This window comes from Citrobacter sp. FDAARGOS_156, from assembly GCF_001559235.2.
Taxonomy (GTDB): Bacteria; Pseudomonadota; Gammaproteobacteria; order Enterobacterales; family Enterobacteriaceae; genus Citrobacter; species Citrobacter youngae.
Window position 1 is genome coordinate 2361048 of the sequence record NZ_CP014030.2, and the last position, 57671, is coordinate 2418718.

General features: G+C 51.8%; 53 protein-coding genes and 1 other RNA gene (2 of these 54 cut by a window edge). 25 read left to right on the top strand and 29 right to left on the bottom strand.

What is annotated here, in order from left to right; all coding sequences use genetic code 11:
• The 4 genes from AL515_RS11450 to ppsR all read right to left on the bottom strand — a co-directional run.
• Positions 1–1437: the 5' portion of a TonB-dependent hemoglobin/transferrin/lactoferrin family receptor gene (locus AL515_RS11450; RefSeq protein ID WP_061067793.1), read on the bottom strand. Its footprint begins 549 nt before the window's first position; only the first 1437 of its 1986 coding nucleotides appear in the window; it begins with the start codon at positions 1435–1437; the stop codon falls past the left edge of the window.
• Between the two features lie 73 nt (positions 1438–1510).
• Positions 1511–1699, bottom strand: a complete 189-nt coding sequence (hemP, locus tag AL515_RS11455; protein WP_048211862.1) for a hemin uptake protein HemP — start codon at positions 1697–1699, stop codon at positions 1511–1513.
• Positions 1700–1908: 209 nt separating this feature from the next.
• Positions 1909–2955 carry a 3-deoxy-7-phosphoheptulonate synthase AroH gene (aroH, locus tag AL515_RS11460; protein ID WP_048211861.1) on the bottom strand — a complete coding sequence of 349 codons (1047 nt, stop codon included), beginning with the start codon at positions 2953–2955 and terminating at the stop codon, positions 1909–1911.
• 126 nt (positions 2956–3081) lie between these two features.
• The gene (ppsR, locus tag AL515_RS11465) at positions 3082–3915 is read right to left on the bottom strand and encodes a posphoenolpyruvate synthetase regulatory kinase/phosphorylase PpsR (RefSeq protein WP_003030553.1); all 834 of its coding nucleotides are present in this window, start codon (positions 3913–3915) and stop codon (positions 3082–3084) included.
• Positions 3916–4244: 329 nt separating this feature from the next.
• Between ppsR and ppsA the strand changes: the two genes are divergently transcribed.
• A complete protein-coding gene (gene ppsA, locus AL515_RS11470) occupies positions 4245–6623 on the top strand; it encodes a phosphoenolpyruvate synthase (protein ID WP_061067794.1) in 2379 nt (792 codons plus the stop codon).
• Between the two features lie 93 nt (positions 6624–6716).
• Here the strand turns inward: ppsA and fadK are convergent, their stop codons facing one another.
• The 5 genes from fadK to AL515_RS11495 form a co-directional block, all read right to left on the bottom strand.
• Positions 6717–8354 carry a medium-chain fatty-acid--CoA ligase gene (gene fadK / locus AL515_RS11475; RefSeq protein ID WP_061067795.1) on the bottom strand — a complete coding sequence of 546 codons (1638 nt, stop codon included), beginning with the start codon at positions 8352–8354 and terminating at the stop codon, positions 6717–6719.
• An 81-nt stretch (positions 8355–8435) separates the two neighbouring features.
• Positions 8436–8729, bottom strand: coding sequence for a ferredoxin (locus tag AL515_RS11480; RefSeq protein WP_048211858.1), 294 nt, complete (start codon positions 8727–8729; stop codon positions 8436–8438).
• The gene (locus AL515_RS11485) at positions 8726–10015 is read right to left on the bottom strand and encodes an FAD-dependent oxidoreductase (RefSeq protein ID WP_048211857.1); all 1290 of its coding nucleotides are present in this window, start codon (positions 10013–10015) and stop codon (positions 8726–8728) included. The genes AL515_RS11480 and AL515_RS11485 overlap by 4 nt, the downstream gene beginning before the upstream one ends.
• 57 nt (positions 10016–10072) lie before the next feature.
• Positions 10073–11008, bottom strand: a complete 936-nt coding sequence (locus AL515_RS11490) for an electron transfer flavoprotein subunit alpha (RefSeq protein ID WP_048211856.1) — start codon at positions 11006–11008, stop codon at positions 10073–10075.
• 21 nt (positions 11009–11029) lie between these two features.
• Positions 11030–11794 (bottom strand): electron transfer flavoprotein, encoded by a 765-nt coding sequence (locus tag AL515_RS11495; protein WP_061067796.1) that lies wholly within the window; start codon positions 11792–11794, stop codon positions 11030–11032.
• 509 nt (positions 11795–12303) lie between these two features.
• Between AL515_RS11495 and AL515_RS11500 the strand changes: the two genes are divergently transcribed.
• The gene (locus AL515_RS11500) at positions 12304–13194 is read left to right on the top strand and encodes an AraC family transcriptional regulator (protein ID WP_048211854.1); all 891 of its coding nucleotides are present in this window, start codon (positions 12304–12306) and stop codon (positions 13192–13194) included.
• A 54-nt stretch (positions 13195–13248) separates the two neighbouring features.
• Here the strand turns inward: AL515_RS11500 and AL515_RS11505 are convergent, their stop codons facing one another.
• The 9 genes from AL515_RS11505 to ydiK form a co-directional block, all read right to left on the bottom strand.
• A complete protein-coding gene (locus AL515_RS11505) occupies positions 13249–14400 on the bottom strand; it encodes an acyl-CoA dehydrogenase (RefSeq protein ID WP_040233722.1) in 1152 nt (383 codons plus the stop codon).
• Between the two features lie 13 nt (positions 14401–14413).
• The gene (locus AL515_RS11510; RefSeq protein ID WP_061067797.1) at positions 14414–16009 is read right to left on the bottom strand and encodes an acyl CoA:acetate/3-ketoacid CoA transferase; all 1596 of its coding nucleotides are present in this window, start codon (positions 16007–16009) and stop codon (positions 14414–14416) included.
• A 156-nt stretch (positions 16010–16165) separates the two neighbouring features.
• Positions 16166–16924, bottom strand: a complete 759-nt coding sequence (gene aroD, locus AL515_RS11515) for a type I 3-dehydroquinate dehydratase (protein ID WP_061067798.1) — start codon at positions 16922–16924, stop codon at positions 16166–16168.
• Positions 16925–16958: 34 nt separating this feature from the next.
• On the bottom strand, positions 16959–17825 hold the full coding sequence (ydiB, locus tag AL515_RS11520; protein ID WP_048211850.1) for a quinate/shikimate dehydrogenase: 867 nt from the start codon (positions 17823–17825) through the stop codon (positions 16959–16961).
• A gap of 21 nt (positions 17826–17846) precedes the next feature.
• On the bottom strand, positions 17847–19082 hold the full coding sequence (locus AL515_RS11525; protein ID WP_061067799.1) for an MFS transporter: 1236 nt from the start codon (positions 19080–19082) through the stop codon (positions 17847–17849).
• A gap of 242 nt (positions 19083–19324) precedes the next feature.
• Positions 19325–20545 (bottom strand): MFS transporter, encoded by a 1221-nt coding sequence (locus tag AL515_RS11530; RefSeq protein WP_048211848.1) that lies wholly within the window; start codon positions 20543–20545, stop codon positions 19325–19327.
• Between the two features lie 146 nt (positions 20546–20691).
• Positions 20692–21048, bottom strand: a complete 357-nt coding sequence (locus tag AL515_RS11535) for a YdiL family protein (protein WP_061067800.1) — start codon at positions 21046–21048, stop codon at positions 20692–20694.
• Positions 21049–21243: 195 nt separating this feature from the next.
• Positions 21244–21351: antisense sRNA RprA (gene rprA, locus AL515_RS11540), an RNA gene on the bottom strand.
• A gap of 188 nt (positions 21352–21539) precedes the next feature.
• A complete protein-coding gene (ydiK, locus tag AL515_RS11545) occupies positions 21540–22649 on the bottom strand; it encodes an AI-2E family transporter YdiK (protein ID WP_048211846.1) in 1110 nt (369 codons plus the stop codon).
• Between the two features lie 213 nt (positions 22650–22862).
• On the opposite strand from ydiK, the gene ydiJ reads away from it, so the two are divergent.
• From ydiJ to AL515_RS11560, 3 genes are all read left to right on the top strand, one after another.
• Entirely contained in the window at positions 22863–25919 is a 3057-nt protein-coding gene (gene ydiJ, locus AL515_RS11550) for a D-2-hydroxyglutarate dehydrogenase YdiJ (protein ID WP_061067801.1), read from the top strand.
• On the top strand, positions 25916–26326 hold the full coding sequence (menI, locus tag AL515_RS11555; RefSeq protein ID WP_005120251.1) for a 1,4-dihydroxy-2-naphthoyl-CoA hydrolase: 411 nt from the start codon (positions 25916–25918) through the stop codon (positions 26324–26326). The genes ydiJ and menI overlap by 4 nt, the downstream gene beginning before the upstream one ends.
• A gap of 77 nt (positions 26327–26403) precedes the next feature.
• Entirely contained in the window at positions 26404–26592 is a 189-nt protein-coding gene (locus tag AL515_RS11560; protein ID WP_005120249.1) for a YdiH family protein, read from the top strand.
• Positions 26593–26662: 70 nt separating this feature from the next.
• On the opposite strand, the gene AL515_RS11565 is transcribed toward AL515_RS11560, so the two are convergent.
• Entirely contained in the window at positions 26663–27514 is an 852-nt protein-coding gene (locus AL515_RS11565; RefSeq protein WP_061067802.1) for a Vmh family MBL fold metallo-hydrolase, read from the bottom strand.
• 122 nt (positions 27515–27636) lie between these two features.
• Between AL515_RS11565 and AL515_RS11570 the strand changes: the two genes are divergently transcribed.
• The 8 genes from AL515_RS11570 to ldtE all read left to right on the top strand — a co-directional run bounded on the left by AL515_RS11570 (position 27637) and on the right by ldtE (position 35651).
• Positions 27637–28512, top strand: coding sequence for a LysR family transcriptional regulator (locus tag AL515_RS11570; protein WP_048211843.1), 876 nt, complete (start codon positions 27637–27639; stop codon positions 28510–28512).
• Between the two features lie 491 nt (positions 28513–29003).
• The gene (gene sufA, locus AL515_RS11575; RefSeq protein WP_005120243.1) at positions 29004–29372 is read left to right on the top strand and encodes a Fe-S cluster assembly scaffold SufA; all 369 of its coding nucleotides are present in this window, start codon (positions 29004–29006) and stop codon (positions 29370–29372) included.
• 8 nt (positions 29373–29380) lie between these two features.
• Complete coding sequence (gene sufB, locus AL515_RS11580) at positions 29381–30868, top strand: Fe-S cluster assembly protein SufB (RefSeq protein WP_061067803.1); 1488 nt, start codon at positions 29381–29383, stop codon at positions 30866–30868.
• Positions 30869–30884: 16 nt separating this feature from the next.
• A complete protein-coding gene (sufC, locus tag AL515_RS11585; RefSeq protein ID WP_061067804.1) occupies positions 30885–31631 on the top strand; it encodes a Fe-S cluster assembly ATPase SufC in 747 nt (248 codons plus the stop codon).
• Positions 31606–32877, top strand: a complete 1272-nt coding sequence (gene sufD / locus AL515_RS11590) for a Fe-S cluster assembly protein SufD (RefSeq protein WP_061067805.1) — start codon at positions 31606–31608, stop codon at positions 32875–32877. The genes sufC and sufD overlap by 26 nt, the downstream gene beginning before the upstream one ends.
• Entirely contained in the window at positions 32874–34094 is a 1221-nt protein-coding gene (sufS, locus tag AL515_RS11595; protein WP_048211839.1) for a cysteine desulfurase SufS, read from the top strand. The genes sufD and sufS overlap by 4 nt, the downstream gene beginning before the upstream one ends.
• 12 nt (positions 34095–34106) lie before the next feature.
• Positions 34107–34523: a cysteine desulfuration protein SufE gene (gene sufE, locus AL515_RS11600; RefSeq protein WP_048211838.1), complete on the top strand. Its 417-nt coding sequence runs from the start codon at positions 34107–34109 to the stop codon at positions 34521–34523.
• A 123-nt stretch (positions 34524–34646) separates the two neighbouring features.
• On the top strand, positions 34647–35651 hold the full coding sequence (ldtE, locus tag AL515_RS11605) for a L,D-transpeptidase LdtE (RefSeq protein WP_061067806.1): 1005 nt from the start codon (positions 34647–34649) through the stop codon (positions 35649–35651).
• Between the two features lie 68 nt (positions 35652–35719).
• On the opposite strand, the gene lpp is transcribed toward ldtE, so the two are convergent.
• The 3 genes from lpp to ynhH form a co-directional block, all read right to left on the bottom strand.
• Positions 35720–35956 (bottom strand): murein lipoprotein Lpp, encoded by a 237-nt coding sequence (lpp, locus tag AL515_RS11610; RefSeq protein ID WP_003029373.1) that lies wholly within the window; start codon positions 35954–35956, stop codon positions 35720–35722.
• Positions 35957–36263: 307 nt separating this feature from the next.
• Positions 36264–37676, bottom strand: coding sequence for a pyruvate kinase PykF (gene pykF, locus AL515_RS11615; RefSeq protein WP_003029366.1), 1413 nt, complete (start codon positions 37674–37676; stop codon positions 36264–36266).
• 7 nt (positions 37677–37683) lie between these two features.
• Complete coding sequence (ynhH, locus tag AL515_RS23950; RefSeq protein ID WP_245163452.1) at positions 37684–37878, bottom strand: protein YnhH; 195 nt, start codon at positions 37876–37878, stop codon at positions 37684–37686.
• Positions 37879–38253: 375 nt separating this feature from the next.
• Between ynhH and AL515_RS11625 the strand changes: the two genes are divergently transcribed.
• From AL515_RS11625 to AL515_RS11635, 3 genes are read left to right on the top strand one after another with little or no spacing between them, the layout of a single operon-like run.
• A complete protein-coding gene (locus tag AL515_RS11625) occupies positions 38254–39276 on the top strand; it encodes a methionine ABC transporter ATP-binding protein (RefSeq protein ID WP_061067807.1) in 1023 nt (340 codons plus the stop codon).
• Entirely contained in the window at positions 39269–39937 is a 669-nt protein-coding gene (locus AL515_RS11630; RefSeq protein WP_048211835.1) for a methionine ABC transporter permease, read from the top strand. The genes AL515_RS11625 and AL515_RS11630 overlap by 8 nt, the downstream gene beginning before the upstream one ends.
• A 21-nt stretch (positions 39938–39958) precedes the next feature.
• On the top strand, positions 39959–40771 hold the full coding sequence (locus AL515_RS11635) for a MetQ/NlpA family ABC transporter substrate-binding protein (protein ID WP_048211834.1): 813 nt from the start codon (positions 39959–39961) through the stop codon (positions 40769–40771).
• 80 nt (positions 40772–40851) lie between these two features.
• Here AL515_RS11635 and ttrA read toward each other — a convergent pair whose 3' ends face one another.
• Genes ttrA through ttrB form a run of 3 tightly spaced genes read right to left on the bottom strand, consistent with a single transcriptional unit; the run spans position 40852 to position 45670 of the window.
• Positions 40852–43917 carry a tetrathionate reductase subunit TtrA gene (gene ttrA, locus AL515_RS11640; protein ID WP_061067808.1) on the bottom strand — a complete coding sequence of 1022 codons (3066 nt, stop codon included), beginning with the start codon at positions 43915–43917 and terminating at the stop codon, positions 40852–40854.
• On the bottom strand, positions 43910–44935 hold the full coding sequence (ttrC, locus tag AL515_RS11645; protein ID WP_061067809.1) for a tetrathionate reductase subunit TtrC: 1026 nt from the start codon (positions 44933–44935) through the stop codon (positions 43910–43912). The genes ttrA and ttrC overlap by 8 nt, the downstream gene beginning before the upstream one ends.
• Positions 44936–45670, bottom strand: a complete 735-nt coding sequence (gene ttrB, locus AL515_RS11650) for a tetrathionate reductase subunit TtrB (RefSeq protein WP_005122827.1) — start codon at positions 45668–45670, stop codon at positions 44936–44938.
• A gap of 227 nt (positions 45671–45897) precedes the next feature.
• On the opposite strand from ttrB, the gene ttrS reads away from it, so the two are divergent.
• The 9 genes from ttrS to ydhT all read left to right on the top strand — a co-directional run bounded on the left by ttrS (position 45898) and on the right by ydhT (position 54849).
• Complete coding sequence (gene ttrS / locus AL515_RS11655) at positions 45898–47631, top strand: tetrathionate respiration histidine kinase TtrS (protein ID WP_101741753.1); 1734 nt, start codon at positions 45898–45900, stop codon at positions 47629–47631.
• Complete coding sequence (gene ttrR, locus AL515_RS11660) at positions 47606–48190, top strand: tetrathionate respiration response regulator TtrR (RefSeq protein WP_061067811.1); 585 nt, start codon at positions 47606–47608, stop codon at positions 48188–48190. Before ttrS ends, ttrR begins: the two co-directional genes overlap by 26 nt.
• Positions 48191–48282: 92 nt before the next feature.
• The gene (gene fumD / locus AL515_RS11665) at positions 48283–48492 is read left to right on the top strand and encodes a fumarate hydratase FumD (protein WP_040233753.1); all 210 of its coding nucleotides are present in this window, start codon (positions 48283–48285) and stop codon (positions 48490–48492) included.
• A gap of 498 nt (positions 48493–48990) precedes the next feature.
• Positions 48991–49617, top strand: coding sequence for a ferredoxin-like protein (locus AL515_RS11670; protein ID WP_048211828.1), 627 nt, complete (start codon positions 48991–48993; stop codon positions 49615–49617).
• A 120-nt stretch (positions 49618–49737) separates the two neighbouring features.
• Positions 49738–51840, top strand: a complete 2103-nt coding sequence (locus tag AL515_RS11675) for an aldehyde ferredoxin oxidoreductase (protein ID WP_048211827.1) — start codon at positions 49738–49740, stop codon at positions 51838–51840.
• 9 nt (positions 51841–51849) lie between these two features.
• Positions 51850–52518, top strand: coding sequence for a YdhW family putative oxidoreductase system protein (locus tag AL515_RS11680; protein WP_061067812.1), 669 nt, complete (start codon positions 51850–51852; stop codon positions 52516–52518).
• 64 nt (positions 52519–52582) lie between these two features.
• Positions 52583–53251, top strand: a complete 669-nt coding sequence (locus AL515_RS11685) for a 4Fe-4S dicluster domain-containing protein (RefSeq protein ID WP_048211825.1) — start codon at positions 52583–52585, stop codon at positions 53249–53251.
• Positions 53248–54033: a thiosulfate reductase cytochrome B subunit gene (phsC, locus tag AL515_RS11690; RefSeq protein WP_061067813.1), complete on the top strand. Its 786-nt coding sequence runs from the start codon at positions 53248–53250 to the stop codon at positions 54031–54033. Before AL515_RS11685 ends, phsC begins: the two co-directional genes overlap by 4 nt.
• Before the next feature lie 3 nt (positions 54034–54036).
• A complete protein-coding gene (ydhT, locus tag AL515_RS11695; protein ID WP_061067814.1) occupies positions 54037–54849 on the top strand; it encodes a protein YdhT in 813 nt (270 codons plus the stop codon).
• A 9-nt stretch (positions 54850–54858) separates the two neighbouring features.
• Here ydhT and AL515_RS11700 read toward each other — a convergent pair whose 3' ends face one another.
• The 4 genes in view from AL515_RS11700 to AL515_RS11715 are tightly spaced (at most 1 nt apart) and all read right to left on the bottom strand, a layout consistent with a single transcriptional unit that may run on beyond the window.
• Positions 54859–55536, bottom strand: coding sequence for an ABC transporter permease subunit (locus AL515_RS11700; RefSeq protein WP_101741682.1), 678 nt, complete (start codon positions 55534–55536; stop codon positions 54859–54861).
• Complete coding sequence (locus AL515_RS11705) at positions 55526–56311, bottom strand: amino acid ABC transporter permease (protein WP_040233756.1); 786 nt, start codon at positions 56309–56311, stop codon at positions 55526–55528. Before AL515_RS11705 ends, AL515_RS11700 begins: the two co-directional genes overlap by 11 nt.
• Positions 56311–57129: an amino acid ABC transporter ATP-binding protein gene (locus AL515_RS11710; RefSeq protein WP_061067815.1), complete on the bottom strand. Its 819-nt coding sequence runs from the start codon at positions 57127–57129 to the stop codon at positions 56311–56313. The genes AL515_RS11705 and AL515_RS11710 overlap by 1 nt, the downstream gene beginning before the upstream one ends.
• 1 nt (position 57130) lies before the next feature.
• Positions 57131–57671, bottom strand: partial view of an ABC transporter substrate-binding protein gene (locus AL515_RS11715; protein WP_061067816.1) — the 3' portion only. 293 nt of this gene lie beyond the right edge of the window; the window shows 541 of its 834 coding nt (coding positions 294–834); its start codon lies beyond the right edge, outside the window; the stop codon is at positions 57131–57133.

The window sequence follows — 57671 nt, forward strand, 5'->3', positions numbered from 1 at the left end:
ACCAAATCCGTACTCCTGCGTTTCGTTGGTTTCTGGACGCAGGTTAGGGTTTGGCACCCAGTAGTTAGTGTAGAAACGACCAATCGAGAAGTGTTTCGCATCGTTATACATCTCGCCCATGGTCGGCGCACGGAAGGCCTGAGCGTATGAACCGAACAGCATCAGCCAGTCGGCTGGCGTAACGGTCATTCCTGCGCGGGACGACCATTTGTCGGCATCGACATCCGCGTAACCATCGCTGCTACCGCGATATGAGTCATAGCGTGTACCACCCAGCAATGTTACGGGCAGATCTCGCAGGGTGATTTCATCCTGCAGCCAGCCGGAGCTAAAATCAATTTTTGCCTCAGGGAAACCGGTCGTCGCACCTCCGGGGCGTTGTTCCTGGCGATAGTACTCACCACCGTAAGTTAACAGGTGAGAAGCAAAGGAGTCGGTAAACAACCGGCTGCGGTTATCAATTTTTCCGCCTTTGGTCGTTTGTTTGCGAAACTCATTAGTCGCATCCGGATTCTGGGCATTAATGCGAGCCTCGGACCAGTAAAGGCGGGCATCAGCGTTCAGCCAGTCATTGTCCACAGGGGCGAGCGTGTAGGTCAGTTGCGCATCACGCTGGATGGTTGAACGGTCGGTCATCGGGTTGCTGGTGGCATCCGCCGCGCTGGTTTGTGGGTTCTTAGGTTCACGGGCGTCATTGTTGTAGTAGCGCAACGAGCCTGCCAGCGTCTGGGCGCTGTCAATTTTCCAACTGCCTTTCGCCAGCATATTGTTGATCGCTTCATCGTTTGGCGCTGTAGTGCCGTCGCTCTGGCGCAAATCACCGCGATCGCGACTCGACCATGCAAGCAGTCCGTCCAGCGTATCGGTACGCCCAAATGCGCTGGCGCCCATACCGAGGCTGTGATCGCCGGTTGCCGCAGTACCGAACACGCGGTAACCGCTGTTTTGTCCGGCTTCCAGCAGATCTTTGGCATCCGCAGTGTCATAGGCGATCACGCCGCCGAGCGCACCGCTGCCATACAGCAGAGCAGAAGGGCCGCGCACGACTTCGATGCGTTTGATAAGCGCCGGGTCGAGGAAGGTACTGTTCAGGTGTCCGGTGTCGGTGCCCTGACGAACGCCGTCAACCAGCACCAGAACGCCGCGGCGGTCATAGCCGCGCAGATTCACATCCTGGCCGTTGGTGCGGCCCGTGCCATCGAGGGTCAGACCCGGAACCGTCCGCAACAGATCGGCTGCCGAACTGGCGGTCTGGTTTTCCGGGGCGGTGGCATCAATCACGCTGACCATCATCGGTGCTTCAAAGGCACTACGGGCATTGCCGGTGGCGGTGACGGTCATATCTTCGACCGCCGCATACGCGAAAGTGGGCAGGCTACTGACAATCGCCAGCGCCAATAGCGAGGGACGCAGGGATGCAGTGTGCAGGTATGGCATAGCAACTCTCCATTAGGAAATCGAAAGCGCTGGCTGCCTGGGTATCACCTGGGTGGCTGGCGAAAGGTGTTGTTTATTTGGTCAGAATGAGTTTTCCGGCTTGGGTCTGGCGCAGCAAGTAATGCTGACCATCATGTTCTATGATCACGCGTCCTTCTTTACCCAGCAGGCTTTTACTGTCAATTCGACGCTCATTTGGCATGACAGAAGGCGGTGTTTTTTCTTTTGCAGGCGTTGCTGTAGTGTTATCCATACGTGACATAGTGTTTAAAAATAACAATCAATGTAACAATGATAATCATTATCAATAAACTGAGAATTTGCATCAAGTCTTTTTGTGAAATAATTGTGACGGGATCAAATTTGCGGGATTGTGCTGCATTAAAAAAGCCCGGTCGCATTACGCTGACCGGGCCTGGATGGGCACGAACCTTAGGTCGGGTCAGGCGAAACCACCGCCCGGGCATGATGTTAGAATCGACTGTCTACCGCCGCGGCGAGTTTTTCGACCAGCAGTTCCGTATCTTCCCAGTTCAGGCAGGGATCGGTGATTGACTGACCATAAACCAGTGGCTGGCCGCTGACGATTTTTTGCGTACCTTCGCGTAAGAAACTTTCCGCCATGATCCCGGCTATTGCCGTCGAACCATCGCGAATCTGCTGACAGACGTCATCGCACACTTCTAACTGACGGCGATGCTGCTTCTGGCAATTGCCATGGCTGAAATCCACCACCAGATGCTCCGGCAGAGAGAATTCATGCAGCGTATCGCAGGCAGCGGCAATATCTTCGGCAGAGTAGTTCGGCTTTTTACCACCGCGCATGATGATATGACCGTAGGGATTGCCGCTGGTCTGATAGATAGTCATCTGCCCGGTTTTATCCGGTGAGAGGAACATGTGGCTGGCGCGTGACGCGCGAATAGCATCGACGGCGATACGCGTGTTGCCATCTGTTCCGTTTTTGAACCCGACAGGGCAGGAGAGCGCGGAAGCCATTTCACGGTGAATTTGGCTCTCTGTGGTGCGTGCGCCAATTGCGCCCCAGCTGATCAGATCAGCAATAAACTGACCTGTCACCATATCGAGGAATTCAGTGGCCGTCGGTACACCCAGTTCGTTGACCTGTAACAGCAGTTTACGTGCCAGCTCAATACCATGATTTACACGATAGCTGCCATTCAAGTCCGGGTCGGAAATGAGGCCTTTCCAGCCCACGACGGTACGCGGTTTTTCAAAATAGGTACGCATCACGATTTCCAGACGCGCCTGGTGTTTAGTGCGCAGTGCCTGCAAACGCGTGGCGTATTCCATGGCGGCATCGAGATCGTGAATCGAGCATGGTCCAACGATGACCAGCAAGCGAGGATCTTCACCATTCAAGATTTTTTCTATCCGGCGTCGGGAATCCGTAACATGGCGGGCGACGGAGGACGAAACAGGATGCCGTTGCGCAAGCTCTGCTGGAGTGACCAGGTTGTCAATACGCGCAGTACGGAGTTCATCGGTTCTGTTCATTACTTATCTCAGAAATTTGTTGCTTCAACGGCAGGACTACCGGGAAGTGATGTACATCACAATATCACACTCATCCTGCCTGGTGGCGAGCATAATAACAAAAAATCGAACCAATGCACTAGCATTCTAGTACATGCGGCGATTCAGCCCCATAATGTCGAGGATCTTGGTGGCAATCTCTTCTACCGAGTAATTGGTACTGTTCAGCCAGGGGATCTGGTTTTTTCGGTACAACGCTTCTACCTCAGCAACTTCCATTCGGCACTGGCGCAGCGAAGCGTACCGGCTGTTCTCCCGGCGCTCTTCGCGGATCGCCGCCAGGCGCTCAGGGTCGATGGTCAGGCCGAATAATTTATGCTGCAACGGCTTCAGAGAGGCGGGCAGCACCAGATTATCCATATCATCGGCAATAAAGGGGTAGTTGGCCGCACGGATACCAAACTGCATAGCCAGATACAAACTGGTCGGAGTTTTGCCGCAACGAGAAACGCCAAGCAGGATCACCTGCGCCTGATCGAGGTTGCGCAACGAAATACCGTCGTCGTGCGCGAGGGTATAATCAATGGCGGCAATACGCGCATCGTACTTGTTGAGGTTGCCGGGATTCAGGCCGTGCGTGCGATGTGCGATCGGCGTGGGGTCGAGTTTCATCTCATGTTGCAGCGGCGCGACCAGTGCCTGGACGATGTCCTGGCAAAAACCTTCACTTTGTAAAATGATCGAGCGAATTTCCGGCAACACAATGGAGTAGAACACCAGAGGACGCACACCCGTTTGTTGATAAATGGCGTCAATCTGGTCTTTAACCGCCCGCGCACGACTCTCATTTTCAACAAACGGCAGCGTAATGCTGCTGATCGTGACCGGAAATTGCGACATTACCGCGTGACCCAATACCTCTGCGGTGATGGCTGTGCCATCAGAAATATAAAATACATGACGATCAACAGCATTATCCATTTTGCTCATCCTGGGGGCAGACATAATTCTCTGAAAGCATAAATTAAAATTCGTCAGAAGCGAATATTGCTGCATCAGTTTTATAAAGTGAAACAGTATTTTTATATTTAATGAAAAGTACATTTCATTTTTCGGAACAAATGTTTATACCGACTGATTTTGTGGTGATCCCGTGCCGTTCGCGGGTTTGCGCAAATGCGGAAAGAATCTGAAAAAATAAAAAATAAAGTTGCTTGAACGATTCACCGTTTTTTTCGCTGAGGTAAATATGCCAAGATAATTACGCAAAATTGAGTTTCCTAACCTCGTTCATATATAAGGATTGTTCGATGTCCAACAATGGCTCGTCACCGCTGGTGCTTTGGTATAACCAACTCGGCATGAATGATGTAGACAGAGTTGGGGGCAAAAATGCCTCCCTGGGTGAAATGATTACTAACCTTTCAGGTATGGGCGTTTCCGTACCGAATGGTTTTGCAACGACCGCCGATGCGTTTAACCAGTTTCTGGACCAAAGCGGCGTAAACCAGCGCATTTATGAGCTGCTGGATAAAACGGATATTGACGATGTCACCGAGCTTGCAAAAGCGGGTGCACAGATCCGCCAGTGGATTATCGACACTCCTTTCCAGCCTGAACTGGAAAATGCCGTCCGCGATGCCTACGCGCAGCTGTCAGCGGACGATGCCAATGCTTCTTTTGCCGTGCGTTCCTCCGCTACAGCAGAAGATATGCCAGATGCGTCATTCGCGGGCCAGCAGGAAACGTTCCTCAACGTCCAGGGATTTGATGCCGTACTGGTTGCTATCAAACACGTGTTTGCCTCGCTGTTTAACGATCGCGCAATCTCCTATCGTGTTCATCAGGGCTATGATCACCGCGGCGTCGCGCTCTCTGCGGGCGTTCAGCGGATGGTGCGTTCTGATCTCGCGTCTTCCGGTGTCATGTTCTCCATCGATACCGAATCCGGTTTCGATCAGGTGGTGTTTATCACGTCTGCATGGGGCCTGGGCGAGATGGTGGTGCAGGGCGCTGTGAACCCGGATGAATTCTACGTGCATAAACCGACGCTGGCGGCTAATCGTCCGTCCATCGTGCGTCGTACGATGGGCTCTAAGAAAATCCGCATGATTTATGCGCCGACTCAGGAGCATGGCAAGCAGGTTACCATTGAAGACGTTCCGCAGGCGCAACGCGATGTTTTCTCACTGACCAACGAGGAAGTGCAGGAACTGGCGAAGCAGGCGGTGCAAATCGAGAAGCATTACGGTCGTCCGATGGACATCGAATGGGCGAAAGACGGTCATACCGGCAAGCTGTTCATTGTACAGGCTCGTCCGGAAACCGTACGTTCTCGCGGTCAGGTGATGGAGCGTTATACGCTGCATGCGCAGGGTAAAATTATTGCTGAAGGTCGTGCCATCGGTCACCGCATTGGCGCGGGTCCGGTCAAAGTCATCCAGGACATCAGCGAAATGAACCGTATCGAACCAGGCGACGTACTGGTTACCGACATGACCGACCCGGACTGGGAACCGATCATGAAAAAAGCGGCGGCAATCGTCACCAACCGCGGCGGTCGTACCTGTCACGCGGCGATTATTGCCCGTGAACTGGGAATTCCGGCGGTTGTTGGCTGTGGCGATGCGACCGAACGCATGAAAGACGGTGAGAAGGTCACTGTCTCCTGTGCGGAAGGCGACACTGGCTACGTGTATGCCGACATGCTGGACTTCAGCGTGAAGAGCTCCAGCGTGGAAACCATGCCGGATCTGCCGTTGAAGGTGATGATGAACGTCGGTAACCCGGACCGTGCTTTTGACTTCGCTTGTCTGCCAAACGAAGGTGTCGGCCTGGCGCGTCTCGAATTTATTATCAACCGTATGATTGGCGTGCACCCGCGCGCTCTGCTGGAGTTCGATGACCAGACGCCTGAGCTGCAAAACGAAATCCGCGCCTTGATGAAAGGTTTCGATTCCCCACGTGAATTCTACGTGGGTCGTTTGACGGAAGGGATCGCGACGCTGGGTGCGGCGTTTTATCCAAAACGCGTCATCGTGCGTATGTCTGACTTTAAGTCCAACGAATATGCCAACCTCGTCGGCGGTGAGCGTTATGAACCGCATGAAGAGAACCCAATGCTGGGCTTCCGTGGCGCGGGCCGTTACGTTGCTGATAGCTTCCGCGACTGTTTCGCGCTGGAATGTGATGCCGTAAAACGTGTCCGTAACGATATGGGCCTGACTAACGTCGAAGTAATGGTACCGTTTGTACGTACCGTTGCCCAGGCGAAAGCGGTGGTGGAAGAGCTGGCACGCCAGGGGCTGAAGCGCGGTGAGAACGGGCTGAAGGTAATCATGATGTGTGAGATCCCATCTAACGCCTTGCTGGCTGAACAGTTCCTCGAATACTTCGATGGCTTCTCTATCGGGTCTAACGACATGACACAGCTGGCGCTGGGTCTGGACCGTGACTCTGGCGTGGTTTCTGAACTGTTTGATGAGCGTAACGATGCGGTGAAAGCACTGTTGTCGATGGCGATTCGTGCCGCTAAGAAACAGGGTAAATACGTGGGTATTTGTGGCCAGGGCCCATCTGACCACGAAGACTTCGCGGCCTGGTTGATGGAAGAAGGGATCGACAGCCTGTCGCTCAACCCGGACACCGTTGTTCAGACCTGGCTGAGTCTGGCTGAACTGAACAAGTAACTTGATGCCGGATGGCGGCGTAAACGCCTACCGGCCTACGATTGGCATTCAACGTAGGCCGGATAAGATGCGCTAGCGTCGCCATCCGGCACTTTATCCTGCAACACTCTCCACGCTCAAACGCTGAATAATATCCTGACGCAGTTGGTATTTTTGTACTTTACCGGACGCTGTGCGCGGTAATTTCTCTACGATCACAATGTGCTCAGGGTATTTGTACTTTGCCACCCGCTTGCGACTAAAAAAGGCTACCACTGACTCCAGCGACAGCGAATGGTGCGGAGGTTTTAGCACCACATACGCACACGATCTTTCGCCTAAACGATCGTCCGGCATTGCCACAACGCAGGCATCATGGATACGCGGATGCTGCAACAGAATATCCTCGACCTCGCGGCTACTGATATTTTCTCCACCGCGCACAATAATATCTTTTTTACGCCCGGTGATTTTGATGTATCCGGCATCGTCCATTCGGCATAAATCGCCGCTGTAATACCAGCCGTCATTATCCAGTGCTCGGGCGGTCAGTTCAGGTTCATCAAGGTAGCCCATAAAAACATTGGGCCCGCGGGAGGCCTCTTCTCCTTCCATACCCGCAGGCAACGTGTTACGTGCCTCATCGACAACTTTAATTTCCACGCCGGCTGCGGCATATCCGTCGGTGTTCATCGTGCGGGAAAGCGAATCATCCAGATTGACCACCGCGTGCGGCGAGCTTTCTGTTGAGCCATAGACGCTTAAAAGTTTAATGCCGAGCTGCTGACAATCGCGGGCTATTTTTTTCGGAATAGTGGTGCCGCCGCATAAGAAAAAGCGTAACGACGAGAGATCGTAGGGATGTTTTTCCACGCTACACAGCATGTCATAGACGAACGGTGTGGCGCCGAGTACGCAGGTACAGCGCTGCTGTACCAGTAATTCGAGACAGGCTGCTGGAGTAAAAATATCCAGCAGTACGCTGCGTGCGCCAATTAAAAACGGTGCGGTCACGCCATGTAAAAAACCGGTAGCATGGCCAAGTGGCGCGGGCATTAAAAATACATCCAGCCAGGTAAGATTAAGACGGGCACAATAGGCGCGTTCACTGGCCAGGATGTTGTTGTGGGTCAGCATTACCCCTTTGGGCATCCCCTCTGTTCCGGAGGTAAACAGCACCGCAGCCAGCTCATCGGCATGCACACTAATTGGCTGGGTTAATGGTGGTGATAAAAGGAGCTGGCTGAGTGCCAGTGAGTCTGTCGCGGGTGCCAGCTTATCGACGGCAACAATCTGTTGCAGATGCGGCAGCTGGTTTTGCAAGGGCAGGATCAGATCTACCGGCCGGGTTTGTTTAAACAGCGTAGGTGCGAAAAAAATCTTTGCCTTGCATTTGTTCAGTACCCATACCAGCTCGGCTTCGCGCCAGGCAGGAAGTAGTGGTACGGAAACCGCTCCGGTTTTCAGACAGGCCAGATAGATAAGGGTAAATTCACACCAGCCGGGCAGTTGAAAGGCGACGCGGTCACCTGGCTGGATTCCGCAGGCTAACAACCAGGTCGCCAGACGGCTGGCCGCGCTGTCGAGCGCGGCGTAGGTGTATGAATCGCCGTGATTATCGACCACAGCGATTTTGTCCGGCATCGCCTGGGCTGTTTGGCTCCAGTAATCACCCAGCGATGCATCCCCCCAAAACCCTTGTTGTCGATAAGCTTCCCGACGTTCGGCATTAAACGTTAATGTGACACTCATGAGTTATTCCCTGGATAATTTCGGTACACGTCCTGCCGAATAACAGATGTGCTGTATCCGGCGTGCAACAGGCGATACGTGTTAGCCGTAACGGAAATCCACACCAAATGTCCCAACCGGGTATTCCCATTGTTCGAGGATAGTCGAGCCGCACAGAACCCGGCAGGTACCACATTCCAGGCAGCCTGCGGAATCAAAATGAATATTTCCACTTTCGTCCTGCTTATACAGTCCAGCAGGACAGGCTTTCAGCAGTTTGCGAAATTCTTTCATGTCAGGATGTTCGGTAAGGATGATGTGCGGATGCCCCTCATCGACATTGAATTTATTAACGCCCAGTTTGACGTCAACATTTACGGTGTTGTCCTGACTCATAGTGCGGTTGCTCCCTTGATGCCGTCTTTCAGTAGGTTCATCAGCCCAATCTGCTTCGCGTGGGATAAAATGGTCTTGCGAATTGGCTGGTTTGGGCTGCCATCAATGGTGAACATATCGCTCATGATATCGGCCACCATGCGCGGGTATTGGGTAAACAAACGGGGGTTTTCCATTAGCGCGGGGATCTTACGGAAATGCTGTAAATCACGCATCACACAACCCTGTGCAAGGGCGCGTTTGTAGTCCATCAGGCTGTTGGCAGAGAAATCCTGACGTTCTTTCGCTGCAATGGCGGTTTTGGCCGCAGCCTCTGCTGAAGCAATCGCCAAATCCATGCCACGCACGGTGTAACCCAGGTTCAGACAAAAACCGGCGGCGTCGCCGACTATCATCACACCGTCATCAACCAGCTTCGGTACCATCGCCAGGCCGCCTTCCGGCACCATGTGTGCGGAATACTCCAGCAATTCACCGCCGGCGATCAGTGGGCGAATAGTGGGGTGCTGTTTAAAATCTTCCAACATTTGCGGAATGCTTTTTGTCGCATGCCCGATATTGCCCAGACCACATACCAGTCCCAGAGAGACGGAGTCTTTGTTGGTATACAGGAAACCTCCGCCCATCAGGCCATTAGATGGCGAACCGGCAAACAACCAGGCGGCACCTTCATTTCCTGACAGATTAAAACGATCTGCAATGACTGCTGGCGGCAGGCCGATCAGTTCTTTTACGCCAACGGCATAATGATGTGCCGAAGAAGGCGGTACCATTCCCAGTGAACGTCCCAGCATGGAGTTGACGCCATCAGCAAGGATAACGATATTGGCTTCCAGGATATCGTCACCCGCCTGCACGCCAGTGACTTTGTTGCCTTCCCGGATCAGGGAATCGACGCGAACGCCCGGAATAAACTGAGCCCCGGCCTGTTCGGCTTTTTCCATCAACCAGGGATCGAGCCTGTTGCGCAATACGGTATATGAGTCCTGCGCTGGGGTATTGTCTTTTTCACGGTGGAAATCGAGAGTGACAGCACTTTCTTCCGTCAGGAAAGAGATTTTTTCGCGGGTCACTTTCCGTTCGACAGGGGCTTCCTCTGCAAAGCCGGGCATAATGTGCTCCAGGCTATGCGTGTAGAGTCGTCCTCCGGTCATGTTTTTGCTGCCGGCACTGTTTCCGCGCTCAATAACCAGCACGTCCAGCCCGGCCTGGGCCATCACGTAACCTGCTACCGCACCCGCCACGCCAGCACCGACCACAATGGCATCAAATTTTTCATCTGACATGTTCTTTGCTCCTTTCCCGCTGCGAATGCAGCGGGATATGTGCGTTAAATGTGGCCGTTAGCGACTGAGCTGTTCGATAAGGGCCGGGACGACTTTGTAAATGTCACCAACCAGACCGTAATCGGCGTAGTTGAAGATCGGGGCTTTTTTATCTTTATTGATGGCGACTATGATCTTCGCGCCGTTCCCGCCGACCATATGTTGAATTTGCCCTGAAATGCCCAACGTCAGGTACAGATCTGATTTCAACAGCACGCCGGAAACGCCAATATAGCGCTCGCGCTCCATCCAGTTTTCACCTTCGGCAATAGGGCGAGAACAACCCACTTCGGCACCCAGAACGGCGGCAAGATTGCGTACCATCTGCAGGTCGCTCTCGGCCACCAGGCCACGACCGACGCCAACCACGCGTTTGGCTTTGCTGAGATCGACACTGCTGAGAGATTTGGCGCGACGTTCCTGGCAAACAATCTCATGAAGTGGCGTGATATAAGGTGCTGAGATGACAGGGCAAGTGTGCGCAGGATTGGTTTCTGCTGGTTCAAACATACCAGGGGCAAGCGTGATAATCGCCAGCGCGCTATTCAGTTTTTCTTTACCGAATGCCAGACCGCCATACATACGGTGTTCTGCAAACAGCGCACCTGCATCGAGAGTGACCGATGTGGCGTCGTTTACCATCGCCGCATTGAGTTGCATGCTTAACCGCGCGCCCAGTGATTTTGTGCGTTTAGACGCAGGCATCAGCAACAGGCCGGTGTGCGTTTGCAGTAAGGCTGAGACAGTCTCGGCGTAGTTTTCAACACGCTGCAGTTCACTGGCGTGTTCGAGCACGATGATGTCATCGGCACCCAGCGCTTTCACCTGATCGGCCTGTTCGTTGCCCTGCACAATAAGGTGTACCTGCTCGCCCCACTGGCGGGCGGCGGTCATTAATTCCGCATAGCGTTCTACGTTATCGCTAAACACCCATACGTTGGCTAATTTACTCATGATGATTGTTCTCCGTTGGGCTTAGTTCAGGGCTTTTTTCAGATGTTCGGCCAGTTCGGCAATGGCTTCTGCTGAGTCATTTTCCAGAATGATGTGCTTACGTTCTGTCTGCGGTGGAACGCTAAGGCTGACTAATTCCGCCAGCGGTGACGCTGGCGTCCAGCCAATATCGCTGGCCTGCCAGGGGGTGACGGGTTTTTTGCCGGCACCAAGAATAGCTTTCATTGCCGGAATCCGCGGTGTATTGATATCCGAGGTCACGCAAATTACTGCCGGGAGCGGCAGGTCAATGACTTCGACTTCATCTTCAAGGGTTCGCTCAACCAGAATGCGGTCGCCGTTACGTTGGATGTTGCTTACCGCGTTAACCACAGGAAGCTGCAGGAGCTCACCTACCAGTAAACCGACCTGTTGTGCGTAGACATCGCCGGACCCTTCCCCGAACAGCATCAGATCGAATTTAATGCTTTTAGCCGCACAAGCCAGCGCCTGGGCGGTATCGCGCGGCAGCGCATGCTCCAGCTGTGGGTCCTGCACCATAAACAGGCTATCCGGACCGCGGGACAGCACGTCTTTACGTACTTTAGAGTTTTGCAACAAGGAGCCGCCCACGGTTAAGGCGACAATCTCATCGCCTTCGGCGGTAAGTTGTGTGGCGGCTTCAATCGCATTCAGATCAAATTGACTGATTTTGGCATCGGCCCGATCAAAGTTAAGCGAGCGCTCTGGGGTAATAACAATGTCCTGTTCTTCAGGCACCAACTTAAAGCAGGTTATTATTTTCATGGCATCTCCAGTGAGTCACGTTCGGATGATGACGAAGTGCGTCATTATCGGCAGTAGGGAAAATTTGACTGAAAATAGTGTGCGGCAGAGTGTGGCCTGTTTTCGACGGGGCAATCTGTTTTCATTCCCAACAATCTTGCAGAAAAATGTGCAACGGCGATGCGGAGTTTCTAAGCGAGGAGTAAAAGTTGTGTACGCAAGGTTACACCGTGAAAACAGTAAACGAGGGTGTAATTGAGAAATGCATCCTATTTTTAAGCGATATCTGCCCGCATTTGTTTCTGATATGTAAATCGTTAATGTTGAATTAATAACATTTATTCTTTTCAATTAGTATAAAACGTAAATAACGCACGCTAACAGTGTTCCTGGACAAGAAGTGTCATCTTGCAGACGGCGCAAATAATTTTGTTTCGCTTGGATAGAATATCGTTGTATAACGTGGTTAATCGTTATCATTTAACACTATTAATTTTCCGCACATTTACCATCTAAAGGTGGAGGCTGTCATGTATCAACGATGTTTTGATAATGCCATGGAAACCCTTTTTGAGCAGGGGAAGACCCCCAGATTTTCGCGATTCGTCATCAGTGATGATCCTAACTGGGAGTCGGGCCACCATGTGCATGACAATGAAACCGAACTTATCTATGTCAAAAAAGGTGTCGCGCGCTTAATTATTGATTCTTCACTGTATGTCGCTCACGCCGGGGATATTGTGGTGATAGAACAAGGACGGTTACATGCTGTCGCCTCGGATAGCAACGCACCTGCCACGACCTACACCTGTGCACTGTACGGTTTTCGCTTCAATGGTTGGCAGGATAACCAGCTGTTGCAGTTACACTCGTGTCCGGTCATCAGCGTCGGCCAGGGAAAGGAAGTTATTAAGAGTATTTTTAATGAACTGAGTATTATGATACCGCAGTGTAAAAATAATCTGTCATCCTCTGCTTATGATGCCTTTGCCTACGCATTAACCGTCTTGTATTACGAAAACTTTAAAAATGCTTATCGTTCGGAGCAGGGGTATATTAAAAAAGACGTGTTAATTAAAGATGTTCTGGTGTATTTGAATAACAACTTTCGCGAAAAAATCACACTCGATCAGTTGTCGAAAAAATTTCGCGCCAGTGTGAGTTATATTTGTCACGAATTCACTAAAGAGTATCGTATTTCGCCGATTAATTATGTTATTCAACGACGAATGACGGAGGCAAAATTTTCGCTGACGAATACGGAAGCGTCGTTAGCGGAAATCTCGTGGCGGGTGGGGTATGAAAATGTTGATCACTTTGCCAAACTCTTCCAGCGACACGTAGGCTGTACTCCCAGCGATTATCGTAAGCAGTTTAAAAATAATCTGACTGAGCAGGAATGCCTGCAGCCGGAAATCTGATTTTCTGGCGTAAGTCCGGATAGCGTTTATCCGCTATCCGGATGATAGTACGGCTTACTTGTTTTGATAATCTTTCAGGATCTGACGTCCGGCGACGTAGATCATGATTTCATCGGTGCCACCGCCAATGCGTTCGCAGCGTACATCACGCCAGAACCGGGATACCCGGGCTTCATCGGTATAACCCAGACCACCCATTATCTGAATCGCGTCGTCGATAACTTCCATTGCTGTGCGCGCGCAGTACAGTTTTGCCAGCGCCGCGCTGGTACGCAGTGATTGTTCCTGATCGGCCTGCCAGGCGACTTTCAATACCATATTGCGCATGTTTTCGATTTTAACCGCCATCAGCGCCAGTTTTTCCTGGATCATCTGGTTGTGGCCAATCGGTTTACCAAAGGCGATACGCTGGTTGGCGTAACGTGCGGCATCCTCGAAAGCGCATTCGGCAAAGCCGGTGCTGCGTGCTGCGTTGATCAGTCTCTCCATTTCGAAGTTGTACATCACGTTGAGGAAGCCCATACCCTCTTCGCCGACCATATCACTTTCGTCAACTTCAACGTCATCAAGATAGACTTCGCAGGTACTTAACATGTGCCAGCCGATTTTGTGCAGCGGATTAACTTTGATGCCGGGTTTCTTCGAATCCACCCACCACAGGGTAAAGGCTTTCTTCGGATCTTTCGGCTCGGGATCGCGAGCCAGAACCAGCATATACGGGTACTCTTTGGCACCGGTAATAAAGGTTTTTTGCCCGTTAAGGTACACCTTGCCGTTTTTGCGGGTGTAGCTGGTGGTGGCGCTGTTGTTATCTGAGCCAGCTCCCGGTTCGGTTAACGCCAGCGCATAGGCCGGATCGCCCGTTTCCATGGTGCTTTCAGCGGTTTTACGTAGCTGCTCCGCGGAGCCAAAACGGCGCATACTGTGGATACACTGGCCGTTAGTGATCAGAAAGGCAGGCGCACCACATTTTGAGACTTCCATCAGCGCCAGCATTTGCGTGACGTAATCTGCCGGAATGCCACCGAACTCTTCCGGCACGCCCAGCATCGAAATACCGTTATCCGCAAGCGCGCGCATAAATTCTTTAGGGTAGGTGGAGGTCTGATCGCAGGTGCGGAAATATTCTTCCGGGAAATTACTGGTGATCAGTTCCCGAATGCTGGCAAGCAGCAGCTCTTGTTCTTCAGTTAATGAAAAGTCCATCAGGGTACTCCTTTTAATTGGCGGCGTCGGGCAAAACAAAACCCATCGTGGCATCGATAAATAATCTTTCGTCCATCAGTTTCAGGTCTGGAGAAATAACGGGGGTGAATTCCATTTTGTCCAGAATGTCTTCTTGTAAAGAAACACCTGGGGCAATTTCCACTAAATGGAGGCCATCTTCTTTTAACGTAAATACGGCGCGTTCGGTGATGTAACGCACATCCAGTCCACGTTCGAGGGCAATTTTTCCACTGAAGGTGATTTCAGGTAATTCGTTAACGAATTTCTTCACCCGACCTTCCTGCACGATATTCAATTTGCCGTCGGCAACATCTGTTTTCAGACTTCCGGCTGTCAGGGTGCCGCAGAAAATAATTTTCTTCGAGGTGGCGCTGATATCAATAAAACCGCCAGTGCCCATGATCTTGCCATTGAATTTATGCACACCGACGTTGCCGTGCTGATCGACTTCGGCGAAGCTTAAATAGCACACATCCAGACCGCCACCGTGGTAGAAGTCAAACTGGGAGGTCATATCCAGAATAGCGCGGGTATTGACGTTGGCCCCAAAAGCGATGCCCTGCGAGGTAATACCGCCGATTGGCCCGGTTTCAACCGTCAGTATGAAGTCATCGGCGCAGCCTTCTTCACGCGCAACGAGACCAATACCATCGGCAATTCCTACGCCAACGTTACCCACTGCACCTTTGCGCATTTCGAACAGCGCACGTCTGGCCACCAGTTTACGTTGGTTAAGCGGCAGGGCAGTTTGCAGGCTGTCATCAAGGATGAAATCGCCTGAAATAAAACGGTTAACCGGCGCTCCGCCATACAACTGAGTCTGTTCTGGATCGATAACGACGATATCCACCAGATAGCCAGGGATCCGCACGGCTTTAGGGGGCAGTGTGGCTTTCTTCACCATTTTTTGTACCTGCATCATGACGATGCCGCCGTTGTTATGCACGGCCTGCGCGATGACCAGCGCATCGAGATACATCACTTCATCTTCAAAGGTGGCGTAGCCTTCGCTATCACAGGTGGTGGCGCGAATAAAGGCGATATTCGGCGCAATGGCTTTGTAGTAGAGATACTCTTTGTTATCAATTTCTACCAGTTTGATCAGATCTTCGGTGGTCACTTCATTGAGTTTGCCACCTTGTTGGCGGGGATCGACAAACGTGCCAATGCCGATATCACTCAAAATACCTGGCTGATGGGCCGCAGAGGCACGCAGGGTTTGAGTTAATACGCCTTGTGGATAGTTGTAGGCGGCTATTTTATTTTGTTCCGCGAGGTCGGATATCCGTGGGGATTGTCCCCAGTGGCCGCACAACGCCCATTTAACTAAACCTTCCTGTGCCAGTGGACTAATACCCCGGTCTGCACGGTCGCCCAGTCCTGTCGGGCTAATTAGCGACAAATTACGTGGGGATTGGCTATTTTTATATTTCTCGGCTAGTGCATTAATTAATGTTGTGGCTTCAAGTATCCCACCGCCAGCGCCTAATACGCAGAGTGTGGCTTCATCCGGAATATAATCAATTGCGTCAGCTGCAGATAATACCGGTACCCGACCATTTAAGCGTGTTGGTCTTAAAAGTTTCATATAAACTCCAGGTTATATTCGTGCGAATGCCTATCGCTATATTCGATAATAGTATTTTGCGTTATTTGAAAATATTTAATCGTCTGCCAGATATTCGTGGTAAAACGAATATCTGGGGCAGGGCGTTATTTATTGCAATTTAAAAAAATTGGGCTATTAAGCCTGGTGTAATATTGTCAGAACGGTACGTAGATCGGTTACGGATATTTGTCCTGGGGCCGAGGCTTTTTTCACCGCACCAAACGTCGCCGCTGAGCCGAAAACTTCGCCGGACAGTCGTGAGATCACACCGGTTTTCGCCATTGACATGGTAATAATTGGGCGGTCGGCGTAGCGTTCCTGCATTTCCAGCGTTGCGCTAAGCAATGTCAGCACATCCGCTTTGCTTTGCGGCATCAACGCGATTTTGGGAATATCTGCACCAAGTTCCTGCATTTTACGCAGTCGCTGGACAATATCATCGGCTGCTGGTGTCTTGTGAAAATCATGATTCGACATAATAACGAAGACATTTTTTGCGTGCGCATGCTCGACGGTCGCTTTAACCAGTTCATCACCGGTGAAAAGCTCCAGGTCGATCATATCTACCAGACCGCTGTCCACTGCTGCGCGGTTTAATGCAATATAGTTTTCGACGGACAGAGCCTGTTCACCCCCTTCTTTGGCACTACGGAAGGTGAACAGCAACGGTTTATCCGCCATCACATCACGGATCGCACGTGCGGCTTCCAGTACTGCGTCAATGGAAGCGACATCTGCGAAATGGTCAACACGCCATTCCAGGATGTCGAAATCCGCTTCGCGATAGGCCAGTGCTTCGCTTTTTACCGTTGAGATGTCTTTACCCATCAGTGAGACAATGATCTTCGGCGCACCCTCGCCAATCAGGAGGTTTCTTACGGTTACGGTTTTCATTGATTACCCTTTAACTATTCACAAATACTGCCCATCAGGCTGCAAAACCCATAACCTGTTTGACATACTCCAGCGGGAAATCTTTCCCGGTCCAGAGCTTGAACTGCTCAGCCCCTTGCCACAACAACATGCCGTAACCATCAATCGTTTTGCAACCGGCATGTTGTGCCTGTTGCAACAACCTGGTCATATGCGGGTTATACACGCATTCGGTCACCAGCAGTTCCGGGCGAAGCAGGGAAACGTCGGTCACAATAGATTCGTTATCCAGCGGTTTCATGCCGACTTTCGTGCCGTTGGTCAAAATATCCGCGCTGGCGAGTGCCTCGGCAAATGCCTGTCGATCGGCAAGGTCGATCACGGTGACAACGCAGTCGGTGTTTTCATTAACACGTTTAGCGAATGCCTGCGCCTTTTCAAAGAACTCATCTTTACGGTTAAAGATCTTAATTTCTTTGATGCCTTCAATGGCTGCCTGAGCGCCAATGGCTGTAGACGCGCCGCCCGCGCCCAACAGTACCATGGTTTTACCTTTAATATCGAAGCCGCTTTCTTTAATCGCGCGAATATGGCCGGTGCCGTCGGTGTTGTAACCACGCAGGTAGCCATCATCATTAACGATGGTGTTGATTGCGCCAACCAGTTTGGCGGCAGGTGTTAATTCATCAACATATTCACAGGCCAACTGTTTATTGGGCATAGATACCCCGGTGCCGCGCATTTTTAACGCTTTTAAACCAGCAATTGCATTAGCAAACGTTGAGTTATCGACTTCAAATGCCATGTAGGTAAAAGGCAGGCCCGCTTTTTCTAATGCTTTATTTTGCATTTCAGGGGACAGACTGTGTCTGATAGGGTAGGCCATCAGACCAATCAGTTCATATTTTGCAGTTACGTCCATTTGATACTCCTTCTAAACAATTTATTGAAAATAACGTTCGCCCAACCGCACATCATTTTGGGGGATATCAAATACGCGGTAATAGCGAATAAAGACGATGATGGCGGTGATGAATGCCAGCAGAGCAAATGCAAGGTCCAGCAAAATGATGTATTGCAGGCCGATGTTAGAAAGGTATCCGGTGATCAGTGGGATAATAAAGTTGGCTACACCACCCATCATCATATAAACACTGGTGACTTTGGCTTTGCTCTTCGGGAAAAACTCTGACATCACCGAGACACCGAGCTGTAAAATACCGCCAGCAGCAGAAAAGCCAATCAGAAACGAACCTGCGTTACAAACCAGCGGAGAGGGATACAGATAAATGACCGCAGCGGTAATGCTTGCCAGACCAGCGTTAAAAACGTTAGCCCAAATGGGGCGAACCATTTTCTTCAGGAGGGCAGCAAAGATGAATACGCAGACCAGCGATCCCATGCTGTAGTAAGAGATGGTTTTTAGTGCGTCAGTTTCTGCCATGCCAGCAAATGCCATGGCATATTTCGGCATCCAGACCACGATGACATAAAAGGTTGAGAATGCGGCAACCCCAAACAGCACGGAAGCGACACCTTCCAGCCAGACCAGGGGTTTACTGTTCATCTGTGGCAGATCTTTGGCGAGACCCGCGTCCACCATCTGGCTGGGAAAGCGACTTTTTAACAGCATCAGGGTGATGACCACGAACAGTACACCCGGGATGATGACCGCATAGCCGTACCAGACATGGTTGAGCAGCATGGTGCTGACGACGATGGGGTAAATCATCTGACCAAACGACACCATGGCTTTAACCAGAATAACCGCCGAGCCGGATGCTTTAGGGAAACATTCCATTAACGCCGGATAACCGCCGGTATCCAGCGCTGAATTCGCTACGCCAACGCATACAGCCAGAATAAAGGCAATCATCAGATTGGGGCTGGCGGGAATACCGAAGAAGAACAGCATATATAGAATAACGCCTAACAGAATGATAGCCCGACGACCGAACTTATCTGAGAGAACGCCAAAGAATAAAATACTGACCAGTCGACCAAGACCAATGCCGGAAATTAGATAGGCAATCCCTGCATTATCGGTTGAAAACTTTTCAGCCAGGGAGGTCATGTTTTGCGCCAGTGTGATGACGCTAATACCGTGTAAAAAATAACTTAAATAAATACAGGTTATCGCCAGAAGAAATGGCGTGTTAAAGGTCTTTTTCTGAGACATTTTTTCACAACTCCTTGCGGATTTTAAAATTATTCTGTGCTCGTCGGTGTAGTTTAAATTTCGGCGACCTTGTGATTAATATACCGGGCAGTAGTTATTGTACCTACATAGCATGGCGTTTAAGTTACCAGGTATATTGCATATCAAACTGTGAAACCTAATTCGTCAGGCCGACGTTTTGCCGTTATTTTAAAAATACGTCCAATTATTTTGCAGAAGAGGGGAACAATATTGCACCCGCATTATTGTGCGAGTGGTGCCATGTTTAACTGACGCTTTGCTGCAAGCCGGCTGCGATAACCAATAAACAGTGCCAACAGGAAACCGAACGCAGCGATACCCGCATCAAACCACATGATGTGCGCAATACTGGTTTCGGAGAGCCTGGCGGTAATCAGTGGGATCGTGAAGGTCGCGATACTGCCCGCGCTGTAGTAAATACCGGTAGCTTTACCTTTCGCCTGCGGGAAGCGAGCGGCCATTAGCGTTAGACCGATTTGCACGACGCCTCCGGCTGATGAGAACCCGATGACAAAGGCGAATGTAATCACGACCCAGGTCGTTGGATGCAGGCAAACTGCCAGCAGCGCGACAAAGGAGATAAAGGTGTACAGCATCAACAGAGACGTGGCACGACCCGCTTTTCTCGCCAGGGGAGCAGTAATGAATACGCACAGCAGAGAACCACAGGTGTAAATACTTAACAGCTTGATAGATAACGTATACGGCATACCGGCGACAAACTGACCATACTGTGCCAGCCACTGGCTAACCAGATAAAATGTGGCCATCGAGATATAGCCATACAGGGTGTAACTCCCCAGATCGAGAAGGGAACAACCATGCTTCGGCTGAATAGGTTCCTGTAAAGAGGATGATGGCATGATGGAATGCTTCGGCCCCGGATGTGCAGGGAAGCGGCAGCGAAACAAAAATATGCCGTTGACCGCCATAATTCCCGCCGCCAGCAAGAAAGACCAGCCAAACCAGAGTTCAGCCCACACCAGCAGGCTGATAACCATCGGCAACAGAAACTGGCCGCTGGACACAAAGGCTTTAATCAGGATATTGGCGGTGCCGGGTGAACGGGGGAAGGCTTCCATCAGGCTGGGGTAGGTTCCGGCATCAAGAAAACTGTTTGCCATTCCCGCTAAAAAACCGAAGGCGTAGGCAATCACAATGCTGTGAGTATTGATGATGCCAAAAAAGAAGATGAGGTAGCAGATCATGCCAAAAATGATAAACGGTCTGCGCCCATAGCGATCGGACAGCATGCCTGCAACTAATAAGACGCTTAACCGACCGATACCAAGGGAGGAGATGACAATCGAGACCCCCGCTGCATTGGTTTGCCACTGCTGTTCAAGTGAGGACATATTGAGGGACATCAGAATGACCCCCATACCGTGTACCAGGTAATTAAGGTACAGCCCTATCGCAGTAGAGAAATAGGTGTTTTTCATAATGTGTTACTCGGCGAAGAGGCTAAATGGATGTTGTATTTTGTGTCGCGTAGGGCGTGTTAGCCCAAATAGTATGCAGACTGCGCGTGAGCGAGGGCATAATGTCGGGTGCCCGTGTTGCAACGTAGTGATGGCGTTATGACCGCCTAACACAAACGCTCGAGGTTGTGTGCATAGAGCTCCACTGCAGCAGATTGGTAGATTTTCCAGTCGAGAAAATTGTCGTGGTGATAAACTGCCTGAAAAGAAACCAGATCGGGGAAAAAACGCATTGTGTTATTACCAATACGATTATTTATTTTTTCGATGATCGCGTTAATTCTTAACTTTCTCTTTGCTTTCATTTCTGCACAAATGCGCGCGATGTTTTCCGGGATTTCTTTTTCCCCACTTTCCCATTGTTGCCAGGCAACAATGTCGCCATCACGCGCGATATACGCGGCGCTTTCTTCTACCGTCATAGCAAAAATATGGCGGATAGCCTGCAATTCTAATGCGTTCATTATTTGATCACTTAATAAAAGACGGTGGAATAGTAATAGCATTATTGTGGATATTTCGGCTTGAAGAGAGTCACAGTATCTTGTGCAATATTATTTGTTATTAATCTGTGAAGTTGGTGCATTTGGCGTGAGAGTGAAATAAAACAATTGGCTAGCTGATGTGATGTAGGCCGTGATGGGACGTGGAAATGCAGGATAAAAAAAAGCCCATCGTGGGAGATGGGCAAAGACTACACACAGCAATTCGTTGTTTCACTCAGGGGATTTCCATGCTTATAAATCAATGTGTTGATCTAAAGCCTTGAGGTAATAGTAGGCATGCTGGTTTTTCACGTCGATCAGATTCATCTCAATAGTTTAAAAACTGTAAAGAATTTGCGACATAAATGAGTACTCCCACAGGGCTGGGGCTGGGGTTGGTTCGGGGAGCTGCGATGTATTTATCAGCAATAGTAAACAATCAGGCGGCAATGTTGCCGCCTGATGTTGTATTACTTATTGCTTTCGATTTCAGCGATTTCTTCGAGAATTTTATCCGGGTCAGTGCCCGGTGCAGGGGCTTCATTGACCCATGCGGAGAACAGGCGCCATGAAACAGCCAGTACCACTGGGCCGATAAACAGACCAATCATACCGAATGCAATCAACCCGCCGATAACCCCGGAAAGAATAAGGATCAACGGCAAATCAGCCCCCATACGGATCAGCATGGGACGAATAACGTTATCCAGTGTTCCGACCACGCCACTCCACACCAACAGCACCGTGCCCCAGGTAGAATCACCTGTCCAGTAAAGCCAGATAATGGCCGGAATCAGCACCGGTAAAGGCCCCAGTTGCACCAGACAGGAGAGGATCATCAACACCGCCAGTAGTGTCGCGTAAGGTACCCCCGTTACCGCCAGACCAATACCGCCGAGGACGGCCTGTACCAGCGCGGTGACGACCACGCCTAATGCAACCGCACGAATGGCCTGTGCTGCCAACAGGATTGCCGCGTCACCGCGTTTTGATGCAAGACGGCAGGCGAAGTGGCGAATGCCTAGCGCTACCTGCTCACCGCGCCAGTACAGCAGGGCGCTGAATAGCAACATCAAGCCACAGTGCATCATAAAGCGGCCAATATGCGCGGCCTGACCAACAAACCAGGTGGTTGTGGTACCGATATAGGGACGAACCTTAGCCATGATAGCCGAACCGCCCATATCCAACAGGCTGTGCCATGCGCCATAGAGTTTGGCACCCACCAGAGGAATACTGTTTAACCACGCCAGATCCGGCAGCGTCATATCACCAGCGGTAACGGCATGAATCAGAGGACCACTGCCATCAACGATGCTGTTGACCAACAGAGCGATAGGAATAATAAATAACAGAACTAACAACAGGGTCATCACCAGCACGGCCAGCGAACGGCGTCCCCACAGCAATTTTTGTATACGTATCAGGATGGGCCAGGTCGCAATGACCACCGTACCTGCCCAGGCAAAACCGAGGATAAAGGGTTGCACAATCCAGAGACAGGCCACAATCATGATGGCTAAAAACAGCACCGATAGCAGCACTTGTGCAATATCCCTGGGCTGACGGAAATTTACCATAAATACTTTTCACCTTTGTCTTTGCGTCAGAACGTTGACGCGACGTGAACACGTTAATCACACTCTATAATGATGAGCAATTTCAGCGGTTTTGAACAGGCGGATTCTGCCTGTAAATCTGCTGAGCGTATTAGAAAAAAATGTGATACAACAAACAAAGCAACACGCAAACGATTAAATTCACAACACAGACCGCAGGAAAGGGTCACTATAATGATTCCACAAATTTCTCAGGCGCCAGGTGTCGTTCAACTGGTGCTCAATTTTTTGCAGGCGCTGGAGCAGCAAGGATTCACGGGCGATACGGCAACGAGCTATGCCGATCGTCTGACAATGTCGACGGATAACAGTATCTATCAGCTTCTGCCTGATGCCGTGGTTTTCCCTCGTTCGACGGCTGATGTGGCGCTTATTGCCCGCCTGGCGTCAGAACCGCTCTTTTCGTCGTTGATTTTTACCCCTCGCGGCGGCGGCACAGGCACCAACGGGCAGGCGCTTAATCAGGGCATTATTGTTGATATGTCCCGTTACATGAGCCGCATCATTGAAATCAATGTGCAGGAAGGTTGGGTGCGGGTAGAGGCGGGGGTGATAAAAGATCAGCTTAACCAATATCTGAAACCCTACGGCTATTTCTTTGCGCCTGAATTGTCCACCAGTAACCGGGCGACGTTGGGGGGAATGATCAACACCGACGCTTCCGGGCAAGGTTCGCTGGTCTACGGTAAAACCTCCGATCACGTGCTGGGTATTCGCGCGGTATTGATGGGCGGGGATATTCTCGATACCCAGCCGATGCCGGTTGAATTTGCCGAAATGCTCGGTAAAAACAATACGGCGATTGGGCGCATCTATAAGACGGTTTATGAACGGTGTCGTGAGAACCGACAGTTGGTCATTGACAAGTTTCCAAAGCTCAATCGCTTTTTAACCGGCTACGACCTGCGGCACGTCTTCAATGATGAGATGACCGAGTTTGATTTAACCCGCATCCTTACGGGTTCCGAAGGTACGCTGGCATTTATCACCGAAGCCCGCCTTGATATCACGCCGCTGCCTAAAGTTCGGCGACTGGTCAACGTCAAATACGATTCGTTTGACTCTGCATTGCGTAATGCGCCAGTGATGGTGGAAGCGCGCGCGCTGTCGGTCGAAACCGTCGATTCAAAAGTGCTTAATCTGGCGCGTGAAGATATTGTCTGGCACTCCGTCAGCGAATTGATTACCGATGTCCCGGATAAAGAGATGCTCGGGCTGAATATCGTCGAGTTTGCTGGTGACGATGAAGCATTAATTGATTCTCAGGTCAGTGCGCTGTGTGAACGTCTGGACGGGCTAATTGCCCGGCAGGAAGCCGGCGTAATTGGCTGGCAGTTGTGTACCGAACTAGCTGGTGTCGAGCGCATCTACGCCATGCGGAAAAAGGCCGTTGGTCTGCTGGGTAATGCCAAAGGCTCTGCGAAGCCGATTCCGTTTGCCGAAGATACCTGCGTACCGCCGGAACACCTGGCCGACTATATTGCCGAGTTCCGTGCGCTACTCGATAGTCATGGCCTGAGCTATGGCATGTTTGGTCACGTGGATGCCGGGGTGCTGCACGTCAGACCCGCGCTGGATATGTGCGATCCGCAACAAGAAGTGCTGATGAAGCGCATCTCTGATGATGTGGTGGCGCTGACGGCCAAATACGGTGGTCTGCTATGGGGCGAACACGGGAAAGGTTTCCGTGCTGAGTACAGTCCGGCATTCTTTGGCGAGGAACTGTATCGCGAACTGCGCAAAGTGAAGTCGGCGTTTGATCCGCAAAACCGGCTCAATCCGGGGAAAATTTGCCCTCCGGAAGCCATCGATGCGCCAATGATGAAAGTGGATGCGGTTAAACGTGGGACTTACGATCGTCAAATCCCGCTGGCCGTTCGACAGGAGTGGCGTGGGGCAATGGAGTGTAACGGCAACGGGTTATGCTTTAACTTCGATGCCAAAAGCCCGATGTGTCCGTCGATGAAAATTAGCCTCAATCGCATTCACTCGCCAAAAGGGCGGGCAACGCTGGTACGGGAATGGTTGCGCCTGTTGGCCGATCGTGGGATCGACCCCGTGAAACTGGAAAAAGAGTTGCCAGAAAAACGTGCCAGTTTACGTACGCTAATCGCCCGAACCCGGAACAGCTGGCATGCACGTAAGGGCGAGTATGATTTCTCGCATGAAGTGAAAGAGGCGATGTCCGGGTGTTTGGCATGTAAAGCCTGTTCTACGCAGTGCCCGATAAAAATTGACGTTCCGGAATTCCGCTCGCGCTTCCTGCAGCTGTATCACACGCGCTATCTGCGCCCGCTTCGCGATCACATGGTCGCCACCGTTGAGAGTTATGCACCGCTGATGGCGCGCGCACCTAAAACGTTCAACTTTTTCATCAATCAACCACTGGTACGTAATCTGGCTAAAAAACACATCGGCATGGTGGATTTGCCGCTGTTGTCTGCACCATCATTACAACGACAGTTGGTCGGGCATCGTTCGGCCAATATGACGCTGGAACAGCTTGAAGCTCTCAGCCAGGAGCAAAAAGCACGTACGGTGCTGGTGGTGCAGGACCCTTTCACCAGCTATTACGATGCAAAGGTAGTGGCCGATTTCATCCGACTGGTAGAAAAATTGGGTTTGCAGCCGGTGTTGTTGCCATTCTCGCCTAACGGCAAAGCGCAGCATATAAAGGGCTTTTTAAACCGGTTTGCGAAAACGGCGAAAAAGACCGCTGAATTCCTCAACCGGGTGGCAAAGCTGAATATCCCAATGGTCGGTGTCGATCCGGCGCTGGTGCTATGTTATCGCGATGAATACACGCTGGCGCTCGGCGAGCAGCGCGGTGATTTCCATGTCTTACTGGTCAATGAGTGGTTATCGGCTGTACTGGCGTCACAACCGCCGGTCGCTATCGGTGGCGAACCGTGGTACTTCTTCGGACACTGTACCGAAGTGACCGCTCTGCCGGGAGCGCCTGCGCAGTGGGCCGCGATTTTTGCCCGGTTTGGGGCCAAACTGGAAAACGTCAGCGTGGGGTGCTGCGGGATGGCGGGTACCTATGGTCACGAAGTGAAGAATCATCAGAACTCACTGGGGATCTATGAGTTATCATGGCACCAGGCAATGCAACGATTGCCGCGTAACCGTTGTCTGGCTGCCGGGTATTCATGTCGAAGCCAGGTTAAACGCGTAGAAGGCACAGGCGTTCGCCACCCATTACAGGCATTACTGGAGATTATAGGATGATCTGGAAACGTGAAGTCACACTCGAGGCGCTCAACGCCATGGGTGAAGGAAATATGGTCGGGCTGCTCGATATTCGTTTTGTGCATATCGGCGACAATACTCTGGAAGCCACAATGCCCGTGGATCATCGCACCAAACAACCCTTTGGTTTGCTGCACGGCGGGGCGTCTGTCGTGCTGGCTGAGAGCATTGGCTCGGTGGCTGGATATCTGTGTACGATGGGCACTCAAAAAGTGGTGGGCCTTGAGATTAACGCCAACCACGTTCGTTCTGCACGTGAAGGGCTCGTCAGAGGGGTGTGCAGCCCTGTGCATACCGGTTCACGTCATCAGGTGTGGCAAATCGAGATCTTTGATGAGCAGGGTCGGTTATGCTGCACCTCGCGACTGACGACCGCTATTTTGTGATGCATGTTGAGTTTGGTCATTATCTGCGCAGGTAATGGTGTTATACTGTGCAGGTTCTGAACACAAGCGAGGATGATATGTCTACCCAATTAGACCCGGCCCAACTGGCAATAGAATTTTTACGTCGTGATAAAACCGATCTTTCACCAGCTCAGTACCTGAAAAGATTGAAACAATTAGAGCTGGAGTTTGCCGATTTATTAACGCTCTCTTCGACTGAACTGAAAGAAGAGATCTATTTTGCCTGGCGCCTGGGCGTTCATTGATTCCGGTATGCCTGTCGTAATAAAAACCCCGACACATGTGTTCGGGGTTATTTTTTGCCTTAAACCTTGTTTACCACTTCATCTCACCGGTATTCACTTTCGCACTCAGCTCCAGAGAGCTTTCGTCTGCAAGGCCCGGCCATGCTGCGGTCATTGTTTTTATCACGTAGGCTGAACCTTTTTTCGCGCCCAGCGCCTGCTCAAACGACTGCAAATAATCCTGGGTGAAGTGAATCGCTTTATCACCCGTCGGGCGTTCACCAATATAATGACCGGGAATCACCTGAGTGGGATGTAATTGCTGCATTTCACTCAGCACGTTTCGCCATGCCGTGCGCTCTGCCGATGACTGCGTGTCCGCTGTCCAGACGTGAATACCTGAAGCGATACCGGTTCCGCCAATGATGGCGCGGTTCGCCGGGATCCAGACATACGCCGCATAGTCATTAGGATGGCGTAATTCGAGCGTTTCGCCATCAACCGTAAAGCGTGTTTGCGTGGTGGCCTGCGGTACAGTGAGCGATGTTGGCGCACCATCTTTCATCTGTGGGCTCCAGAACTGTAATTTGGCTTCTTTGGTGGCACGAATATGATCCACCACGTGCGGCGTAGCCAACACCTTGACACCGGGGAAGGCTTTGACAAGTGGCTCAAGGCCAAAGTAGAAATCCGGATCGCCAGACGTGATCACAATGGCTTTCAGCGTCTTACCGCTGGTGCGAATCAGTTGCACCAGTTTTTCACTGTCTTTGGTGCTGAATTGGGCATCAAACAAAATCGCTTCTTTCGGGCCGGACACCAGCGTAGAAGAGACCGGGAAAATAGCCTTTTCCTGCGGATTGTAGACATCCAACTGTAGTGGAGCGGCAAATGCCGAAGAGGCAAACAGGGGTAACAGCATAGCCAGTGTATTGATTTTCATAACGGGGAACCTTGTGCAGGACATTGTCTTTTGATCGTTCCCGTATTTTAAGGAAATTCGGATCTGTTAGAATTCCCATATCAGGACATGCTGAGTTTCATAAAACGATCGGATGGGATGCAATGGACAGAGTCATGGCGGCAACAGTTTTTAACCATATCTGTGATTTAGGCAGTTTGAGTGCCGCCGCGCGCGCGCTGGGGCTTTCCCGGCCGATGGTCAGTCGCTATCTGGATGAGATGGAAAAGTGGACCGGGGCGCGGCTTATCCATCGTTCGTCACGGCGCTTGACAATCACGCCTGCCGGTGAAGAGGCATTGGTGAAAACCCGCACCCTGGCACAGCTTTCGCGAGATATCGGTGCCGCCGGGCTCGCGCAAACTCCATCGGGCACGCTACGTGTGGCGTGTGCACATTTTACCGCCATACATATTCTGGCGCCGGTGCTGCCCGCGTTTCTTGCTCGCTATCCTGACCTCCGCATTGAAGTTGAGATCAACAATCAACCGGTAAGCCTGGTTGGAGAGCGTATCGATGTGGCGATCCGCATCACGGAAAACCCCGAACCTGGAACGATTGCCCGGCGCTTAGGGGATTGTGAATCGGTGTTATGTGCCTCCGTGGATTATCTTAACCAGCATGGCATCCCAAAAAACGTCGACGATCTTGCGCAGCATAATTGCCTTTATTACAGCGGATTCGCCGGAAAGTCATGGCATTTTCTGGATGCGCAAGGGCAAGCTGTCACTGTGGCCATTAAAGGTAATTTAAGCGCCGGTATCTCGTCACTGCTATGTGAATCCGCCCTGGCGGGGATGGGGATTGCGTTGGTACCTGAGCAGGAGGCGAGAGAAGGGCTGGCGCAGGGGAGATTAATACGACTTCTACCCCAACTACAGCCTAAACGCCTGCCGATTTATGGTTTATATCTTTCCCGCGATCACCAGCCTGCGGGGTTGCGACTGTTGCTGGACGCACTGAATGAGACACAGTGCTAACTATGTGATTGAGTGTGTTTATCAAATAGTCAAAGCGCAATTTGTGTTAAAAAAAATTTATCAGTGTATGAGATTCTTCTGATCGCCCCTTCAAGAGCTAAGCCATTGTGAGTGCCGGAGATAAGCGCCGGATGGGGCCGGAACCCTTAAGCCTGCCAGCAAGCAGACTTAAGGGTTTTTTATGGCCCACATGCGCTTTGGGCCGTATTGCTCCCCCGTAGTCATCCCCACCTATCCCTTAAATAGACATTATCTATACATCTTTTAGCATTTGACCTGCCGGAACGATTACACATTCATAATCTATTATTAATCAATGTATTGAATAAAAAAATCCATCCCTGTTAACCCTCGCCGCAGGGTCTATGCTTAATAAAAGTCGTCAAAAAGGGCGGTTAACCCGAATGCCCCTGCTGTTGAGGGGTTGAAGTGATAATCATTATCACTAACATGGTGTTATAGCTTAAAAGCTAGTGACTCGAGGTAACCCTATGGAATTGCATTCAGGAACATTTAATCCCAACGATTTTGCGTGGCGCGGGCTGACGTTAACGCCAGCGGCAGCGGCGCATATCCGTGAACTGGTGGCAAGGCAACCCGATATGTTGGGTGTGCGGTTAGGCGTGAAACAAACCGGGTGCGCGGGATTTGGCTATGTGCTGGACACCGTCAAGCAACCTGAGAAAGACGATCTGCTCTTTGAAACAGAGGGCGCCAGACTTTATGTCCCGTTACAGGCGATGCCGTTTATCGATGGAACTGAAGTCGATTTCGTGCGTGAAGGATTAAATCAGTTATTTAAATTTCATAACCCGAAAGCCCAGAACGAATGTGGCTGTGGCGAAAGCTTTGGGGTATAGGCGGTACTATGTCTCGTAATACTGAAGCAACTGACGATGTCAACACCTGGGCTGGCGGGCACCTCAATTACAAAGAGGGGTTCTTTACCCAACTCAAAACCGATGAGCTGGCCAAAGGGATCAACGAAGAGGTCGTGCGCGCGATTTCGGCAAAACGAAATGAACCCGACTGGATGCTGGAATTCCGTCTGAATGCGTTTAACGCGTGGCTGACGATGGAAGAACCACACTGGCTAAAAGCGCACTATGACAAACTGAACTACCAGGATTACAGCTATTACTCTGCACCTTCTTGCGGTAATTGTGATGAAACCTGCGCCTCTGAACCGGGAGCGGTGCAACAAACGGGCGCGAATGCATTTTTAAGCAAAGAGGTTGAGGACGCGTTCGAGCAGCTTGGCGTACCGGTCCGTGAAGGCAAAGAGGTGGCGGTGGATGCCATTTTCGATTCGGTGTCAGTCGCAACGACCTACCGCGATAAGCTGGCGGAACAGGGTATTATTTTCTGCTCGTTCGGCGAAGCCATCCACGATCATCCTGAACTGGTAAAAAAATACCTCGGTACCGTCGTCCCGGGGAATGACAATTTCTTTGCCGCGCTGAATGCGGCGGTAGCATCAGACGGCACGTTTATTTATGTGCCGAAAGGCGTGCGTTGCCCAATGGAACTGTCGACCTATTTCCGTATCAATGCAGAAAAAACCGGACAGTTTGAACGCACGATTCTGGTGGCGGATGAGGGGAGTTACGTCAGCTATATCGAAGGTTGTTCGGCGCCGGTGCGTGACAGTTACCAACTGCATGCGGCGGTGGTTGAGGTGATCATCCATAAAGATGCTGAGGTAAAGTATTCAACGGTACAAAACTGGTTCCCCGGCGATGGCAATACCGGCGGCATCCTGAATTTCGTGACCAAACGTGCGCTGTGTGAAGGCGAAAACAGCAAAATGTCATGGACGCAGTCAGAGACCGGTTCAGCCATTACCTGGAAGTACCCGAGCTGCATTTTGCGCGGTGATAATTCGATCGGCGAATTCTACTCCGTTGCGCTGACCAGCGGTCATCAGCAGGCCGATACCGGCACCAAAATGATCCACATTGGCAAGAACACGAAATCGACCATTATCTCGAAAGGGATTTCTGCCGGACATAGCCAGAACAGCTACCGCGGCTTAGTGAAAATTATGCCTACCGCCACTAACGCCCGCAACTATACCCAATGTGACTCGATGCTGATCGGGGCGGACTGTGGGGCGCATACTTTCCCGTATGTGGAGTGCCGTAACAACAGCGCTCAGCTTGAACATGAAGCGACGACCTCGCGTATTGGCGAAGATCAGCTGTTTTACTGCCTGCAACGTGGGATCAGCGAAGAAGATGCTATCTCGATGATCGTCAATGGTTTCTGTAAAGACGTGTTCTCTGAGCTGCCGCTGGAATTTGCTGTGGAAGCGCAAAAACTTCTCGCCATAAGTCTTGAACACAGCGTCGGCTAAAATTTAAGGAAAGCACATGTTAAGCATTAAAGATTTACAGGTCAGTGTGGAAGATAAGGCGATTCTGCGTGGGCTGAGTCTTGAGATTCGCCCCGGAGAAGTCCACGCCATTATGGGGCCGAACGGTTCCGGGAAAAGCACGTTGTCTGCGACACTCGCCGGACGAGAAGATTATGCAGTCACTGGCGGGACGGTAGAATTCAACGGTAAGGATTTACTGGAACTGTCACCGGAAGACCGTGCCGGTGAAGGCATCTTTATGGCATTTCAGTATCCGGTAGAAATCCCCGGCGTCAGTAATCAGTTTTTCCTGCAAACGGCACTGAATGCTGTGCGCAGCTACCGTGGCGAAGAGTCGCTGGACAGGTTTGACTTCCAGGATCTGATGGAAGAAAAAATTGCGTTGCTGAAGATGCCGGAAGATTTGCTCACCCGTTCGGTCAACGTGGGCTTCTCCGGCGGAGAGAAAAAGCGTAATGACATTTTGCAAATGGCGGTACTGGAGCCTCAGTTGTGCATTCTTGATGAGTCTGACTCTGGTCTGGATATCGACGCGCTGAAAATCGTCGCAGACGGCGTGAACTCGCTACGCGACGGGCAACGCTCATTTATTATCGTCACCCACTACCAGCGAATCCTCGACTATATCAAACCCGATTATGTCCACGTTCTCTACCAGGGGCGCATTGTGAAGTCCGGTGATTTTACGTTGGTTAAACAGCTGGAGGAGCAAGGGTATGGCTGGCTTAGTGAACAGCAGTAACGTGCTCCAGCAGTGGCATCATCTGTTTGAAGCGCAGGGTGAGCGTCGCTCACAGCATGCGCAACAACACCTGCAACAGATGTTACGGCTGGGGTTGCCGACGCGTAAACATGAGGACTGGAAATATACGCCGCTGGAAGGGTTAACCAACAGCCAGTTTGTCAGTGATGTTGCTGAGATAACGTCAGCCCAGTGTGAAGCGTTGGCACCGGCTATTGATGCCATACGACTGGTATTTGTCGACGGGCAATTCTCTCCAACGCTGAGCGACAGCACAGAAGGTAGCGGTTTTGACATTACCGTTGATGATGCGCGTCAGGCGCTCCCTGCGGCTATCCAGCCAGAGGTGTTCCTGCATCTGACCGAAAGCCTCTCACGCAGCGTCACGCACATTCAGGTCAAACGATATCAACGTCCAGCGAAACCGCTGCTGTTGATGCACATCACCCAGGGGCTGGCAGGTGATGAGGTGAATACCGCGCACTATCGTCACCATCTTGAACTGGCCGAAGGTGCAGAGGCTACCGTCATTGAGCACTATGTTAGCCTGAATGCGCATCGACATTTTACCGGTGCACGCTTAACGATGAACGTGGCGGCAAATGCCCATTTTCACCATATCAAACTGGCGTTTGAGAATCCGGTTAGCCACCATTTCGCGCATAACGATATCCAGTTAGGGGCAGATGCCACGGCGGTGAGCTACAGCTTCTTACTCGGTGGTGCGGTATTACGCCATAACACCAGTACCCAGCTTAATGGGGAGAACAGCACACTGCGCCTTAACAGCCTGGCGATGCCGGTGAAAAATGAAGTTTGCGATACCCGAACCTGGCTTGAGCATAACAAAGGATATTGCAACAGCCGGCAACTGCATAAAACCATCGTCAGCGATAAAGGCCGGGCGGTGTTCAATGGCTTGATCAACGTGGCGCAGCACGCGATTAAAACCGACGGTCAGATGACCAACAATAATTTGCTGCTCGGTAAACTGGCGGAAGTGGATACTAAGCCGCAGCTTGAAATCTATGCCGACGACGTGAAATGCAGCCACGGGGCGACGGTAGGGCGGATCGACGACGAGCAGATGTTCTATCTGCGTTCGCGCGGGATCGGCCAGCAGGATGCCCAACAAATGATTCTCTACGCGTTTGCCGCTGAACTGACGGAAGCTCTGAGCGATGAAACGCTGAAACAACAGGTACTGGCGCGGATAGCCCAACGTCTGCCAGGAGGCGTAGCATGACATTTCCCATTGAAAAAGTACGGGCGGACTTTCCGGTCCTGACGCGTGAGGTCAACGGCTTACCGCTGGCTTACCTCGACAGTGCTGCCAGTGCGCAAAAGCCCAACCAGGTGATTGATGCCGAGGCAGAGTTTTATCGGCATGGCTATGCGGCTGTCCATCGGGGGATTCATACGCTCAGCGCTCAGGCAACGGAAAAAATGGAGAATGTCCGTAAGCTGGCGTCATTGTTTATTAACGCGCGTTCAGCCGAAGAGCTGGTGTTTGTTCGCGGTACGACGGAGGGCATCAACCTGGTGGCGAACAGCTGGGGCAATAGCAATGTTCGGGCGGGTGATAACATCATCATCAGTGAAATGGAACACCACGCCAATATTGTCCCCTGGCAGATGCTGTGCGCCCGTGTAGGTGCGGAACTGCGTGTTATCCCACTGAATGCCGACGGGACGTTGCAACTGGAAACGCTATCGACGCTGTTTGATGACCGTACGCAACTGTTGGCCATTACCCACGTATCTAATGTGCTGGGCACTGAAAATCCGCTGCCGGAGATGATCGCGCTGGCGCATCAGTACGGCGCAAAGGTGCTGGTAGACGGCGCGCAGGCGGTCATGCACCACCCGGTGGACGTGCAGGCGCTGGATTGCGACTTTTATGTCTTCTCCGGACATAAGCTGTATGGACCCACCGGCATTGGCGTGTTGTATGCCAGAGAGTCGCTGCTGCAGGAAATGCCACCGTGGGAAGGCGGTGGCTCGATGATAGCAACCGTCAGTCTGAGCCAGGGAACGACGTGGGCTAAAGCCCCCTGGCGTTTTGAAGCCGGAACGCCGAACACCGGAGGGATTATCGGTCTGGGAGCGGCCATTGAATATGTTAGCGCGTTGGGGCTTAGTGAAATCAGCGAATATGAACAGTTCATGATGCGCTATGCGCTGGAGCAACTGGCGGAGGTACCTGATCTGACGCTCTACGGCCCGGAAAACCGTCTGGGCGTGATTGCGTTTAACCTCGGCAAACATCACGCGTATGACGTCGGTAGCTTTCTTGATAACTATGGAATTGCAGTGCGGACGGGGCATCACTGCGCTATGCCGTTGATGGCTTATTATCACGTTCCCGCGATGTGCCGGGCTTCCATTGCCATGTATAACACCCATGAAGAAGTGGATCGCCTGGTGACGGGACTCAAGCGTATTCATCACTTGCTGGGATAACAGGGAGGCATTATGGCTGCGCTACCGGATAAAGAAAAACTGTTGCGTAATTTTCTGCGTTGCGCTAATTGGGAAGAGAAATACCTGTACATCATTGAACTGGGTCAGCGCCTGCCGGAATTAACTGCCGACGATCGCTGCCCGGAAAATAGCATTCAGGGATGTCAAAGTCAGGTATGGATTGTTATGCGGCAGAATGCTGAAGGTATTATTGAATTACAGGGCGACAGTGATGCGGCAATTGTGAAAGGACTTATCGCCGTCGTCTTCATTTTGTATGACCGGATGACGGCTCAGGATATTGTGAATTTTGATGTGCGTCCGTGGTTCGAAAAAATGGCGCTCGCACAGCATCTCACACCTTCACGTTCACAGGGGCTGGAGGCGATGATTCGGGCGATCCGCACCAAAGCCGCAACTCTTAGCTAAACTGATAAAACACGTCATCTTTCAGGCTGACTGGAATGATTCCGTGCAAGGCATCGCAATGACTCGTAGGCCGGATCGGACGTTTGCCGTCATCCGGCAATAACGCCAGGGGGGTGAGTGAGTATGAAACGCGCGTCTGTTATTACGTTAATGCTGATCGGCGCTTACAGCGCTATACAGGCCGCCTGGGCGGTCGATTACCCTTTGCCACAGGCTAACAGCCGTCTTGTCGGGCAAAATCAAACCTACACCGTGCAGGAAGGCGATAAAAACCTACAGGCGATTGCCCGTAAGTTTGATACCGCCGCAATGCTGATCCTTGAAGCCAACAATACTATTGCCCCCGTCCCTAAACCCGGAACGCTGATCACTATTCCCTCGCAATTATTGCTGCCAGATGCGCCACGCGAAGGCATTATTGTGAATCTGGCGGAACTGCGTCTGTATTACTTCCCGCCGGGAGAGAATAGTGTTCAGGTATTCCCGATTGGTATCGGTTTGCAGGGGCTGGAAACGCCGGTAATGGAAACGCGGGTTGGTCAGAAAATCCCCAATCCGACCTGGACCCCTACACCGGGCATCCGTAAACGCTCTCTGGAGCGCGGCATAACATTACCGCCGGTAGTGCCTGCGGGGCCAAATAATCCGTTAGGGCGCTTTGCACTGCGTCTGGCGCATGGAAACGGTGAATACCTGATCCATGGCACCAGCGCGCCGGACAGCGTGGGCTTGCGTGTGAGTTCCGGCTGTATTCGCATGAATGCACCGGACATCAAAGCGTTGTTCGAGCAGGTGCGACCAGGTACGCCTGTCAGGGTGATTAATGAGCCGATAAAATATTCGATAGAGCCGAACGGCATGAGGTATGTCGAAGTGCATCGACCGCTGTCACCGGAAGAGGAACAAAACGTCCAGACCATGCCATATGTACTACCAGCCGGTTTTACCTCGTTTAAAGACGACAAAGCCGTGGATAATAGCCTGGTGGAACGAGCGTTGTATCGCCGTGCGGGCTATCCTGTCACCGTGACCGCCGGGCAAGCCTCGGTCGTGAGCAATGGTGCGGATGTGAAGTCTGCGCGTAATGGTGTACCAGGAGGGGATGCAGAGGTGCGCGTAACGCAATAGCAGGGAAGGGAAATTCAGAGCAAAAAAAATGGCGCACAATGTGCGCCATTTCTATTACACAGATACTATTACTTACGGTATTTAGTAGCTGCGTTGTCCAGACGCTGGTTAGCGCGAGCTGCGTCATCTTTAGCAGCCTGAACGTCGGAACGCATTGCGTTCACGTCGTTGCTCAGCTGGTCAACTTTAGCGTTCAGAGTCTGAACGTCAGAAGACAGCTGATCGATTTTAGCGTTGCTGGAGCAACCTGCCAGCAGAGTAGAACCCAGGATTACCGCGCCCAGTACCAGTTTAGTACGATTCATTATTAATACCCTCTAGATTGAGTTAATCTCCATGTAGCGTTACAAGTATTACACAAAGTTTTTTATGTTGAGAATATTTTTTTGATGGGAATGCACTTATTTTTGATCGTTCGCTCAAAGAAGCATCGAATTGTGCAAAAACAGCTAAAAACTCGTGAGAAAACAGAAAGCTTCCATCGGATTCATCTTAGATAATCTCGGATTGGATAGTGAAATCCGATTTGATTTTTTATTAATCGTGGCTATCAAGAAAATAAAAAAGCGCCGCAAGGGCGCTTTTTAAGCAAATTAATTCGCGATGGAATTATTACAGCACGTGAACAGATGCCGTATTGGTGGTGCCGCTCGGAACCAGCGCACCGGAAACCATCACCACAACGTCACCTTTCTGTGCCAGACCGCTTTCCAGAGCAACTTCTTTACCCAGGCGATAGAAATCATCGGTAGAGCTGATTTCTTTAACCACCTGTGCAACAACGCCTTTGCTCAGCACCAGCTGACGCGCGGTAGTTTCGTTGGTGGTCAGCGCCAGGATGGTGGCATCCGGGAAGTATTTACGTACTGCGCGAGCAGATTTACCGCCCTGGGTTGCGACGACGATCAGCGGAGCATCCAGTTTTTCTGCAGTTTCAACCGCGCCACGGCAAACGGCTTCGGTGATGCGCAGTTTGCGGCTGTCGTTGTTGAAGTCCAGACGGCTGGTCATCACGCGGTCAGTACGCTCACAGATGGTCGCCATGATGGTAACGGCTTCCAGCGGGTATTTACCTTTTGCAGACTCACCAGACAGCATGACTGCGTCGGTACCGTCGAGGATGGCGTTAGCAACGTCACCAGCTTCAGCACGGGTCGGACGCGGGTTTTTGATCATGGAGTCCAGCATCTGGGTCGCAGTGATAACGACTTTACGTGCGCGGATACATTTTTCGATGATCATTTTCTGCGCGAAGATAACTTCTTCAACCGGGATCTCAACGCCCATATCGCCACGAGCAACCATGATGCCGTCAGACGCTTCGAGGATTTCGTCGAAGTTGTTCAGGCCTTCCTGGTTTTCGATTTTGGAGATGATCTGGATGTTTTCGCCGCCGTGCGCTTTCAGGTGCTCGCGGATTTCAACGACGTCAGAACGTTTACGGATAAAGGAGGCTGCAACGAAGTCAACGCCTTGTTCGCAACCGAAGATCAGGTCTTGTTTGTCTTTTTCAGCCAGTGCTGGCAGGGCAATGGAAACGCCCGGCAGGTTAACGCCTTTGTTTTCGCCCAGGTCGCCGTTGTTCAGCACTTTACAAATAACTTTGTTACCTTCGATAGCGGTAACTTCCATGCCGATCAAACCATCGTCGACCAGAACGGTGTTACCGACGGACAGGTCTTTAGTGAAGCCTTCATAGGTAACAGCAACGATTTCATTGTTGCCCACAACAGATTTGTCGGTAGTGAAAGTGAAGGTCTGGCCCGCTTTCAGAGAAACGTCGTTGCCGCCTTCCAGCTTAATGGTACGGATTTCCGGACCTTTGGTGTCGAGCAGAATAGCGGCTTTTTTACCGGTTTTGCTCATGACGTTGCGCAAATTCTTGATGCGCTGACCGTGTTCTGCGTAATCACCGTGGGAGAAGTTCAGACGCATGACGTTCATGCCCGCGTCCAGCATTTTGGTTAACATCTCTTCGGATTCGGTTTTCGGACCGATGGTGCAAACAATTTTCGTCTTTTTCATGACAGTCTTAGTCTTTAAGTTGAGAAGGATATGGAAATCTGGCTTCCATCGCGCACGGATGGAAAGCTAAACCTGAGTTACGAAAGTTGTGATGCCTCGCTCTAAGAATAGGTGACATCGATAAAGCGTGCAGAGGAATGTGTGCTTGCGTTTCAGCCCAACGGGATGGTGAGTTTTGTAGTCGTTGAGTTTTACAGGTCAATGTGCTGAAACCATTCAAGAGACAATTGGCGCGCATTATACGCTGAAAATTATCAAAAAGGAAAATGGAAACAGCGTTTCAAAAGAGTTCTGTGCAGTTTCACAAGAAATATTCACTAATTTGTTCATAGGTATGGATAAAGAGGTTGTCCACCGTCGAGGTTTGTTGCGCAACAACCTGCATTTGTCCTCTCAGATGAGGGTTATCCTGTCATCCCGGCTCGAATGTCTTCATATTTCTAAAAGTTATATCAAATTCTTTTTAATTCATTTTAAAAGTCAATCTCGCTGATTACACTCATTTGGACATCCATACTGCTAAACAGCCAAAAGCACTAGCAGGATAACAATAAGCAGCAGCGGATACCCAAACGACATGATTGTCCTGAAAAATATTTCGAAAGTGTTTACGCCAGGCAGGCTTTCTATTACCGCTGTCGATGATGTCAACCTGACGGTTGAGCAGGGGCAGATTTACGGGATCATTGGTTACAGCGGGGCGGGAAAAAGCACCTTAATACGTTTGCTCAATGGTCTGGAAAAACCGTCCTCCGGTAGCGTGACGATTAACGGTCAGGATATTTCCGCCGCCCGCGGGGAATCGTTGCGTCAGGCACGGTTGAAAATCAGCATGGTGTTTCAGCACTTTAATTTACTGTGGTCACGCACCGTCAGTGAAAATATCGCTTTCTCTATGCAAATTGCCGGTGAGCCGAAAGCGATGATTAAGGCGCGAGTGGCCGAGCTGATTACCCTTGTCGGTCTGAGCGGTCGCGAAAATGCGTATCCATCGCAGCTCAGTGGCGGCCAAAAGCAGCGCGTAGGGATCGCCCGCGCGCTGGCGAATAATCCTGATGTACTGCTCTGTGACGAGGCTACGTCAGCCCTGGATCCGCAAACTACCGATCAGATTCTGGAGTTACTGCTCGATATTAACCGTCGCTTCAAATTAACCATCGTGCTGATCACCCATGAAATGCACGTGGTACGCAAGATCTGCGATCGCGTCGCGGTAATGGAAAACGGCAGGGTGGTTGAAGAGGGCGATGTACTTACTGTTTTTACCCATCCACAGCAACCGATCACCCGACAGTTCGTTCGTCAGGTGAGTCAATATGCCGAGGAAGACGAATTCAACCCGCAGCTGGCCAGCGAACTTGGCGGCGTGGTGATCAGGCTTACGTTTACCGGGCAACGTACGCATCGGCCAGTGGTTGGCGAATTGACCTTACGCTATGGCCTGCCGTTTAACATTTTGCACGGCAAGATGACGCAAACCGCGCACGGTGTGTTTGGTCAGCTCTGGGTGCACGTTGTGGCCTCTGAGGAACAATTGAACAATATTTTGGCCGACCTGCGCCAGAGCGACATTGAAGGCGAGGTGATTCAACATGCCTGAAGATCTGTTTCCCCATCTGAAGTGGGACCAACTGCTGGCAGCGACCCAGGAAACGCTCTATATGACGGCACTTTCTGGCGCGGCAACGTTTGTCCTTGGGATTGCACTCGGGCTGGCGCTATTCCTGACCGCTCGCGGTGGACTATTCCAGAACCGCGCCTTGTATAGCGCGATCTCGCTGGTGGTCAATATTTTCCGCTCGATCCCGTTCATCATTCTGATCGTATTGCTAATACCGTTTACCAAAACGATCGTTGGCACCATTCTCGGCGCCAATGCCGCGTTGCCCGCGTTGATTGTGGGGGCTGCACCTTTTTACGCACGCCTGGTCGAAATCGCCCTGCGTGAAGTCGATAAAGGCGTTATTGAAGCGACGCGCTCGATGGGCGCACGTCTGACGACGCTTGTTTTTCGGGTTTTACTGCCGGAATCCTCACCCGCTCTGGTGTCCGGGATCACCGTGACGCTGATTGCACTGGTTAGCTACAGCGCGATGGCGGGGGTGATTGGTGCCGGTGGTTTAGGGAACCTGGCTTATCTGGAAGGATTCCAGCGCAACCACAGCGACGTCACGCTGGTGGCGACGGTAACGATTCTGCTCATCGTCTTCATCATTCAGCTTTGCGGCGATGTGATCACCTCTCTGTTAGATAAACGCTAATAAAATACGGAAACCATCATCATGAAAAAATCACTGACATTACTCGCAGCTGCAACCTTAAGCGCCCTGAGCTTTGCCTCGTGGGCAGATACGCTGACCGTTGGCGCGTCCAACGTGCCGCATGCAGAGATCCTCGAGCAGGCTAAGCCTATACTGGCGAAGCAAGGGATAGACCTGGAGATTAAACCATTCCAGGACTACATTCTGCCGAACACCGCGCTGGCGGGTCGTGAGATTGACGCTAACTACTTCCAGCATATCCCGTACCTGAATAGCGTGATTAAAGATCATGCTGGCGACAAATCCTATGATTTCGTCAGCGCAGGGGCGATTCATATTGAGCCGATTGGTATCTATTCGAAAAAGGTGAAGTCACTGAAGGATCTGCCGGAAGGTGGCAAGGTGATCATGCGTGATGCGGTATCTGAAGAAGGTCGTATTCTGTCGATTTTTGAAAAAGAGGGTGTGATCAAGCTGAAGCCGGGTGTGGATAAAGTGACGGCGCGCATTAGCGACATCGTAGAGAACCCGAAAAAGTTGAAGTTCTTACCTAACGTGGAAGCGGCGCTGTTACCGCAGATGTATAACAATGAAGAAGGGGATGCGGTGGTGATTAACGCCAACTACGCAATCGACGCCGGACTGGATCCAGTGAAAGATCCGATTGCCGTAGAAAGCGGTGAAAACAACCCGTATGCCAATATCATTACCGTGCATCGCGGTGACGAGAAGAAAAAGGATATCGTGGCGCTGGTTGATGTGCTGCACTCCAAAGAGATCCAGGACTGGATCCGTACCAAATATAAAGGCGCGGTGATCCCGGTTAATAACTGATCCGCTTTTTGCTGAGTGGCGGCAGTGCCTTATCCGGCCTACGACGTCTTGTAGGCCGGGTAAAATGCGTTCGCGCAGAGCTATACTCGTTCAATTCTCGCTGGCAACCCCTGACGCACAGCGGCTCCTGAAACCCAATCCAGCCAGGTGTTGGCAACCTTTCGTGTCGGATCCGCAAAGCCCAGATCGTTGATATTGATTCCCGACTTTATCTTTTTATCAAATGGCATCGGCTCACCGTCGAGCGTATGCTGCGCAGCGCCCATTTCTTTATGCCCGTAACCATGTTCAATGGCGATGACACCCGGCATGACGCCATGGAGCAGACTTATCTGCGCTTGCGCCTGACCGCCAGGGGTGGTGATACGCACGATATCGCCGTGTGCTAAACCATACCGCTGACCATCCTGTGGATTGAGCGCCACCAGATTAACCGGCTTCAGATGATGCAGGCGCGGGATCACCGCTGTGGCGCTGGACATGGTATTCGATTTAAAGGAAATCAGTTTCAACGGCCACTCTTGTTCCGGGAACAACTCCTCAACCGCACGTCCATCAGAGAGGCGCGAAGGATACCACGCCGGACAGCCGCTGTAGCGCTCGCCGGTAATCGCATGACGGTGTGCAGCGACATCCGCATTCCATATTTGCAGCGGTTTTTCCCACGCATTGCCGACGCGGTTATCGACCCGACCACTGTTATCTGGCGCAAAACGGCCACCGCGCGAATAGATAAACGCCACGCGACTCACCTCATCGGTTTTTAACGTTTGGGTCATCACCGGCAAGATTCGTTGCACCCCGGTCAGCGCGATATCCTCTTCCCGTGCCTCCGCCACAGGCGTTTTGCCCATAAAAGCAATGTTGGCGGCCAGCCGCAGATAATAATCTTCGGCGCGGTTGAGCGGATACTGATTGCCCTGCGGGTCGGCAATGGCATTGTCACCAAAGCCGGGGAGACCAATGCGTTTTGCCACCGCGATGCAGAAAGCCTCCATTGAGACTGGTTGACCGTCAGCGGTCTGGCGGGTAGCGGGCCTGACCACGGGCCAGCGGGCGGTGGTGGCTTTACTGGCGACACCGGCCCATGGGGCGCTGAATCCCCAGCTTTCAAAGTTATGCGTGTCCGGTACGATGTAATCCGCCAGCGCGGTTGTTTCGTTCATGAACGCATCAATCGCGATAAACAGCGGCAAACGTGCAGGATCTTTTAGCTTTTCTTCTGCCACACCGCGTAAGCCCGCAATCCCATAAAACGGGTTGGTCATGTTGGAGATCCAGGCCTTTAGCGGATACGGATAACCTTCCAGTGCTGAGACCAGCAATTCGGTAAGCTGGCCTGCGACAAACGGATACCAGGGCGCTTTGGCCGGGAAGGGCGATTGCCCGGCGGCGACTTTGTTGCGGTACTCTTCGGAAGACTCATAGGCTGTCTTGCTGCGGGCGATGCTCAGACCTTTAGGTTTCACCTTCCCGGCAAAACTGTCCATATTGTAGCGCGGGCCGTCAGTTGCGCCGTTGAACTTACCGCCGCCGACGAACACGCCGCCTTCGAGGCTCAGGTTCCCGATCAACGCATTGAGCATCATTACCGACCAGGCATTATAAAAACCGTTACCCGCCATCATCCCACCGTGCGTGATCACTGCTGCTTTTCGTCCGTGACGGGTGAAAGCATCGGCCAGCGCGCCAATGTCTGCCTCAGAAACACCACACTGCTGGCTGTATTGCGCCATTGACAGTTTCTCAGCGGATTCTTTCAGACACTGGAAGCCACTTTTTACCGTGACCGTTTGCCCCCCGGCCAGCGTGACGTCACGGGAGATGAACAGTTGGGCACGTTGGCAACTGCTGGCGGCGACGATCTCTCCGGCTTCGTTAATGACTGTTGGTTCGTTGGCGGCGTCTGCGCGTAAATGCGCCAGCGTTAAATGCTGACCGGCGAGCGTTGGAATTTCATCGGTAATGACCAGATGGGTGGCGTTGGTCCAGCTTTTTTCCCCGGCCTGCTTCATGGCCTGTACGTCTGGAATAGCCAGGTAATCAGCGTTATAGCGCTGCTTTTCAATTATCCAGCGGATCATCCCCATCGCCAGAGCGGAGTCCGCCCCTGGGCGTACGGGCTGCCAGTGCCCACGATCGTCGGCAAGCACTGTCGTTAGCGGTAGGGCTGGTGCAACCACAACATAGCGGAAGTCATCACGTAAACGGGCACTGGCGAGTTGCCGTGCCTGGCGTTTAAACGGGTTGCCGGATTGTGCTGGAGACGTCCCCATAAACAACGCAAATTCGACATTATCCCAGTCGGGTTTTACGTGGGTATTTTTATCCAGATCGCCCATCAACGCGCCAGATCCGGCACGATAGGCCAGACCACAGTATGCGCCATGGGCACCGAAGTTTTTGCTGCCGAAACTGTTCAGGGCAAAGCGACGCAAAAATGTATCACGTCCTTCATCACTGGTATTGGTGACCAGTAGCTGATTGGATTTTGGGCCGAAACCGGGGTGTCGGGCATCAATCGGCGTATCGGGATCGTGGATCGCCCGCAGACCGTCAACGTGGCCTTCGCCAAACAGATCGCCGCCTTCCACCACTTCTTTGATCAGTTGCTCAAAGCTGATGCGCTGCCATTTGCCTTCCCCACGTTTACCCACGCGTTTCATTGGCTCCAGAATACGCAGTGGGCTGTACAGGCCTTCAAGTAACGTTGCACCGCGAGCGCAAGCGGTGGAGCGGGCATCAAGGCCGGTTTCGCCCGCCAGTTGTTCCATCGCGGCGGCAAAGGGAACAGAGGAGTCAATGTGGTGTTCGTGAGATAGCGGATGGTACGGGTTGCCCGCAATACGCAACACTTTGCCTTGTTCGTTATCAACACGGACACGCACGCCACATTGCGTCCAGCAGCCGAAACACTGCGTCATGGAGATCACCTGTTGCGGGTTCTGTTGCCAGCGCGTTTGGGCATGTGCTTCGGGGATGAGTGCATTACCAAAGATACGGTCACGGGTTATTTTTCCTGATGTTCCGTCAAGCAAACCATCAATCGCACGCTTTGCCACGTCCCGATAACTCAGGCCGAAGGTCACCATGCCCCCGACGGCTAGACCAACTTTAAGCCACTGACGACGAGTTAAATTAGGCATGTTGCATTCTCCTTGCGATCGCGTTCAGGGCTTCACGAACCATAATGATCAGTGCGACCCACAGGCCAAAAGTGCCAAGAATAGCCAGCCAGCCATCTGTGCCACCGGGCAGGGTATAGGGATTAAACTGGGCGTTAAATTTCGGTACGGTCTGTACCTGAATGAGTAATGTCCAGCGCATTAGCCAGCACAATGCCATTGCACTTATTGCCAGCGAAATACGTAATGGCAGTGATAACGGATGGCGTAACACCAGGGCGCAAACGCCCAGTGAGGTAACCCAAAGTGCAATCCAGCCGATGGCGTAATGTCGCGCGGAAGCCGCCACATCCAGCCACTGGCGAATTGCTGACCCCGATAGCGTGTTGCCACTAGCCCATATCACCACCACGATAGCCAGCGCGCACAGCGTGGCTATCTGTCCCCATGCCAGTTTGCGCGGTAATGTTGTCCCTGCGTTTTTCACCGTGGCGATAAGCAGGGCAAGGAACGTTTGCAGGGCACTGAGGAACATCGCTACCGGGAAGGCGTAGCTGAACCAGATCGGACGCGCCTCGACAATCGAGACCTCGCGACCTGTATAGACCAACAGTCCAATCGCCGATAGCGCACTTCCCACGGCCAACCATTTAGTGACGCTGTAACTTTTTGCGGTTAATCGCTTAACCTGTTGTGCGATAAACCACAGCCCTAAAAACCCGGTGAATAGCGGTAAAAACAGCGCGCCCCACGGCATCCACGACCATGGCGTCGGAAAGGCGTAGAAATGCCAGACACGAGCGGTCTGGTGTAAATCAGCGGTCAGCGCCAGCGGCGCGGTAATCGCGCAGGTCAGGGCGATTAACAGCGTCAGGTTTTCCAGTTCCGGCGTCTCTTGTTTGCGCCAGTGGATCACGCAGGCAAACAGTGCGGCGCAGGCGGCAATGCCGATAAAAAAGAAATATTGCACAGCCCAGGGTAACCAGCTTACGTCCTGTGGATGCGTCAGAACCTCTTCGATAATCAGGGTAGGGTTCATTTAAACCTCCTGCCAGAGCGCGGGCTGGGCACGCCCCATTAATGGTGTCACAAAGGCCTCATCCAGGCCCAGATAGAACACGTGCGGCGAGGTGCCACTTTCCGGTTTCAGGACCTTGATGGCGTCATGATGTTGTTGCAGCATTTGAGAAATCCGGCTGTGTGGATCCTTGATATCACCGATGATGCGCGCGCCGCCAACACACGACTCTACGCAGGCCGGGAGCAGGCCCGCTTCCAGTCGATGAACGCAAAAAGTGCATTTATCGGCGGTTTGCGTTTCATGGTTGATAAACCGTGCATCGTATGGGCAGGCCTGCACACAGTAGGCGCAGCCAACACAGCGTGTGTTGTCGACAACCACAATGCCATCTTCGCGCTGGAAGGTGGCCTGCACCGGACACACCGGCACGCAAGGGGGGTTATCACAATGGTTGCACAGGCGCGGCAGCAGGACGTTGGTGACGCTTTGCTGGCCTTCAAGTTGCACCTGATACTGATTAACGTTGGTACGAAACTCACCTTGCGGCGTCTGGTTTTCAATCGCGCAACTCACGGTGCAGGCCTGGCAGCCGATACATCGACGCAGATCGACCAGCATGCCGTAGCGATGCTGGGGCGATCCTTCATGCCGTTCAGGCGAAAAGGGAAACTGGGCCTGTGCGAGGGGAACCAGTGATGCGCCAGCGGTCAGGACGCCCAGTTGCTGGAGAAACTGCCGTTTACTGCTGTCCATATTTTCTCCCGTCACGATGCAACAACGAAACATTGGTCACGCCGTTGATTTGCATGTGATGAATAAAGAATCTCAATGATTTACAGTGTAAAAATCGTGGCGGGGGCAGCTCTATTGTGGTTAACCACATACCCGGCTTGTTGTTGATCTAAAACAACATAATTGACAGGGATAATTCAGTGGGATGTAACGTCGTTCGATGTCTGACGCTATTGGCCTCCGTGTGGATGCTCGGCAGCGTGGCGTGGGCAGGTTCGTGGAATGTGGGTGTTTTGGCGATGCGTGGCGAGGTCTCTACACGTGCCCACTGGCAACCGCTGGAAACCCTGTTAAATCAGCAAATTCCGGGTGAACAGTTTCATATTCAACCGCTGGATCTGCAGCAGATGCAGGAGGCGGTTAACCGTGGAACCGTCCAGTTTGTGGTCACCAATCCGGCGCAATTCGTGCAGTTAAACAGCCATGCAGCGCTTCGCTGGCTGGCATCATTACGCTCCACTCGTGGCGGAAAGGCAACCAGCAACGTGATTGGCAGTGCGGTCCTCGTCAGGCGCGACAGTGGGATTGTGAATGCACATGATCTGATTGGTAAAACGGTAGGTGCCATTGATGCTCAGGCATTTGGCGGTTATTTGCTGGGATACAAAGCGCTCAGCGATGCGGGATTGCGCCCTGAACGTGATTTACATCTGACGTTTACCGGCTTTCCTGCCGATGCCTTGCTGTATTTATTACGTGAAAAAGCGGTTCAGGCGGTGATTGTGCCCGTGTGTCTGCTGGAAAAAATGGATGAAGAAGGGCTAATCCGCAAAGCGGACTTTAGGGCCGTGATTAGCTATCCAACGTCAATTCCTTGCGTAACCAGCACGCCGCTCTATCCTGACTGGTCGTTTGCTGCCTTGCCCGCGGTCAGTGATGAACTGGCCGATCGTGTCACGCGGGTACTGTTTAACGCGCCACAAAACGCTGTCTTTCGTTGGGGCGCGCCGGCCTCAACCCGCGAAGTAGAAGCTTTGCTGCGCGATGTCCGCCAGCACCCACAGCAGCGCCAATTGTGGCTGGATGTCAAAAGCTGGTTTATTCAACATCGTCTGGCCATGGGGGCGGCGGGTATCGTCCTGTTGTTGCTGACGCTCAATTACATCTGGGTCATGCTGCTGGTCCGCCGACGTGGAAGACTGCTTGAGCGTAATAATGTGCTGTTGCGTAAACAGGAACAGGCGCTGGAAACCGCGCGTCAAATGAGTGTGCTGGGCGAGATGACGTCCGGATTCGCTCATGAACTTAACCAGCCGCTTTCGGCTATCCGCCACTATGCACAGGGCTGTCTGATTCGTCTGCGCGGCCAGGATCAGCAGCATCCGTTGTTACCCGCCCTTGAACAGATTGACGTGCAGGCGCAGCGGGGCGCCGATACGCTACGCAATTTACGTCAGTGGGTCAGTCAGGCGCAGGGAAATCCGGTGATGACTGACGACTGGGAGCCCATTAACATTCATGATGCGATCCATCATGTCTGGCAGTTATTACGCATGGCACAGCAATTCCCGACGGTAGCGTTACAAACGCAGGTCGATAATTCGCTCACGGTTACACTGCCGACCGTTTTGCTGGAGCAGGTTCTGGCTAATCTGGTACTAAACGCGGCCCAGGCGGGGGCAAAAACGGTGTGGTTCTCAGCGTGCAGTGAGGAGCATGGTGTGCGTATCCTGGTGCAGGATAACGCCGGAGGGATCGACGATGCGCAGTTATATCAGGCATTCCAGCCCTTTATGACCACCCGCAAGGAAGGGATGGGACTCGGGCTGGCCATTTGTCAGCGACTGGTTCGCTATGCAAATGGCGACATTAGCATCAAAAATCACCCAGCGTCTGACGGTCTGGCGGGCGTAGCGGTGACATTACATTTTAAGCAAACACAGGAAGGAGGGCGTCGTGGCAATAATTCATCTGTTGGATGACGATGTAGCGGTTACTCAGGCCTGTGCATTTTTACTGGAAAGTATGGGGTATGAGGTACGCTGCTGGGAGCAGGGTGAAACATTTTTGGCTCAGGCCGATCTGCATCAGGTCGGCGTATTACTGCTGGATATGCGCATGCCGGTACTGGATGGACATGCCGTGCATGAAGCAATGCGTCAGCGCGAGAGCACCCTGGCGGTGGTATTTCTTACCGGGCATGGTGATGTGCCCATGGCGGTTGAACAAATGAAGCGCGGAGCCGTCGATTTCTTACAGAAGCCGGTTTCAGCCGCGCCGCTACAGGCTGCGCTGGAAAATGCTGTGCAGGCCTCGGTAGCGGCTTTTTCGCGACAGGAAATCGTTGCTTGCTATCAGCAACTTACCCCGAAGGAGCGAGAACTGGCGAATCTGGTTGCAAAGGGGTTGATAAATCGGGAAATCGCCGATGCCATGAATATTGCCGTTCGCACGGTTGAAGTGCATCGGGCGCGGGTGATGGAAAAAATGCGGGCCGGAAGCCTCGCCGAGCTGGTAAATCGACTTCAGCGGATCCAGTAAAATTTTGACATTTATTTGATTTTCATTGGATTTTGTCTAATTTGTCAGAGTGATATATGCTGTGGGTTTGAGTTAATGACGAGCGGGTGAATATGGGAAATCAGACCAAAGACGACGAGCTGTACCGCGAGATGTGCAGAGTAGTCGGTAAAGTAGTGCTGGAAATGCGCGATCTGGGGCAAGAGCCTAAGCATATCGTCATTGCTGGCGTACTGAGAACAACCCTCGCCAATCAGCGTGTGAAGCGCAGTGAGTTAGAAAAACAGGCCATGGAGACGGTGATTAAAGCGTTGGCCGGTTAATCCATAAAAGAGGGCGGTAGAATTATTCTGCCGTCCTCTTATTTTATTCTTCGTTATCTTCCAATAAATATAATTTAGTTCGGTCACTAAAATTACGCATTGCGCTATATATTTAATTATATATCGAATGGTGTATAACACAATATTTGTGATTGCACTCCCAAATATTTTCATGCATATGAAATGTTATTTCAATCTCGCTTAATGATAATAAATATCACTCCACATTAATTATTTTCCTTCCGATTTTTAATTGATAACGATCAAGGTTACAGGGGGAGAATAACCACATTATTTATCTGCCTAACCCTAAAGGATTATACCCGAGTTTAGGGTATGGATTGATTCAGTTTAACCACCGTCATCTGTGCGATCAGGTTAGGGCAAAAATTCACGTGTTGTTGGCAACATTTATGGCCGATTTGACCTGATCTGCATTCATTAAAATTAGCCTGGATCTGTTGCTACTACAGCGTTTGCGAAGAGGATGCGAAATAAATGAACCAGGTTGATCGTCCATTTTTAGATTGTGGTTTAACGCGGCTTGAGTTTCTGCGTATATCAGGGAAGGGTCTGGCAGGATTAACGATTGCCCCCGCTCTGCTATCCCTTTTTGGTTGCAAGCAGGAAGATATCGATAGCGGCACCGTCGGACTTATCAATACGCCGAAAGGGGTGCTGGTGACTCAACGAGCCCGCTGTACTGGCTGCCACCGCTGTGAAATTTCCTGTACTAATTATAACGATGGCGCTGTTGGCACCTTCTTTTCCCGCATCAAAATTCATCGTAACTACTTCTTTGGCGATGATGGTGTTGGGTCCGGTGGCGGGTTGTACGGCGATTTAAACTACACCGCAGACACCTGTCGTCAGTGTAAAGATCCCCAGTGCATGAAAGTTTGCCCGATTGGCGCAATTACCTGGAAACAGGAAGACGGTTGCATTGCCGTAGATCATAAACGCTGTATTGGCTGCAGTGCCTGTACCACGGCCTGCCCATGGATGATGGCGACCGTTAATACCGTAACGAAGAAATCCTCAAAATGTGTTTTATGCGGGGAATGCGCTAATGCTTGTCCGACAGGGGCATTAAAAATTATTGAGTGGAAAGATATTACTGTTTGATGGATAGCAGGGCTGCCTGATACGCGTCATTTAATGCCGGAAAATTGCAGTTTTTGAATAAAAGAACTGCCTGAAAGGTGGCGAGTATATCTATCGGACCTTCTTGCAAAGGAAAACATGATGGCTAATGGTTGGACAGGTAATATTTTACGGGTCAATCTCACCACGGGTAATATCACCGTTGAAGATTCCAGTAAATTTAAGAAATTTGTCGGTGGGATGGGCTTTGGCTATAAAATTATGTACGACGAAGTCCAGCCAGGCACCAAACCTTTTGATGAAGGAAATAAGCTGGTTTTCGCGACCGGGCCGCTAACCGGTTCGGGCGCGCCCTGCAGTTCTCGCGTTAATATCACCTCATTATCGACATTTACCAAAGGCAATTTAGTGGTCGATGCCCATATGGGCGGTTTCTTTGCCGCACAAATGAAATTCGCGGGTTACGACGCCATTATTATCGAAGGGAAATCACCTTCTCCGGTCTGGATCAACATCAAAGACGATAAGGTCAGCATCGAAAAAGCGGACTTCATATGGGGTAAGGGTACGCGCGCAACCACTGAAGAAATATGCCGTATCACCAGCCCGGAAACGTGCGTTGCAGCCATTGGTCAGGCGGGTGAAAACCTCGTTCCGCTTTCCTGCATGATTAATAGCCGTAACCACAGCGGCGGAGCCGGCACTGGCGCAGTCATGGGGTCGAAAAACCTGAAGGCCATTGCGGTAGAAGGGACCCAGGGGGTCAATATTGCCGATCGCAAAGAGATGAAGCGGCTTAATGACTACATGATGACCGAGCTAATCGGCGCCAACAACAACCATGTTGTGCCGAGCACGCCGCAGGCCTGGGCTGAATACTCTTCACCTAATTCGCGCTGGACGGCTCGCAAAGGGTTGTTCTGGGGCGCTGCGGAAGGAGGGCCAATCGAAACGGGGGAAATTCCACCGGGAAACCAGAATACGGTCGGTTTTCGTACCCATAAATCCGTGTTTGATCTCGGCCCGGCCGCTGAGAAGTATACCGTCAAAATGAGTGGCTGCCATTCATGTCCAATTCGCTGTATGTCGCAACTCAATGTTCCCCGTGTGAAAGATTTTGGTGTGCCGAGTACCGGCGGGAATACCTGCGTGGCGAACTTTGTACATACCACTATTTTCCCGAATGGGCCGAAAGATTTCGACGATAAAGACGATGGGCGCGTCGTAGGAAACCTGGTTGGCCTGAACCTGTTTGACGATTATGGCATCTGGTGTAACTACGGGCAGTTGCACCGTGACTTTACTTACTGCTACTCCAAAGGCGTCTTTAAGCGAGTGTTACCTGCGGCAGAGTATGCAGAGATCCGTTGGGATCAACTGGAAGCAGGCGATCCGAACTTTATCAAAGATTTCTACTATCGACTGGCGCATCGCGTGGGTGAACTCAGCCACCTGGCAGATGGTTCCTACGCGATTGCAGAACGCTGGAATCTGGGCGAAGAGTACTGGGGTTACGCGAAGAACAAACTATGGTCGCCGTTTGGTTTCCCTGTTCACCATGCGAACGAAGCCTCAGCGCAGGTGGGGGCGATCACCAACTGTATGTTCAACCGCGACTGTATGACGCATACCCATATCAACTTTATCGGCTCCGGTTTACCGCTGGCGCTACAGCGTGAAGTAGCGGGCGAACTGTTTGGCTCACAGGATGCCTACGATGAAACCAAAAACTATACCCCGATTAATGCCGCCAAAATCAAATACGCCAAATGGACGCTGCTGAAAGTCTGTCTGCACAATGCGGTTACGCTGTGTAACTGGGTCTGGCCAATGACGGTTTCGCCACTGAAGAGTCGAAACTATCGTGGAGACCTCGATCTGGAAGCGAAATTCTTCCAGGCCGTAACGGGGGATGAAACAACTCAGGCGAGTCTGGATTTGGCCGCGGAGCGCATTTTTACCCTGCACCGTGCTTATACAGTCAAGTTGATGCAAACCATGGATATGCGTAATGAGCACGACCTGATCTGCTCCTGGGTGTTTGATAAAGATCCGAAGATCCCAGTCTTTACCGAAGGGACCGACAAGATGGACCGGGAAGATATGCGTCAGTCGCTTACGATGTTCTATCAGGAAATGGGCTGGGACCCGGCGTTGGGCTGCCCAACTCGCGACACCCTTCACCGCCTCGGCCTTGAGGATGTGGCTGCCGACCTGGCTGCACACAATCTGTTGCCGGCGTAAGGAACGCAGATGACGTACGTGAGTAACGACCTGGCCGCTGCAGAGGATGTGCATGGTGATGACGTGGATAGCCAAAAGAGACAGTGGCTGCACGCGTTACACCAGCCTGTCGCACACCAGAGTTCGTCATTAATTCAGGAACCCACCAGTCCGGAGTCGATAGTGGCGGATTTTATCCGCCAGCATTCTGCTTCAGGTCAACTGGTGGCACGCAGCGTGTTTCTGTTGCCACCTTATTCGGTTCCTGAAAGTGACCTGGCTATGCTGCTGGACGCGATGTGTCAGCATGCATCCGACGCAGATATTCTCTGTATCCAGGGGTCAGAGGATACCTACTTCTACTCGACGCAAACCATAACGGCAAACTACGCCGAGATGTGTGTGCAGGTGGTGGAAAATGATATCTGCCGTGCCATTGCAGAAGCGGTACGTTTTGACTGCCAAACGTATCCTCGCCCCTATAAGGTCGCCATGCTGGCGCAACCGCCATACCACTTTGAACCTGAGCAGGTTACGGCGGCGCTCACGGCAATGGAAACGCATCCTGATTATGCAGACATACGTGCTGTGGAATCGTCGAATGCGGAACCTTATCTGTTTAGCGAGCGCTTTATGAGTTACGGCAAAGCGTATGGCCTGTGCGAATGGCTTGAGGTTGAGCAGTATCAGAACCCCTGAATTTTTCAGGTTGATGTCATGGAACGTGTGGACGATCACTGTCACAGTATTAGAGGATAACCCGATGTCCTTCACCCGACGAAAATTTGTCATTGGCATGGGGACGGTGATTTTTTTCACCGGCCCAGGCCAAAACCTGTTAGCGAGTACGAAGAGTACTAAAAACGTTCGTTATGTCATGATCCACGACGAATCATTGTGCAACGGATGTAATATTTGCGCCCGAGCGTGCAGGAAAACGAATCATGTTCCTGTTCAGGGGAGTCGTTTATCAATAGCCCATATCCCGGTAACGGATAACGATAACGAAACGCTGTATCACTATTTTCGTCAGTCCTGTCAGCATTGTGACGATGCCCCCTGCATTGAGGTGTGTCCGACCGGTGCTTCCTGGCGAGATGAAAACGGGATTGTGCGAGTCGATACCTCTCGTTGTATCGGCTGCAGTTACTGCATTGGCGCATGTCCGTATCAGGTACGCTATCTCAACCCACAAACCAAAGTGGCGGATAAATGCGACTTCTGCGCCGAATCACGTCTGGCGAAAGGTTTCCCGCCAATTTGCGTCAATTCTTGTCCAGAACACGCGTTGATTTTTGGCCGTGAGGACAGCCCGGAAATTCAGACCTGGTTGCGGGAAAACAAGTACTACGAATATCAACTTGCAGGCGCCGGGAAGCCCCATCTGTATCGTCGGTTCGGTCAACATTTGATTAAAAAGGATAATGTATGAACGCGTCGCAGAATGCCGAACAGTTTCACGCACAGCTTGCGCAGTACGTCCCAATGTTTTCGCCGGATTACTGGCCTGTCTGGTTGGTTTTCGCCGGGTTAATGCTGGTGGGGATGTGGCTGGTGCTGGCACTCCACGCAATGTTGCGCTTTCGTTCAGCGAATAAAGCGTCTGCAGGACACGGAGAGAAGGTCTATTTATACTCGAAAGCTGTCCGTTTGTGGCACTGGTCGAATGCGCTGTTATTTCTGTTGCTGCTGGCCAGCGGCCTGCTAAATCATTTCACTGCGGTCAGTGCCCCAGTGATGAAAAGCCTGCTGACTGTGCATGAGGTATGTGGCTTTTTGCTGCTTGCCTGCTGGATTGGTTTTGTCCTGATTAACCTGATTGGGGGGAACGGGCATCACTATATTATTCAGCGTCAGGGCTGGATCGGCCGGGCGCAGAGGCAGACGCGATTTTACCTGTTTGGCATTATGCAGGGCGAAGCGCATCCATTCCCGGCATCAACGCGTTCGAAATTCAATCCGTTACAGCAGGCGGCGTATGTCGGCGTGATGTACGGTTTGCTGCCGCTACTGCTGATCTCCGGGTTGCTATCCCTGTACCCACAGGCTGTGGGCGATCTGTTCCCTGGCGTACGTTACTGGTTGCTGCAGGCGCACTTTGCGCTGGCTGTCGTGAGCGTGTTTTTCATTTTTGGACATCTTTATCTCTGCACCACAGGACGCACACCGGGCGAAACCTTTAAGTGCATGGTGGATGGCTATCACCGGCATTAAGAGATGATGATTACGCGTGGTGACTTACGGGCCTGGCGCGTCGGGCCCGTGATGTATCGCTGGTTTCTGCGTGCGTTTCCTGAAGGAGGCAGCTATGCGGAGGTGCACCGTGCACTCCAGCAGGAAGGGTATAGTGACTGGGCAGATAGCCTCGTGGAATACGGCTGGTCAAGATGGCAGGATGAAGAGAATTTTGTCCAGCAGGATATCTGTGCGATGGGCCGTGTTGTCTGTCCGCAGACGGCAGACGACAACGGTAAACAATTGGCGAGCGCGGCTGATGGCGACAGTCTCGGTAGCGCGGGCGATAACATTAAAATCGTCAGCGCCGGGTACGCCGCGCAGATTGCCAGTGCAGGTTACAGCGCACGTATTGGCTGCGTGGGTTATAACGCTCATGTTGCCAGCTCCGGTGAGCGTGGCCGTATTGCCATCGCGGGAAACTCCACACGAGTCAGTAGTGTGGGAGGCGGTACACGAATGGCCAGCACGGGTATGCGGGTGCGCATCAGTTCGCTGGGTGACAGAAGTCGTATCGCCAGCAGCGGTGATTTAACCCAGATAGCCAGTTTTGGCGCAGAGTCGAAAATCGCCAACTGCGCGGACAACGTGCAGATCATGGCCAACGGAGAAAACACTGTTATTGCCAGTACTGGCGTGGTCGATTCAATAATTCTCGGCCCCGGCGGATGCGCGGCTCTTGCCTATCACGACGGTAAGAGAATGCGCTTTGCGGTGGCTATTGAGGGTGAAAATAACATTCGCGCAGGGGTGAAGTATCGGCTCAACGAAGACCATCAATTTGTGGCATGTTGAGCCGTGTTGCTATTTCAACGCGAACCGACGCTGAGTGATCTTCTCCAGGCTAAAGCACAGCAGGTAATAGACCAGTCCGGTAAAGACAAAAATGGCCGCCGGGTAAATTTGTACCCGGTTGTTAACCTGACCCGCAACCGTCGTGAGTTCAGGCACATTGACGATAAATGCCAGCGACGTGTCCTTGAGTAGCCCGATAAAAATCCCCGTTAGCGAGGGCAGTACGTTGCGCAGAACCTGTGGCAACAGAATTAACCCGAGCGCCTGGAGCGGACGAAACCCCTGAACGATGGCCGCATCATACTGACCGCCTGGCAGCGCAGTGATACCCGCGTACACAGAATGCATCACCGAGGCGGCGGTAAACCAGGCCAATGCCAGCGTAACGGTTATGGCTCCCGGTAAATCACTGCCTGTGAGCATGGGCAACAGATACCACATCCAGAAAATCACGAAGATTAACGGAATACCACGAATAAACTCTGCCCAGATAAACAGCCCCTTACGTATCGCCCCAGGAAAACGCCAGGCACAGCAGGCGAGTGCGATCCCAGCGGGAAGCGCCAGTGCCGCTGCGCCAATCGCCATCAACAGCGTGAGCAGAACGCCCCCCGGTTGCCCCTCTGTGACCCGCCCCCACAGGAGGTAGTCCAGATTGTCGGTAATAACCGAAATATTAGCGATCATGCAGTAGGCTCCTGAAACGGAATATGCGTGTTTTACGCGCCAACGGTTTACCTGCTGCAGACACAGGACCAAGACGGGTTAACAACATCCCCAGTACAATGCCGGTCAGCAGGTAGAGTGCCGTGCCGACGGCAAAGGCTTCCAACGCATGGGCGTTATAGCTTTCAATTTGCCGTACCTGGTATGTCAGTTCTGCAAAGCCAATGCCGCTGGCCAATGAAGACAGCTTCATCAGATTAAGATATTGCCCCACGATCGGCTGCCAGGCATTTGCCAGCCCCTGAGGGAGCAGGATGTGACGAAACGTCGCCCATGACGAAAACCCCTGTGCTATGGCTGCCTCGCGCTGCCCGCCAGAAACAGCCTGTAAACCGGAGGCGACCTCTTCGACCAGAAAGGCCGAGGTAAAGACACCCAGTCCCCATGCGGAGCAGAGAAACTCCGGCGTTAACCACCAGACATCCCCCGGCAGAATGGACCAGGAGTGTTCCGCATTAATGAAGGTAATCACGTCGCGAGGAAGGAGATTCCATGCAGCGAAGTACCAGAACATCAATTGGACGAGTAAAGGAGTATTGCGAAAAACAGAGACCCACACGCTGACCATGGTGGTCGCAAAGCGCTGTCCTGTCAGGCGCAGGCTGAGCAGAAAGATGGCAAACACCGTGGCGAGTACCACGCCGGCTAGCGTGACCCAAAGTGTGGTCAGAAAACCGGAGATTATCCATTGCAGAGGTTGCCCGCTCAGCACCCCCTGCCAGTCCATTGCATGCATTATAACGATGACTCCTGGTGTAACGGGTCGAGCACTTTTTTCAGAAAACGTTGGGTCCTGGGGTGCTGAGGGCGAGTGAAAAACGCCTCAGGAGGTGCGACTTCGAGAATATCGCCGCCATCAATAAACACCACACGATCGGCAATCTCCCTGGCGAAATGCATTTCATGGGTCACGACAATCATGGTAATACCGCTATGAGCCAGACGCTTCATGACCTGCAACACTTCGCCAATCATTTCTGGATCCAGAGCGGAGGTGGGTTCATCAAACAGGATGATTTGCGGCGAGGAGGCCAGCGCGCGGGCGATAGCAACACGTTGTTGCTGCCCGCCGGAAAGTTGGGCGGCATACGCATCGGCTTTCTCAGCTAATCCTACTTGTTCCAGCAGTTCAAGTGCCCGTTGCTCAGCATCCGTTTTTTTCCAACCGTGAACATATTCCAGCGCCAACGTGATGTTCTGCTGTGCCGTCAGGTGGGTGTAGAGATTGAATTGCTGGAACACGAAACCAATCCGGCTGCGAAGCTGACGCAATGTGGGGCCGCGCAGCTGACCGATTGGTTTGTCATCAATAAAGATATCGCCGCCGCTCAGTGACTCCAGTTGGTTTATCAGGCGAATAAGCGTCGACTTTCCTGAGCCAGAAGGCCCGAGAATGGTGACGACTTCGCCCGGTTCAACCGACAGGCTGACGCCGTTAAGCACGGTATGATTGTCATAGTGTTTTATGACATTACGCAGTTCAACACGCGCCTGGCGCAGATGCGTAAAATCCGCAGCCGAAGCTGCGGGACGATGAAAAAGGCCTGAGAGCATATTACTTCGCTTCTATTTTGAAGGCGCGGGGCTGTGGATTTTTGGTTTGCGGACCAAACCAGACATCATAAATTTTGGCTGCCTGCCCGGTTGACTCGAGCTTTAATAGCTCGTCGTTCACGGCCTTCAACAGCGCAGGTTCACCTTTTTTCACACCCACACCAATTTCTTCTTTGCTCAACAGGTCGGGCAAAATTTTGAAATCTGCTTTATCCGGCGCACCGCCTAACAACCCTGCCAGAATGGTGCTGTCCTGGGTGATCGCCTGGACATTACCATTACGCAGTGCGGTTAATGCCAGCGGAATATCGTCATAGGCCAGCACACGTGATTGTGGAAAACGCTGATGCAACGCCTGCTCACCTGTCGTCCCTTTCACCGCACCGATACGGGCCTTACTGTAGTCATCAAGCTTATCCGGCGATTTTGCCGGAACGAGGAATTGCTGTCCGGTAACGAAGTAAGGGGCGGAAAAATCGATAACCTGTGCACGCTCAGGTGTAATCGTGATATCCGCTACGATTAAATCGGCCTTACCGGAC

Coding starts and splice junctions, on each gene's coding strand:
- AL515_RS11670 (WP_048211828.1), top strand. CDS start 48,991: ATGAACCAGGTTGATCGTCCATTTTTAGATTGTGGTTTAACGCGGCTT.
- AL515_RS11630 (WP_048211835.1), top strand. CDS start 39,269: ATGCCTGAAGATCTGTTTCCCCATCTGAAGTGGGACCAACTGCTGGCA.
- ppsA (WP_061067794.1), top strand. CDS start 4,245: ATGTCCAACAATGGCTCGTCACCGCTGGTGCTTTGGTATAACCAACTC.
- AL515_RS11710 (WP_061067815.1), bottom strand. CDS start 57,129: ATGCTCTCAGGCCTTTTTCATCGTCCCGCAGCTTCGGCTGCGGATTTT.
- AL515_RS11565 (WP_061067802.1), bottom strand. CDS start 27,514: ATGAAAATCAATACACTGGCTATGCTGTTACCCCTGTTTGCCTCTTCG.
- AL515_RS11570 (WP_048211843.1), top strand. CDS start 27,637: ATGGACAGAGTCATGGCGGCAACAGTTTTTAACCATATCTGTGATTTA.
- AL515_RS11495 (WP_061067796.1), bottom strand. CDS start 11,794: ATGAAAATAATAACCTGCTTTAAGTTGGTGCCTGAAGAACAGGACATT.
- AL515_RS11525 (WP_061067799.1), bottom strand. CDS start 19,082: ATGTCTCAGAAAAAGACCTTTAACACGCCATTTCTTCTGGCGATAACC.
- ydiJ (WP_061067801.1), top strand. CDS start 22,863: ATGATTCCACAAATTTCTCAGGCGCCAGGTGTCGTTCAACTGGTGCTC.
- AL515_RS11500 (WP_048211854.1), top strand. CDS start 12,304: ATGTATCAACGATGTTTTGATAATGCCATGGAAACCCTTTTTGAGCAG.
- sufA (WP_005120243.1), top strand. CDS start 29,004: ATGGAATTGCATTCAGGAACATTTAATCCCAACGATTTTGCGTGGCGC.
- ttrB (WP_005122827.1), bottom strand. CDS start 45,670: ATGGACAGCAGTAAACGGCAGTTTCTCCAGCAACTGGGCGTCCTGACC.
- ppsR (WP_003030553.1), bottom strand. CDS start 3,915: ATGGATAATGCTGTTGATCGTCATGTATTTTATATTTCTGATGGCACA.
- sufC (WP_061067804.1), top strand. CDS start 30,885: ATGTTAAGCATTAAAGATTTACAGGTCAGTGTGGAAGATAAGGCGATT.
- fumD (WP_040233753.1), top strand. CDS start 48,283: ATGGGAAATCAGACCAAAGACGACGAGCTGTACCGCGAGATGTGCAGA.
- AL515_RS11505 (WP_040233722.1), bottom strand. CDS start 14,400: ATGGACTTTTCATTAACTGAAGAACAAGAGCTGCTGCTTGCCAGCATT.
- ttrS (WP_101741753.1), top strand. CDS start 45,898: ATGCTCGGCAGCGTGGCGTGGGCAGGTTCGTGGAATGTGGGTGTTTTG.
- ydhT (WP_061067814.1), top strand. CDS start 54,037: ATGATGATTACGCGTGGTGACTTACGGGCCTGGCGCGTCGGGCCCGTG.
- ttrC (WP_061067809.1), bottom strand. CDS start 44,935: ATGAACCCTACCCTGATTATCGAAGAGGTTCTGACGCATCCACAGGAC.
- aroH (WP_048211861.1), bottom strand. CDS start 2,955: ATGAACAGAACCGATGAACTCCGTACTGCGCGTATTGACAACCTGGTC.
- AL515_RS11675 (WP_048211827.1), top strand. CDS start 49,738: ATGGCTAATGGTTGGACAGGTAATATTTTACGGGTCAATCTCACCACG.
- AL515_RS11635 (WP_048211834.1), top strand. CDS start 39,959: ATGAAAAAATCACTGACATTACTCGCAGCTGCAACCTTAAGCGCCCTG.
- ydiB (WP_048211850.1), bottom strand. CDS start 17,825: ATGGACGTAACTGCAAAATATGAACTGATTGGTCTGATGGCCTACCCT.
- AL515_RS11485 (WP_048211857.1), bottom strand. CDS start 10,015: ATGTCAGATGAAAAATTTGATGCCATTGTGGTCGGTGCTGGCGTGGCG.
- AL515_RS11535 (WP_061067800.1), bottom strand. CDS start 21,048: ATGAACGCATTAGAATTGCAGGCTATCCGCCATATTTTTGCTATGACG.
- pykF (WP_003029366.1), bottom strand. CDS start 37,676: ATGAAAAAGACGAAAATTGTTTGCACCATCGGTCCGAAAACCGAATCC.
- ydiK (WP_048211846.1), bottom strand. CDS start 22,649: ATGGTAAATTTCCGTCAGCCCAGGGATATTGCACAAGTGCTGCTATCG.
- lpp (WP_003029373.1), bottom strand. CDS start 35,956: ATGAATCGTACTAAACTGGTACTGGGCGCGGTAATCCTGGGTTCTACT.
- phsC (WP_061067813.1), top strand. CDS start 53,248: ATGAACGCGTCGCAGAATGCCGAACAGTTTCACGCACAGCTTGCGCAG.
- ldtE (WP_061067806.1), top strand. CDS start 34,647: ATGAAACGCGCGTCTGTTATTACGTTAATGCTGATCGGCGCTTACAGC.
- aroD (WP_061067798.1), bottom strand. CDS start 16,924: ATGAAAACCGTAACCGTAAGAAACCTCCTGATTGGCGAGGGTGCGCCG.
- hemP (WP_048211862.1), bottom strand. CDS start 1,699: ATGTCACGTATGGATAACACTACAGCAACGCCTGCAAAAGAAAAAACA.
- sufD (WP_061067805.1), top strand. CDS start 31,606: ATGGCTGGCTTAGTGAACAGCAGTAACGTGCTCCAGCAGTGGCATCAT.
- AL515_RS11530 (WP_048211848.1), bottom strand. CDS start 20,545: ATGAAAAACACCTATTTCTCTACTGCGATAGGGCTGTACCTTAATTAC.
- AL515_RS11560 (WP_005120249.1), top strand. CDS start 26,404: ATGTCTACCCAATTAGACCCGGCCCAACTGGCAATAGAATTTTTACGT.
- menI (WP_005120251.1), top strand. CDS start 25,916: ATGATCTGGAAACGTGAAGTCACACTCGAGGCGCTCAACGCCATGGGT.
- AL515_RS11625 (WP_061067807.1), top strand. CDS start 38,254: ATGATTGTCCTGAAAAATATTTCGAAAGTGTTTACGCCAGGCAGGCTT.
- fadK (WP_061067795.1), bottom strand. CDS start 8,354: ATGAGTGTCACATTAACGTTTAATGCCGAACGTCGGGAAGCTTATCGA.
- AL515_RS11705 (WP_040233756.1), bottom strand. CDS start 56,311: ATGCATGCAATGGACTGGCAGGGGGTGCTGAGCGGGCAACCTCTGCAA.
- AL515_RS11510 (WP_061067797.1), bottom strand. CDS start 16,009: ATGAAACTTTTAAGACCAACACGCTTAAATGGTCGGGTACCGGTATTA.
- AL515_RS11480 (WP_048211858.1), bottom strand. CDS start 8,729: ATGAGTCAGGACAACACCGTAAATGTTGACGTCAAACTGGGCGTTAAT.
- AL515_RS11680 (WP_061067812.1), top strand. CDS start 51,850: ATGACGTACGTGAGTAACGACCTGGCCGCTGCAGAGGATGTGCATGGT.
- AL515_RS11700 (WP_101741682.1), bottom strand. CDS start 55,536: ATGATCGCTAATATTTCGGTTATTACCGACAATCTGGACTACCTCCTG.
- sufE (WP_048211838.1), top strand. CDS start 34,107: ATGGCTGCGCTACCGGATAAAGAAAAACTGTTGCGTAATTTTCTGCGT.
- sufB (WP_061067803.1), top strand. CDS start 29,381: ATGTCTCGTAATACTGAAGCAACTGACGATGTCAACACCTGGGCTGGC.
- ttrA (WP_061067808.1), bottom strand. CDS start 43,917: ATGCCTAATTTAACTCGTCGTCAGTGGCTTAAAGTTGGTCTAGCCGTC.
- AL515_RS11685 (WP_048211825.1), top strand. CDS start 52,583: ATGTCCTTCACCCGACGAAAATTTGTCATTGGCATGGGGACGGTGATT.
- AL515_RS11490 (WP_048211856.1), bottom strand. CDS start 11,008: ATGAGTAAATTAGCCAACGTATGGGTGTTTAGCGATAACGTAGAACGC.
- sufS (WP_048211839.1), top strand. CDS start 32,874: ATGACATTTCCCATTGAAAAAGTACGGGCGGACTTTCCGGTCCTGACG.